The organism is Stenotrophomonas sp. YJH_SMC_48-3 (assembly GCF_059369375.1).
The window spans coordinates 167632-223430 of sequence record NZ_JCAFSQ010000004.1; the positions used below are offsets into that span (position 1 = coordinate 167632).

57 protein-coding genes and 1 pseudogene (2 of these 58 only partly in view) are annotated in these 55799 nt (G+C 64.7%); 43 read left to right on the forward strand and 15 right to left on the reverse strand.

Annotated features, from left to right (window positions below; translation table 11 throughout):
- The 6 genes from AC5P65_RS07985 to AC5P65_RS08010 form a co-directional block, all read right to left on the reverse strand.
- Nucleotides 1-1253: the 5' portion of an ATP-binding protein gene (locus AC5P65_RS07985; protein ID WP_031269820.1), read on the reverse strand. 451 nt of this gene lie to the left of the window's left edge; the window shows 1253 of its 1704 coding nt (coding positions 1-1253); it begins with the start codon at nt 1251-1253; its stop codon lies off the left edge, out of view.
- Nucleotides 1254-1470: 217 nt separating this feature from the next.
- Entirely contained in the window at nt 1471-1653 is a 183-nt protein-coding gene (locus AC5P65_RS07990; protein ID WP_058981376.1) for a hypothetical protein, read from the reverse strand.
- Between the two features lie 10 nt (nt 1654-1663).
- Complete coding sequence (locus AC5P65_RS07995; protein ID WP_019660301.1) at nt 1664-1912, reverse strand: hypothetical protein; 249 nt, start codon at nt 1910-1912, stop codon at nt 1664-1666.
- A 253-nt stretch (nt 1913-2165) separates the two neighbouring features.
- On the reverse strand, nt 2166-2435 hold the full coding sequence (locus tag AC5P65_RS08000) for a hypothetical protein (RefSeq protein WP_019660300.1): 270 nt from the start codon (nt 2433-2435) through the stop codon (nt 2166-2168).
- Between the two features lie 197 nt (nt 2436-2632).
- The gene (locus tag AC5P65_RS08005; RefSeq protein ID WP_019660299.1) at nt 2633-3844 is read right to left on the reverse strand and encodes an MFS transporter; all 1212 of its coding nucleotides are present in this window, start codon (nt 3842-3844) and stop codon (nt 2633-2635) included.
- Nucleotides 3845-4092: 248 nt separating this feature from the next.
- Complete coding sequence (locus tag AC5P65_RS08010) at nt 4093-4389, reverse strand: hypothetical protein (RefSeq protein ID WP_227852276.1); 297 nt, start codon at nt 4387-4389, stop codon at nt 4093-4095.
- Nucleotides 4390-4518: 129 nt separating this feature from the next.
- Here AC5P65_RS08010 and AC5P65_RS08015 point away from each other — a divergent pair, with 129 nt between their 5' ends.
- The 21 genes and pseudogenes from AC5P65_RS08015 (at nt 4519) to AC5P65_RS08115 (ending at nt 25150) form a co-directional block, all read left to right on the forward strand.
- Entirely contained in the window at nt 4519-4776 is a 258-nt protein-coding gene (locus tag AC5P65_RS08015; protein ID WP_019660298.1) for a hypothetical protein, read from the forward strand.
- A 36-nt stretch (nt 4777-4812) separates the two neighbouring features.
- Nucleotides 4813-6492: a type IV secretory system conjugative DNA transfer family protein gene (locus AC5P65_RS08020; protein WP_019660297.1), complete on the forward strand. Its 1680-nt coding sequence runs from the start codon at nt 4813-4815 to the stop codon at nt 6490-6492.
- Nucleotides 6493-6916: 424 nt separating this feature from the next.
- On the forward strand, nt 6917-7363 hold the full coding sequence (locus tag AC5P65_RS08025; RefSeq protein ID WP_495215514.1) for a hypothetical protein: 447 nt from the start codon (nt 6917-6919) through the stop codon (nt 7361-7363).
- 89 nt (nt 7364-7452) lie between these two features.
- Entirely contained in the window at nt 7453-8508 is a 1056-nt protein-coding gene (locus AC5P65_RS08030; RefSeq protein ID WP_019660295.1) for a VirB8 family type IV secretion system protein, read from the forward strand.
- Nucleotides 8505-9284, forward strand: coding sequence for a TrbG/VirB9 family P-type conjugative transfer protein (locus tag AC5P65_RS08035; RefSeq protein ID WP_032954280.1), 780 nt, complete (start codon nt 8505-8507; stop codon nt 9282-9284). Before AC5P65_RS08030 ends, AC5P65_RS08035 begins: the two co-directional genes overlap by 4 nt.
- Nucleotides 9281-10552: a TrbI/VirB10 family protein gene (locus tag AC5P65_RS08040; protein WP_019660293.1), complete on the forward strand. Its 1272-nt coding sequence runs from the start codon at nt 9281-9283 to the stop codon at nt 10550-10552. Before AC5P65_RS08035 ends, AC5P65_RS08040 begins: the two co-directional genes overlap by 4 nt.
- 14 nt (nt 10553-10566) lie before the next feature.
- Nucleotides 10567-11610: a P-type DNA transfer ATPase VirB11 gene (gene virB11 / locus AC5P65_RS08045; RefSeq protein ID WP_021202793.1), complete on the forward strand. Its 1044-nt coding sequence runs from the start codon at nt 10567-10569 to the stop codon at nt 11608-11610.
- Nucleotides 11611-11613: 3 nt separating this feature from the next.
- A pseudogene (locus AC5P65_RS08050) lies at nt 11614-12090 on the forward strand (lytic transglycosylase domain-containing protein); the annotation flags it as partial.
- A 580-nt stretch (nt 12091-12670) separates the two neighbouring features.
- Nucleotides 12671-13081, forward strand: a complete 411-nt coding sequence (locus tag AC5P65_RS08055) for a TrbC/VirB2 family protein (RefSeq protein WP_111098164.1) — start codon at nt 12671-12673, stop codon at nt 13079-13081.
- Nucleotides 13074-13382 (forward strand): VirB3 family type IV secretion system protein, encoded by a 309-nt coding sequence (locus AC5P65_RS08060; RefSeq protein ID WP_019660289.1) that lies wholly within the window; start codon nt 13074-13076, stop codon nt 13380-13382. The genes AC5P65_RS08055 and AC5P65_RS08060 overlap by 8 nt, the downstream gene beginning before the upstream one ends.
- A gap of 81 nt (nt 13383-13463) precedes the next feature.
- A complete protein-coding gene (locus tag AC5P65_RS08065; protein ID WP_021202795.1) occupies nt 13464-15902 on the forward strand; it encodes a VirB4 family type IV secretion/conjugal transfer ATPase in 2439 nt (812 codons plus the stop codon).
- Nucleotides 15903-15961: 59 nt separating this feature from the next.
- Complete coding sequence (locus AC5P65_RS08070) at nt 15962-16759, forward strand: hypothetical protein (RefSeq protein ID WP_019660287.1); 798 nt, start codon at nt 15962-15964, stop codon at nt 16757-16759.
- A 79-nt stretch (nt 16760-16838) separates the two neighbouring features.
- Nucleotides 16839-17990 (forward strand): TrbL/VirB6 family protein, encoded by a 1152-nt coding sequence (locus AC5P65_RS08075; protein ID WP_057494665.1) that lies wholly within the window; start codon nt 16839-16841, stop codon nt 17988-17990.
- 193 nt (nt 17991-18183) lie between these two features.
- On the forward strand, nt 18184-18567 hold the full coding sequence (locus AC5P65_RS08080; protein WP_160314159.1) for a DUF4189 domain-containing protein: 384 nt from the start codon (nt 18184-18186) through the stop codon (nt 18565-18567).
- Between the two features lie 248 nt (nt 18568-18815).
- Nucleotides 18816-19337: a conjugal transfer protein TrbL gene (locus tag AC5P65_RS08085; protein WP_423178402.1), complete on the forward strand. Its 522-nt coding sequence runs from the start codon at nt 18816-18818 to the stop codon at nt 19335-19337.
- Between the two features lie 56 nt (nt 19338-19393).
- Nucleotides 19394-19927 carry a DUF4189 domain-containing protein gene (locus tag AC5P65_RS08090; RefSeq protein ID WP_111098207.1) on the forward strand — a complete coding sequence of 178 codons (534 nt, stop codon included), beginning with the start codon at nt 19394-19396 and terminating at the stop codon, nt 19925-19927.
- A 332-nt stretch (nt 19928-20259) separates the two neighbouring features.
- Complete coding sequence (locus AC5P65_RS08095; RefSeq protein ID WP_080112528.1) at nt 20260-20763, forward strand: DUF4189 domain-containing protein; 504 nt, start codon at nt 20260-20262, stop codon at nt 20761-20763.
- 347 nt (nt 20764-21110) lie between these two features.
- Entirely contained in the window at nt 21111-21641 is a 531-nt protein-coding gene (locus AC5P65_RS08100; RefSeq protein WP_080112519.1) for a DUF4189 domain-containing protein, read from the forward strand.
- Between the two features lie 541 nt (nt 21642-22182).
- Nucleotides 22183-22719 carry a hypothetical protein gene (locus tag AC5P65_RS08105; RefSeq protein WP_019660284.1) on the forward strand — a complete coding sequence of 179 codons (537 nt, stop codon included), beginning with the start codon at nt 22183-22185 and terminating at the stop codon, nt 22717-22719.
- Between the two features lie 57 nt (nt 22720-22776).
- The gene (locus AC5P65_RS08110; protein WP_495215498.1) at nt 22777-23784 is read left to right on the forward strand and encodes an XVIPCD domain-containing protein; all 1008 of its coding nucleotides are present in this window, start codon (nt 22777-22779) and stop codon (nt 23782-23784) included.
- Between the two features lie 97 nt (nt 23785-23881).
- Nucleotides 23882-25150 (forward strand): hypothetical protein, encoded by a 1269-nt coding sequence (locus AC5P65_RS08115; protein WP_428986928.1) that lies wholly within the window; start codon nt 23882-23884, stop codon nt 25148-25150.
- A 52-nt stretch (nt 25151-25202) separates the two neighbouring features.
- Here AC5P65_RS08115 and AC5P65_RS08120 read toward each other — a convergent pair whose 3' ends face one another.
- The 3 genes from AC5P65_RS08120 to AC5P65_RS08130 are packed head-to-tail and all read right to left on the reverse strand — an operon-like array spanning nt 25203 to nt 27878.
- On the reverse strand, nt 25203-26528 hold the full coding sequence (locus tag AC5P65_RS08120; RefSeq protein WP_111098161.1) for an XVIPCD domain-containing protein: 1326 nt from the start codon (nt 26526-26528) through the stop codon (nt 25203-25205).
- Nucleotides 26525-27178, reverse strand: a complete 654-nt coding sequence (locus AC5P65_RS08125) for a hypothetical protein (RefSeq protein ID WP_111098160.1) — start codon at nt 27176-27178, stop codon at nt 26525-26527. Before AC5P65_RS08125 ends, AC5P65_RS08120 begins: the two co-directional genes overlap by 4 nt.
- A gap of 43 nt (nt 27179-27221) precedes the next feature.
- The gene (locus tag AC5P65_RS08130; RefSeq protein ID WP_456115679.1) at nt 27222-27878 is read right to left on the reverse strand and encodes a hypothetical protein; all 657 of its coding nucleotides are present in this window, start codon (nt 27876-27878) and stop codon (nt 27222-27224) included.
- Nucleotides 27879-28132: 254 nt separating this feature from the next.
- Here AC5P65_RS08130 and AC5P65_RS08135 point away from each other — a divergent pair, with 254 nt between their 5' ends.
- Entirely contained in the window at nt 28133-28651 is a 519-nt protein-coding gene (locus AC5P65_RS08135; RefSeq protein WP_021202803.1) for a GNAT family N-acetyltransferase, read from the forward strand.
- 21 nt (nt 28652-28672) lie between these two features.
- Here AC5P65_RS08135 and AC5P65_RS08140 read toward each other — a convergent pair whose 3' ends face one another.
- A complete protein-coding gene (locus AC5P65_RS08140; protein ID WP_111098158.1) occupies nt 28673-29110 on the reverse strand; it encodes an acetyltransferase in 438 nt (145 codons plus the stop codon).
- 68 nt (nt 29111-29178) lie between these two features.
- Nucleotides 29179-29946, reverse strand: a complete 768-nt coding sequence (locus tag AC5P65_RS08145) for an NAD(P)H-dependent oxidoreductase (protein WP_111098157.1) — start codon at nt 29944-29946, stop codon at nt 29179-29181.
- 78 nt (nt 29947-30024) lie between these two features.
- Here AC5P65_RS08145 and AC5P65_RS08150 point away from each other — a divergent pair, with 78 nt between their 5' ends.
- The 5 genes from AC5P65_RS08150 (at nt 30025) to AC5P65_RS08170 (ending at nt 33933) form a co-directional block, all read left to right on the forward strand.
- A complete protein-coding gene (locus AC5P65_RS08150) occupies nt 30025-30384 on the forward strand; it encodes a winged helix-turn-helix transcriptional regulator (RefSeq protein WP_021202806.1) in 360 nt (119 codons plus the stop codon).
- 75 nt (nt 30385-30459) lie between these two features.
- Nucleotides 30460-30984, forward strand: coding sequence for a tRNA adenosine(34) deaminase TadA (gene tadA, locus AC5P65_RS08155; RefSeq protein WP_021202807.1), 525 nt, complete (start codon nt 30460-30462; stop codon nt 30982-30984).
- A 75-nt stretch (nt 30985-31059) separates the two neighbouring features.
- Nucleotides 31060-31632 carry an oligoribonuclease gene (gene orn / locus AC5P65_RS08160; RefSeq protein ID WP_005413827.1) on the forward strand — a complete coding sequence of 191 codons (573 nt, stop codon included), beginning with the start codon at nt 31060-31062 and terminating at the stop codon, nt 31630-31632.
- A gap of 170 nt (nt 31633-31802) precedes the next feature.
- Nucleotides 31803-32678, forward strand: a complete 876-nt coding sequence (locus tag AC5P65_RS08165) for an EcsC family protein (RefSeq protein ID WP_111098156.1) — start codon at nt 31803-31805, stop codon at nt 32676-32678.
- A 139-nt stretch (nt 32679-32817) separates the two neighbouring features.
- Complete coding sequence (locus AC5P65_RS08170) at nt 32818-33933, forward strand: alkene reductase (RefSeq protein ID WP_111098155.1); 1116 nt, start codon at nt 32818-32820, stop codon at nt 33931-33933.
- A 168-nt stretch (nt 33934-34101) separates the two neighbouring features.
- Here the strand turns inward: AC5P65_RS08170 and AC5P65_RS08175 are convergent, their stop codons facing one another.
- Nucleotides 34102-35001, reverse strand: a complete 900-nt coding sequence (locus AC5P65_RS08175) for a mechanosensitive ion channel family protein (protein ID WP_180832433.1) — start codon at nt 34999-35001, stop codon at nt 34102-34104.
- 145 nt (nt 35002-35146) lie between these two features.
- The gene (ppsA, locus tag AC5P65_RS08180; protein WP_111099058.1) at nt 35147-37525 is read right to left on the reverse strand and encodes a phosphoenolpyruvate synthase; all 2379 of its coding nucleotides are present in this window, start codon (nt 37523-37525) and stop codon (nt 35147-35149) included.
- Between the two features lie 144 nt (nt 37526-37669).
- Between ppsA and ppsR the strand changes: the two genes are divergently transcribed.
- The 5 genes from ppsR to AC5P65_RS08205 all read left to right on the forward strand — a co-directional run bounded on the left by ppsR (nt 37670) and on the right by AC5P65_RS08205 (nt 41943).
- A complete protein-coding gene (gene ppsR, locus AC5P65_RS08185; protein ID WP_005417170.1) occupies nt 37670-38491 on the forward strand; it encodes a posphoenolpyruvate synthetase regulatory kinase/phosphorylase PpsR in 822 nt (273 codons plus the stop codon).
- A gap of 168 nt (nt 38492-38659) precedes the next feature.
- Complete coding sequence (locus tag AC5P65_RS08190) at nt 38660-39169, forward strand: DUF1249 domain-containing protein (protein ID WP_111099059.1); 510 nt, start codon at nt 38660-38662, stop codon at nt 39167-39169.
- Nucleotides 39170-39211: 42 nt separating this feature from the next.
- A complete protein-coding gene (locus AC5P65_RS08195; RefSeq protein ID WP_005417168.1) occupies nt 39212-39700 on the forward strand; it encodes an NUDIX hydrolase in 489 nt (162 codons plus the stop codon).
- A gap of 143 nt (nt 39701-39843) precedes the next feature.
- Nucleotides 39844-40458 (forward strand): DUF2239 family protein, encoded by a 615-nt coding sequence (locus AC5P65_RS08200; RefSeq protein ID WP_021202814.1) that lies wholly within the window; start codon nt 39844-39846, stop codon nt 40456-40458.
- A 117-nt stretch (nt 40459-40575) separates the two neighbouring features.
- Nucleotides 40576-41943, forward strand: a complete 1368-nt coding sequence (locus AC5P65_RS08205; RefSeq protein WP_111099060.1) for an MATE family efflux transporter — start codon at nt 40576-40578, stop codon at nt 41941-41943.
- Between the two features lie 119 nt (nt 41944-42062).
- Here AC5P65_RS08205 and AC5P65_RS08210 read toward each other — a convergent pair whose 3' ends face one another.
- A complete protein-coding gene (locus AC5P65_RS08210) occupies nt 42063-42707 on the reverse strand; it encodes a class I SAM-dependent methyltransferase (RefSeq protein WP_227844450.1) in 645 nt (214 codons plus the stop codon).
- 350 nt (nt 42708-43057) lie between these two features.
- Between AC5P65_RS08210 and AC5P65_RS08215 the strand changes: the two genes are divergently transcribed.
- The 10 genes from AC5P65_RS08215 to AC5P65_RS08260 all read left to right on the forward strand — a co-directional run bounded on the left by AC5P65_RS08215 (nt 43058) and on the right by AC5P65_RS08260 (nt 53277).
- A complete protein-coding gene (locus tag AC5P65_RS08215) occupies nt 43058-43672 on the forward strand; it encodes a CDP-alcohol phosphatidyltransferase family protein (protein ID WP_019660264.1) in 615 nt (204 codons plus the stop codon).
- A 22-nt stretch (nt 43673-43694) separates the two neighbouring features.
- The gene (phaE, locus tag AC5P65_RS08220; RefSeq protein ID WP_111099062.1) at nt 43695-44759 is read left to right on the forward strand and encodes a class III poly(R)-hydroxyalkanoic acid synthase subunit PhaE; all 1065 of its coding nucleotides are present in this window, start codon (nt 43695-43697) and stop codon (nt 44757-44759) included.
- Nucleotides 44756-45823 (forward strand): class III poly(R)-hydroxyalkanoic acid synthase subunit PhaC, encoded by a 1068-nt coding sequence (phaC, locus tag AC5P65_RS08225; RefSeq protein ID WP_021202818.1) that lies wholly within the window; start codon nt 44756-44758, stop codon nt 45821-45823. Before phaE ends, phaC begins: the two co-directional genes overlap by 4 nt.
- Nucleotides 45824-45856: 33 nt before the next feature.
- A complete protein-coding gene (locus AC5P65_RS08230; protein ID WP_026347052.1) occupies nt 45857-46225 on the forward strand; it encodes a YfeK family protein in 369 nt (122 codons plus the stop codon).
- Nucleotides 46226-46291: 66 nt separating this feature from the next.
- On the forward strand, nt 46292-46495 hold the full coding sequence (locus AC5P65_RS08235) for a PspC domain-containing protein (protein ID WP_111099063.1): 204 nt from the start codon (nt 46292-46294) through the stop codon (nt 46493-46495).
- Nucleotides 46492-46944, forward strand: coding sequence for a hypothetical protein (locus AC5P65_RS08240; RefSeq protein WP_019660259.1), 453 nt, complete (start codon nt 46492-46494; stop codon nt 46942-46944). Before AC5P65_RS08235 ends, AC5P65_RS08240 begins: the two co-directional genes overlap by 4 nt.
- A gap of 831 nt (nt 46945-47775) precedes the next feature.
- Nucleotides 47776-47991: a hypothetical protein gene (locus tag AC5P65_RS08245; RefSeq protein ID WP_005410085.1), complete on the forward strand. Its 216-nt coding sequence runs from the start codon at nt 47776-47778 to the stop codon at nt 47989-47991.
- A gap of 207 nt (nt 47992-48198) precedes the next feature.
- Entirely contained in the window at nt 48199-50586 is a 2388-nt protein-coding gene (locus AC5P65_RS08250) for a Tex family protein (protein ID WP_021204530.1), read from the forward strand.
- A 208-nt stretch (nt 50587-50794) separates the two neighbouring features.
- Nucleotides 50795-52984 (forward strand): PAS domain S-box protein, encoded by a 2190-nt coding sequence (locus AC5P65_RS08255; RefSeq protein WP_111099252.1) that lies wholly within the window; start codon nt 50795-50797, stop codon nt 52982-52984.
- A 62-nt stretch (nt 52985-53046) separates the two neighbouring features.
- On the forward strand, nt 53047-53277 hold the full coding sequence (locus AC5P65_RS08260) for a hypothetical protein (protein ID WP_019660256.1): 231 nt from the start codon (nt 53047-53049) through the stop codon (nt 53275-53277).
- A gap of 39 nt (nt 53278-53316) precedes the next feature.
- Here the strand turns inward: AC5P65_RS08260 and AC5P65_RS08265 are convergent, their stop codons facing one another.
- Nucleotides 53317-54405 (reverse strand): DUF5694 domain-containing protein, encoded by a 1089-nt coding sequence (locus AC5P65_RS08265; RefSeq protein ID WP_021204527.1) that lies wholly within the window; start codon nt 54403-54405, stop codon nt 53317-53319.
- Between the two features lie 578 nt (nt 54406-54983).
- Here AC5P65_RS08265 and AC5P65_RS08270 point away from each other — a divergent pair.
- A protein-coding gene (locus AC5P65_RS08270) for a methyl-accepting chemotaxis protein (protein ID WP_111099250.1) crosses the window boundary here: on the forward strand, nt 54984-55799 show its 5' end (the start). Its footprint extends 1011 nt past the window's final position; only the first 816 of its 1827 coding nucleotides appear in the window; it begins with the start codon at nt 54984-54986; its stop codon lies beyond the right edge, outside the window.

Sequence of the window (55799 nt, forward strand, 5' to 3'; positions counted from 1 at the left end):
TACAGCGTGAAGCGGGTCCCGGCGCCGGCCTGGCTCTGCACGTCCACTTCGCCTTCTGACTGCTTGACGAAACCGAACACCTGGCTGAGACCGAGCCCGGTCCCGGCACCGACGCTCTTGGTGGTGAAGAAGGGCTCGAAGATGCGGTCGACCACTGCAGGGTCGATGCCTGCGCCGGTATCGGTGACACTGATGGCAGCAAAGTCGCCCTTCATCGGGGCGGCGAAGCGCACCGAAGGCACCGCAGTGACCTGCTCCACTTCGATGGTCACCCTGCCGTGCCCGTCGATCGCATCGCGGGCATTGACCGCGATGTTGATCAATGCGGTGTCCAGCTGGGTGCGGTCCAGCAGCACCGGCAGCGGCGTACCGGGCAACGTCAACGACACCTGGATGCGCGCGCCCAGAACCGTGGTGATGATGTCCGAGAGCGCGTGCACGCTTTCGCAGAGATCGAAGACCTCCGGCGATAGGCTCTGGCGACGCGAGAAGGCCAGCAGCTGCGCGGTCAGCTTGGTGGCGCGGTCCGACGCTGTTGCAATGGCCTGGATGTACCGGCGCCGGGAGTCGTCTGCCGGCCACGTGTGCAGGAGCATGTCCACCGAACCGGTGATGACCTGCAGCAGGTTGTTGAAGTCGTGGGCCACCCCGCCGGTGAGCTGGCCGATCGCTTCCAGCTTCTGCGATTGCCGCAGCTGCTCGCGGGCGCGGACCAGTTCCAGGTGGGCCTCCCGCGCCTGCTCGGTGATCGCCGCGACCTGGCGGCTGTGCAGGTCGCGCTCGATCACCCGTTCGGTCTGCTCGCTCACCACGCACAGGATGCCCGCCACACTGCCACAGCCGACGCGCAGCGGCGAATAGGAGAACGTCCAGAACGTTTCGCGCAGCGTGCCGTCGCGGTCCATCATCAGGGGCAGGTTCTTGAAGCTGCGGCTGGTGCCGGCAAAGGCATCGTTGACCGCCTGCACCACGTCCGGCCATACGTCGGCCCAGACATCCTCCAGGCGATTGCCCATCGCGCCGTGCAGCTTTTCCCCCAGCATCGGCAGGTAGGCATCATTGAAGAAGAAGGCCTTGTCTTCCTTGCCCCAGGCGAGCCACAGGGGTTCGGGCGAATCCAGGATCATTGCCAGCAACGTGCGAAGCTCGGCGGGGGCGCTGGCAGCATTGGCCGAGCGGGCCCAGTCGCTGTCCTGCAGCAGTCGGTAGGCGAGCTGCTCAGGCGCCGAGACGGGCAGGGGAAAAGGATGCATGGCCGCCATTGGCGCAGGAAGGTGGCGCAGCATAGCCGAGTGGATGTCATGGCGCCCTGCACATCACCGGCATGAAGGGCATCACCACTTCGGTTGACGGGGCAGCGTTGCACCTCTGTCCTGCAGGTTGCCGCGATCGGGACCGCCGCGCGCTGCTCACTACGCCCGCGGACTCTGCCCCTGGCGGAAGGTCGCGAAGGCGGCTTGATCGCCGCGTCTAGTCCTCACGTGCGGTCCGCGCGGCGAGGGCGTCGCGGCCGGCGTCGGTGAGATCGATATCCCCGTCTTCCGCCTGTACCGCCAAACCCGCGTTGACTGCCCACGTCGCCGCGTCGCCGCGCACCGGTTGCGCAGCGGCGATTGCCTCCAGGATCTCCCGCTGTTGCGCCGTCATGCCCATGAGCCGGCCCTCAGATGCCCAGCAACGAGGTCGGTTGCCAATCCGACAGCCTGGCGTGGCTGACCGGTTGGTGGCAGCCGCACTCGTCGCAGCGGAACAGTGCTCCACCCGGAAGGTGAACCAGATTGTCTTCGCTGGCCGAACTGGTCGAGGAGCAATGCCGGCAGGTAACAGTGAGCGCAGTGATGCGCTGCACGCCGCCGGACAGATCGAACACGGCCTCGAATGCGCGAATGACAGGATGGGCAGTGTCCGGCATCTGGATCTCGACAGGGCAGGGAGGTTGGGAGATCGCATCGTCGCGCGTTGGCCGTGATGGCGCAGTCAGCCAGATGCATGGACACGGTCAAGACAGGCGCGGCAATGGGGAGCGGTTCCTTTTCAGGGATCCTTTCCAATCAGGTCCCACGGCTTTTCACAGCCGTCGCGCTCGCTTGATCACACTCCACGCCCTTGTTGCAGCGGGTCCCGCAGGACAATGAAGGCGACAGAAGAAGTCCCGCCCTGCCGGATCAGGCGATGCAGATCATCAGTACCGTGCACAGCACCAGCATCAGCACGAACACACGCCGGCTCAGCGCCAGGCACGCCAGATAGGCGGCCAGCGCCCATGCAGCCAGCAGCGCGCAGGCCACCAGCCACAGCCCGATGGCCATCACCGATCCGGCCGCCAATGCAGATAACGCGATGGCCTTGAACAGCGCCACGCCCAGCACACTGCCCAGCATGCCGGCCTGCAAGGCAATGGCATCGTGGTGGGCAGGAACGCGGTGGTGGCGCATTGCGGGTCCGGTGCAGGCCGAGGGGGCGTCGGCTGCACTTTGCCCAAAGGCACATCCACGAAATGTGTTCATTGCACTCGAAGCGCGTGGTCGAGCATCCTTGGTGGAACACCCCTCGGCAGATTGCAGGTGCTGCCGGTACGAAGCGCCGTGCTGGTCAAGGCGCTGGCATCCACTTGCCTGTGAATGCCGGTTCTTCAGTGGCTGCCGGCGACGGCGGCCTTACGCTTCCTGTCCAGTGACACCGCCACGCACCACAGCAGCAGGCCGCCAATGGCAGTGGCCGCACCGACATAGCCGGTGCTGGCCGGGCTGAAGCCGGCGCTGATCGCCATGCCGCCCAGCCAGGGGCCGAGCGCATTGGCGGTATTGAACGCGGCGTGGTTGGAGGCGGCCGCCAGCGTCTGTGCTTCACCGGCCACGTCCATCAGGCGGGTCTGCAGCACTGCCGCCAGCGCGCCCATGGTGCCGACGGTGATGATCATCGGGCCGATCGTCCACACGGACTGCGCGGCCAGCGGATACAGCAGCAGCATCAGGATCGACCACAGCAGGACCACGGCGGCGGCCTTGAAGTGGAACCTGTCCACCAGCCAGCCACCGGCGATGTTGCCGATGATCGCGCCGATGCCGAACACGCCCACCGCCAGCGGCATCCACGATTCGGCCACGCCGGTGACCTGCACCAGGGTCGGAGCCAGGTAAGTGAACACGCAGAACATGCCAGCGAAGCCGACTGCGCCGATCGCCAACGCCAGCCACACCTGGGACGTGTTGAAGGCGCGCAGTTCGCGCATCGGCGAGGTGCGCACCTCGTCCGGATCCGGCAGCAGGAAGCGGGCGATCATCGCCACGGTGGCGATGGCCAGCACGCTGACCAGGGCAAAGGCGGTGCGCCAGCTCAGCTGCTGGCCCAGCCAGGTGGTCAGCGGGTTGCCGACCAGGATTGCGATCGACAGGCCCAGCAGCACCCGCGACATCGCCTGGCCGCGCTGGCCGGCAGGGCTGATCGCCGCAGCGACCAGCATCGCAACGCCGAAGTAGGCGCCATGCGGGAGGCCGGCGACGAAGCGTGCCGCCAGCATGGTGCCGTAATTGGGTGCCAGCGCGCTGGCGAGGTTGCCCACCGCGTAGAAGCCCATCAGCGCCAACAAGAGCTTGCGGCGCGGGAAGCTGGCACCCACGAAGGCGAGGATCGGCGCGCCGACGACAACGCCGATGGCATAGGCGCTGATCAGGTGACCGACCTGCGTTTCGGAGATCGACAAGCCGCGACTGATCTCCAGCATCAGGCCCATGCTGGCGAACTCGCTGGTCCCGATGGCGAAGCCACCCAGAGACAGGGCGAGGATGATCAGGGTGCGCTGACGGGGCGTCAGCCGCGCAGCCAGGGAAGAGGTGGGGCTCATGCGGGGGGGCGCGACAGGGCGGGGGAGCCCCCCATTGTACTGCTGCACCGCAACAAGGGCAGCAGCGCTCAGCTAAATCAGCGTTCGATCAGTGACACGCCGCCCCCCGCTGTCCGTGCGGCCTGGTCAGATGCCCAGCGCTGCCCGGGCGTGCGCGCACTTGCAGCGCAGGCGCCCGGCCGTCGCCGCGTCGAGCATCGCCAGGCGCTGCGGATCGGCGCTGTCATCCAGATCGGCCCGCTTCACCTTCAGTGCCAGCGGTGGGCGGCAATGCGCGCGTAGTAGCTGTCCGCGTCGGGGGCCGCGGCGCGCTTGAGCAGGTGCACCGCCTCGCGCAGCGGGGCGGGGAATGCCTCGATGCGTGCGGCAAACGCTGGGCAGTCCTCGGCCACATCATGCAGCCACGCCACCACTTCGGCGTCATCGTCGCCGCGCACCGCAGCCGCCACCCGTGCCACATGGCCGATGTAAGGCTGGCCGGCCTTGTCCATCTGGCCGGCGTGCACCTCGGTGGCGAGGGTGCGGGCAAGTGCTACCCAGTCCATATCGGTCTCCTTGGATATCGGCGCGCAGTTTCGCGCAAAAGCAGGAGCGGTTGTCGATGCGGCGATGACACTGCGATGGGCATGATGGCTGGGCAGGGGCGCGGCGTCGCCCCGAGGAGGAGGAGTTCGATGCAGGAATTCAGGCATGTGCTGGAAACCCGTGGCCGCTACCAGCTGGTAGCGGTGTCCCACGAGCCGGTGTACGCTCCGGGCGATGTGGTCGGCCATGCGGTCGTCGCCGACGATGGGGATCGTCTGACCGACCTGGTATCGCTGGCCGAAGCGCGCCAGTTGCTGTTGCAACGGGTGCGTGAAGAGGGCGAAGAGCCCGGGCTGGAGAACGAAAATCACCTGCGGAAAAAGGCGTCGCGCTGGCGCCGCCGCTAGGCCGTCGCGCCCTCGTGCGCATCATGGAGGATTCGGGTGTTGCCCAGTAAGAAGTATCTGCTCATCGCCATCATCACGCTGGCGACCCTGCTGCTTGGTTTCGTGTTTTCCGGCTACCTGACGCTGCTGTTCCTGGGCCTGGATACCAAGCTGTTCACCTGGAACACCTACTACCAGTACTTCAACGCGCTGGACCAGCCACAGGTCGCGCCCTTCGTTGGCAAGATCCGATGGGCCGGCTACGTGGGCTTCGGCCTGCCGTTGCTGGTATTGGTGGTGACCGGCCTGGTGCTGCTGCTGAAGAAGGACAAGCGCTCGCTGCACGGCGATGCACGCTTTGCCACCGGCGCCGACCTGGCCAGGCATGGCATGTTCAAGAAGACCGGCCAGAGCATCGTGGTCGGCAGCCATGGTGGCAAGCTGGTGCGCCTGGATGGCCAGCAGTTCGTCATCCTGGCCGCGCCCACCCGCTCGGGCAAAGGCGTGGGCGTGGTCATCCCGAACCTGCTGGAGTACGGCGAATCGCTGGTGGTGCTGGACATCAAGCAGGAAAACTTCGACCTGACCAGCGGCTGGCGCGCCAGCCAGGGTCAGGAAATCTACCTATTCAATCCTTTCGCCGAGGACCGGCGCACGCATCGCTGGAATCCGCTCAGCTACGTCTCCGACGATCCGGCGTTTCGCGTCTCGGACCTGATGAGCATCGCTGCGATGCTGTATCCGGATGGGGCCGAGGACCAGAAGTTCTGGGTCAGCCAGGCGCGCAACGCGTTCATGGCCTTCACCCTGTACCTGTTCGAGAACTGGGACGACGAGCGCAGCAGCGGTTTCCCGGGGGGCGCCGGCACGCCCACGCTCGGCGCAGTGTACCGGTTGTCCTCCGGCGACGGGACCGACCTGAAGAAGTACCTCAAGACCCTGTCGGAGCGGCCGTTCCTCAGTGCCAACGCACGTTCGGCCTTCGCCAACATGCTGTCGCAGGCGGACGAGACCTTCGCCTCGATCCTGGGCACCTTCAAGGAGCCGCTGAACCCCTGGATCAACCCGGTGCTGGACAAGGCCACCAGCAGCAACGATTTCCTGCTGACCGACGTCCGCAAGAAGAAGATGACCATCTACATCGGCATCCAGCCGAACAAGCTGGCCGAGAGCCGGCTGATCATCAACCTGTTCTTCAGCCAGCTGATCAACCTCAATACCAAGGAACTGCCCAGGTCCAACCCGGACCTGAAGTACCAGTGCCTGCTGCTGATGGACGAATTCACCTCGATCGGCAAAGTCGAGATCATCGCCTCGGCGGTGTCCTACATGGCTGGCTACAACATCCGCCTGCTGCCGATCATCCAGAGCATGGCCCAGCTCGATGCCACATACGGCCGCGAAGTCTCGCGCACGATCATCACCAACCATGCCCTGCAGATCCTGTACGCGCCGCGTGAGCAGCAGGATGCCAACGACTATTCGGACATGCTGGGCTACACCACGGTGCGCAAGAAGAACGTCACGCATGCCAGAGAGAAGACCCACAACTTCACCGAAGAGCGGCGTGCACTGATGCTGCCGCAGGAGCTGAAGGCGATGGGGCCCGACAAGGAAGTGTTCCTCTACGAAGGCATACCGCATCCGGTGAAATGCGACAAGATCCGCTATTACAAGGATCGCTATTTCACGTCCAGACTGCTGCCGAAGGTCGATGTTCCGATGCTTAACGTCTAATTCACGACGCTAAATTTGTGACTTGGATTCATATTCACTGAAGTGAAAACGTGAGGTAAGTCAAGAATTCGGCATCTGTTCATAGATTTTCAGACTTGTCTGACATGGAATTGACGCGTGGTTGTGCGACCCTATGTCTGTCGTCCAGAAATGTGTGCTGGATGTCAAAGATGTGGCAGTAGGGTGGCCAGGAGTTTGTGCCATGGAAACAAGGATGGTTTCGACGTTGGTGAGGTATGCGGGTGGGTTGTCGGCTATGTCCGGCGGCCCCGCAACTTGGTTGGCAGCCGTTGGCTGCAGGGGAGCCGGAGTGGGTGTGCCGCACGCAGCGCATCCCTCTGATTCCGGCGTGCGCGATGCAGCGCCGGACGACCAGGGGACCAATGCTCGGGACTGCTTTTTCGTACGTCAAAGTGAAGCCCGTATGAATCAGGCGTTTATCGCGAAAATGTCCATCGCCGCAGTGGCGGCGTTGATGGTGGCCGGTTGCGCCACCAAGTCCGCTCCCGATTTCGGAGGCCGCTGGAAGCCGGTCAACCGCTTTGCTGCGACAACGACCGAAATTCCGCTGTACTCCAGCTACGTCTACCAGGCCTCGCCGATGGATGGCACGCTCAAAGCCATGCTCGAGCGCTGGGCCAAGGATTCCGGGCGCAGGCTGGACTACCGCCTCAGCTCGGATTTCACCCTGTATGGCGCGGTCTCGAAGATCGATACGACCAACGCGCAGCAGGCCGTGATCGATCTGACATCGGCCTATTCGGCGCAGGGTATCTCGGTCTCCATCGTTGGCAACCAGATCGTTGTGCAGAGCGCTGGCTCGACGCCGACCGCGTCGGCGCAGGGCGCTGATTCCAACAGCGGCACCTGAGTCCACCTAGAAATCATCGAACGTGCCGCTCCCCGCGCCTGTCGCAGGGGTGCCACGCCCATTGATGTTTCAGCAGTACGGAAGAATCCATGTTCCGCAAGAAGGATCCCGGCAATAGCCCCAAGGTCGAGCAGTCGGTCGCCAAGGCGGTCAGCTACGAGATCACCGTGGCCGACATGGCACGCCGCAGCGAGCGGCGTGCATGGTGGGTCGCCACAGGCTCATTGCTGATGTCGCTCGCACTGGCGGGCGGCTACTACTACATGCTGCCGCTGAAGGAGAAGGTGCCGTTCCTGGTGATGGCCGATGCCTACACGGGTACGGCGACCGTCGCGCGGTTGAGTGGCACCTTCCAGGGCGAGACGATCACCACCAACGAAGCGATCAATCGCAGCAACGTCGCCCAGTACGTGCTCGCGCGCGAATCGTATGACTCGGCGGTGATGGGCCTGCGTGACTGGGAACTGGTGTTCGTGATGTCCACCGATCCGGTGGCGCAGTCCATGCGTGTCCGCTATGCCGGCAACAATCCGCAGAACCCGTTCGTGATGTACGGTCGCGAGCGCGCCATCCGGGTCAAGATCCTCAGCATCACGCCATTGGGTGCCGAGCCGAACGGCAGCTTCCGCGGCGCTTCGGTGCGCATCCAGCGCAGCCTGCTGGACAAGCGCACCGGCGTCTCTACCTACCTGGACAACCAGCTGGTGACGATGCGCTTCGAGTACAACCAGAACCTGGCGTTGTCCGAACAGGATCGCATCCTCAATCCGCTGGCGTTCCAGGTCACCGAGTACCGCGTCGACAACGACTATTCGCGTGGCGTGCCGGTGCCGGATGACGGTGCCATGCAGGCGCAGGCGCAGCAGGCCGCACAGGCGGCGCAGCAGGCACAGGGTGTCTACGATCCCAACAATCCGGCCGCAGCCACCATGATCGACCCGGCCACCGGCCAGCCGGTCGCGGTGCCAGCCAACGGCCAGGTACCGGGCCAGGCAATGCCGGGACAGCCTGTACAGGGCCAACCGATGCCGGGTCAGCCGGTGCAGGGGCAAGCAATGCCGGGGCAGGCCATGCCCGGACAGCCGGCCATGAGGCCGGCGCAGAACAATTCCACCGGAACTGCTGATGGAGCAAGCAACCGATGAGTAGTCGAAATATCAGGGGAAGCGCGCTGGCGCTGCTGTCGATGTTGTCGTTGCTGTTCTCAGCAGCGGCGATGGCGCAGGCGGTTGACCACTACGAGTACGAGAAGGACCGCATCTATCCGGTTCGCACCGGCCTGGGCCTGACCACCCAGATCGAGTTGAGCCCGAACGAGAAGATCCTCGACTACAGCACCGGCTTCAGCAGCGGCTGGGAACTGACCCGTCGCGAGAACGTGTTCTACCTCAAGCCGAAGAACGTCGACGTCGATACCAACATGATGGTGCGCACCGAGACCCATTCCTACATCTTCGAACTGAAGGTGGTGGCCACCGACTGGCGCCAGCTGGAGCAGGCCCGTCGTGCAGGCGTGCAGTACAAGATCGCCTTCGTCTATCCCAACGACACCGTGTTCGGTGTCGCCCAGGAAGCGGTGGAGGAAGAGGCCAAACCGCTGTTGAGCTCGGAACTGGCCAAGGACCGCCAGTACAACTTCAACTACTCCTATTCGACCAGCAAGGCGAAGAAGATGGGGTGGCTGATCCCGGTCAACGCCTATGACGATGGCCGTTTCACCTATCTGAAACTGCCGAACTCGCCGGAGTACAAGACCGGCATCTTCCCGGCCGTGTTTGGTCGCGAAACGGAATACGGTGAAGACTTCGTGGTCAACACCACGGTTGAAGGCAATACGCTGATCGTGCACGGGACCTACCCGTACCTGGTCATCCGCCACGGCGACTTCGTCGTCGGCCTGCGAAGGAACGTGAAGAAATGAGCCAGCAGAACACTCCCGGAAACGACCCGAACAATGGACGCGACGAGAGCCAGAGCCCGTACGGCGCACAGGGTGCCGCGGACGCGCCGTCAAATCCCTACTTCGGCACGGCCCAGGCCGAGCCGGCGCCGGATCTGGACGCGGCCGCGCCGCAGCTGCGCTCGGCCGAAGAGCAGCGGCTGAACCGGAAGGCGCTGCTGTTCCTCGGTGGCATCGTGTTGCTGTTGGTGGCCATGGGCTTCCTGCTGTTCCGCAAGGGCCAGGATGACAAGGACGCTGCACAGAAGGTGCCGGAAGTCGCGCGTGTGTCCACGCCGACGCTGCCGGACGCTGTGCAGACGGATCCGGTTCCGTCCCAGGCGATGCAGCCCGTTGACCCGATTCCGATGCTGCCGCCGCCGCCGTCCGGGCCTACTCGCGCAGAACCGGCCTTCAGCATGAGCGAGCGCGAAGCCCCGCGGGGTCCGACGCTCGCCGAGCGCCGGATGGGAGCGTCGGGGAACGGCTTCGTTGGTGCTGGCGACAGCGCGGGCGGTGATGGGCAGGGGGGCCAGGAAGACGAGCTGACCCGTACCCTTCGCCTCCAGGCCCAGATGATGGGTGGACAGCAGAATGCAGCGCCGGCCCGGGTTCGTCGCGGCCCCGATGTTGATGACGTGTCCAATGCCAGCTACATCCGCAGTCCCGATGCGCTGCTGGTGCGGGGTACCTACCTGCGTTGCGTGCTGGAAACCCGCATCATCACCGATATCGCGGGCTACACTTCGTGCCTGCTGACCGAACCGGTGTACTCGATCAACGGCCGCAATCTTCTGCTGCCGAAGGGCTCCAAGATCTATGGCGCCTATGGCGGCGGTCCCACCGGCAAGCGGGTGGAAGTGATCTGGGATCGCATCACTACGCCGAATGGTATCGACGTGGCCATGTCCAGTCCGGGCGTGGATCAGCTGGGCGGCGCCGGGCATCCGGGCCAGTACAGCGCGCACTGGGGCAGCCGTATCGCCTCGGCGCTGATGATCAGTCTGCTGGCGGATGCGTTCAAGTACGCCGCTGCAGAGCATGGCCCGGAAACCACTACCGTGGCGAATAACGGCATGACCATCCAGTCGCCCTATGAGAGCGCCACCGCACGCACCATGGAGCGCTTGGCCAATGAATCGCTGAGCCAGCGTCGTCCGCCGACCGTCACCATCAACCAGGGCACGATCGTGAACGTCTACGTTGCAAAGGACGTTGACTTCACCAACGTGCTGAACCCCCGCCGGTAACCCAACGAACGATCATGGACGCCGAAGTGTCCCCCCTCGCCCTCGTCTCCAGCGATTTCCTGCGCTATCAGTACGAAGTGCTGGGCATCGCCGAGTACATGACTTCTCCGGAAGTGACGGAAATCTGCATCAACCGTCCCGGCGAGCTGTACCTGGAAACCCGGGCGGGGTGGCAGCGGGTGGACGTGCCGAGCCTGACGTTCGAGCGGGCCCGGCAGTTCTGCACGGCAGTGGTGAACGAGAGCAACACCGGCCAGCGCATCACCGATGCCGATCCGGTGGTGTCGCTCACGTTCCCCACCGGCCAGCGTGCGCAGTTCGTGATTCCGCCGGCCTGTGACGCGGGGAAGGTGTCGATCACCATCCGTTTGCCTTCCAAGCACACCAAGTCGCTCACGCAGTATCACGAAGACGGCTTCTTCAACCAGATTCTGGAAAGCGATGGCAGCATCAGCGAGCAGGATCGCGAGCTGCTGGAGCTGCGTCATTCGCGAGAGTACGCCGAGTTCTTCCGGCGTGCGGTGATGTACCGCAAGAACATCGTGGTATCCGGCGCGACCGGCAGCGGCAAGACCACCTTCATGAAGGCGCTGGTCAACCATATCCCGGACAACGAGCGCCTGGTCACCATCGAGGACGCACGCGAGCTGTTCCTGACCCAGCCCAACGTGGTGCACCTGTTGTATTCCAAGGGCGGGCAGAGCACCAGCAATGTGACGGCCAAGAGCTGCATGGAAGCCTGCCTGCGCATGAAGCCCGAACGCATCATCCTGGCCGAGCTGCGCGGTGACGAAGCGTTCTACTTCATCCGCAACTGCGCGTCCGGCCACCCGGGCTCGATCACCAGCTGCCATGCCGGCAGCCCGGAGCAGACCTGGGACCAGCTGGCGCTGATGGTGAAGGCTTCAGCCGAAGGTTCGGGCCTGGAGTTCAACGTGATCAAGCGGTTGTTGATGATGACCATCGACATCGTCGTGCATATCAAGGCGCATGCCGGCTCGCGCTACATCACCGGCATCGACTTCAATCCTGGGCGTGCCCAGGGGCAGGAGGGCTGACCAATGCTGCCAGGACTGGAAATGATGGCGTGCCCGGAAATGGCCGTCTCGATGGACGTGATGCAACACGTCATCAACGTGGAGTCGTCGCGCAACCCGTATGCCATCGGCGTGGTCGGCGGTGCACTGGTGCGTCAGCCCAAGGCGTTGGATGAAGCGCTGGCGACGGTGCGCATGCTGGAAGAGAAGGGCTACAACTTCTCGATCGGGTTGGCCCAGGTCAATCGCTACAACCTGGGCAAATACGGGCTGGATTCCTACGAGAAGGCCTTCCAGCAGTGCCCGAACCTGCAGGCCGGTTCGCGCATTCTCGCCGAGTGCTACAAGCGCTCCGGTGGTGACTGGGGCAAGTCGTTCAGCTGTTACTACTCGGGCAATTTCGAGACCGGCTTCCGTCACGGCTACGTGCAGAAGATCTACGACTCGATCCGCCGCGGCCAGCAGGTCGCCAGCAATGGTGTCGCACCGATCGACGTGGTCAGTCGCGGTGAGCGCCGTGCAGTGAAGGTCGAGCATCATCCGCAGCTCGCTTCGCCGGCGCAGGCGCGCATCGTTGCACAGTCCAATGGCCCGGTGTACGTGCCGTCGGAAGATCCCGCACGCGCCTATGTCGTGTACCCGTCCACCGGTGCGATGGCGCGGGGCAGTCTGCTGAATCTCGCCGACCAGGCGCTGTCCAAGGTGGTGCTGGGTTCAGTGGACAGGATGATGCAGCCCCAGGCGCAGCCCAACCAAGAGGCCACCTATCCCCAGCAACAGGCCGGTGGCATGCCGCAGCAGCTGCCTAAACAGCGTGCTGCGCAGGCGATGGCCATGCCGCAGCAGTTGCCGGGCGCTGCCGGTGCCACCAATGAGGGGCCCGTGATGCTGCGGCCCTGGAGCGAGCGGAACCAGCCTGTGGCGGGTGCCGACAATTCGTACAACGCGCCGGTGCAGACCGCACCGGTGCAGCAGATTCCCGCAGGGGATGCGGCCTTCGTGTTCTGACGAAGTCGTGGTGCGGCCAGTCCCCCGGCTGGCCGATTCAGTTGTGTTAGTCCATCAACAAGGAAATCAATCCATGAAGCGATCCAATCTCGACCTCGTCCAGGCCCAGCGCACGCTGAAGACCCTGCTGATGGCCACGGTTTTCGTCGGCGCCATGTTCGCCCCGCAGGTCTTCGCCAACGGTGCCGTCGACTTCGGCGGCACCGACAAGAAGGTGTGCGGCTTCTTCAACAACATCAACGGCCTGCTGAACATCGCCTCGATCGCCGTGGTCACCATCGCGGTGATCTTCGCCGGTTATCAGATCGCCTTCGCGCACAAGCGCATCGCCGACGTTGCACCGATCCTGATCGGCGGCGTGCTGATCGGCGCTGCGGGCCAGATCGCGCGCATGCTGCTGGGTGACGGCAGCGACGGCAAGTGCGGTGGCGGCAGCAGCACCTACTACCTGATCAACAACGCGATCCAGTACTACAGTGCATAAGAACGTCGTGTTCCGCGGCTGCACGCGCCCAGCAATGTTCCTGGGCGTGCCCTACCTGCCATTCTTCATGGTGGCAGGCGGGTTGCTGCTGCTCAGCATGTACACGAACTTCTGGTTCCTGCTCACCATTCCGGTGGCGGTCTTCATCATGCGGCAGATGGCCAAGCGTGACGAAATGATCTTCCGCCTGTTGGGCCTGCGCCTGATGTTCAAGCTGAAAGTCCGCAACGTGCAGGAACACGATGGCATGTGGGTGTTCAACCCCAACCATTACCGCGACAAGCCGGCCCGAATGGATTGAGGTCCGGATCCGGCCTGGCGGGCGTCCGCGCCCGTCGGGTCTTTTGTAACTCCTTGGCACTACCTCTTTGGAAGCAGTCGTATGTTCAGCCCTGACACCTCCATCAGTGAGTTCATTCCATTGTCGTCGCACGTCGCCCCGAACGTGGTCAAGACCACGGGCGGCGATTACCTGCTGACCTGGCATCTGGAAGGGCTGCCGTTCGTCGGCCGTGAGGAGTGGGAGCTTGAGCATCGCCACAACACGTTCAACCGCCTGCTGCAGACGCTGCGGGCACCCGATTTCGTGAACGTGGCGTTCTGGGTGCATGACATCCGTCGTCGCCGCACCCTGAAGGGCAAGAGCAACTACAAGCAGCGCTTCAACCAGGATGTGTCCGATCAATACATGGGCATGTTGTCCTCACAGCGCATCATGCAGAACGAGCTGTACCTGACCATGATCTACCGCCCCGTGGTGGCGGGTAAGCGCTTCGTCGAGAAGTCGGCGAACGTGGACAAGCTGCGCGCCGAGCAGGAGCAGGCAGTAGAAAAGTTGATGGAGCTGGCCGGCAACGTCGAGGCCGTCATCCGCGACTATGCGCCGTACCGCCTGGGAATGTACGAGGCAAAGAACGGCGTGGTGTTCTCTGAAACGCTGGAGCTGTTCGGCTACCTGATCAATCGCATTGACGAGCCGGTCCCGGTGCTGTCGGCACCCATCAAGGACTACCTGCCGGTCAGCCGGCACATGTTCTCGTCCAAGACCGGTGACTTCGTCATCAATACCCCCAATGGTGCCAACCACTTCGGCGCCATCCTGAACATCAAGGAGTATGCCGAGGGGACTTACCCGGGCATCCTCAACGGCCTGAAGTACCTGGACTACGAGTACGTCATCACCCATTCGTTCAGCCCGATGGGGCGCCAGGACGCGCTCAAGGTGCTCGACCGCACCAAGGGCATGATGATCTCCTCCGGTGACAAGGCAGTCAGCCAGATCGTCGAGCTGGACCAGGCGATGGACCAGCTGTCGTCGGGTAATTTCGTGCTGGGCGAGTACCACTTCATCATGACGGTCTACGGCGACAGCCAGGCCAAACTGTCGCAGAACGTGGCCACGACGCGCGCCGAGCTGTCCAATGCGGGTTTCGTGTCGACCAAGGAAGACCTGGCGGTCACCTCGTCCTTCTATTCGCAGCTGCCGGCCAACTGGCGCTATCGCACCCGCCTGGCCAATGTCAGCTCGCTGAACTTCCTGGGCCTGTCGCCGCTGCACAACTTCGCGACCGGCAAGCAGCACAATAACCCGTGGGGCGACTGCGTCACCACGCTGCAGACTACCAACGGCCAGCCGTACTATTTCAATTTCCACGCGACCCATCCGTCGGAGAACTCGCTGGGCGAGAAGGCGATCGCCAACACCATGGTGATCGGCAAGTCCGGTACCGGTAAGACCGCGCTGATCAACTTCCTGCTCAGCCAGGTGCAGAAGTACGAGCCGTCGCCGACCATCTTCTTCTTCGACAAGGATCGGGGTGCGGAGATCTTCGTCCGTGCCTGCGGTGGCAACTATCTGGCCCTGGAGAACGGCGCGCCGACCGGCTTCAACCCGTTCCAGTGCGAGAACAATGAAGCCAACGTGCAGTTCCTGGCCGACCTGATCAAGGTGCTGGCCGGCAAGCGTGAGTACAGCGCCCGCGAGGAAGAGGACATCTACCGCGCAGTGGAAAGCATGCTCGATACGCCGATGCACCTGCGCAGCATGACCAACTTCCAGAAGAGCCTGCCCAACATGGGCGACGATGGGCTCTACGCGCGCATGCGCCGCTGGACCTCGGGCAATTCGCTGGGCTGGGTGTTCGACAATCCGGTCGACACCGTTGATCTGAGCAAGGCCAACATCATCGGCTTCGACTACACCGACATCATTGACAACCCCGAAGTACGCGTGCCGGTCATCAATTACCTGCTGCACCGCCTGGAGTCGCTGATCGATGGTCGTCCGCTGATCTACGTGATGGACGAATTCTGGAAGATCCTGGACGGCGAGGGTGGCCTGAAGGAATTCGCCAAGAACAAGCAGAAGACCATCCGTAAGCAGAACGGTCTGGGCATCTTCGCGACGCAGAGCCCGGAGGACGCGCTGAAGAGTGATATCTCTGCCGCCCTGATTGAACAGACCGCCACGCTGATCCTGCTGCCGAACCCGAATGCCAGCAAGAGCGACTACATGGATGGCCTGAAGCTGACCGAGGCCGAGTTCAGGGTGGTCACCGCCTTGGACGAGCGCTCGCGCTGCTTCCTGGTCAAGCAGGGCCATGCGTCCAGCGTCTGCCAGCTCAACCTGCGTGGGATGGACGACATCCTGTCGGTGATCTCGGCCTCGACCGACAACATCGACATCATGCATCGGGTGTTGCAGACCGCTGCAGTCCGCAATCGGATCACCGTGGACGAGCTCACGCCGGAACAGTGGTTGGAAGATTTCTACAAGAACCGGAAGGGTTCGGGGAAGGAACCCCGTTCCGACGCTGCTTGATGGCAGCGCAAGCAGGAGACAGGCAAGTGGATGTCAATCTGAACAACAGGAGTTTTGCCATGAACATCGTCAAGCGTCGGGCCAGCGCCCGCAAGGTACTCAAGCCGGTGGCCAAGGTGCTGGGTGTTGCCTTGGCGCTGTCTGCCACCAACGCTGGGGCATTTGGTCCGGTGCAGGAAACCGGTCCAGCGCTGATGCAGCACATCTGGAACCAGTTCAATACCCTGCAGTCCAAGGTGCAGGAGAAGACCCAGTTCGTCAGAGAAAATACACAGTGGCTTCAGGACTGGAACCAGACCATCAAGGAGTATGGCGAGATGCTGGTTCAGGTGCAGGGTATCGTCAACAACTTCGGTCTTCCTTCCGCTGCACAGCTGACGCCCGTTTCGCCCAAGTACCTGGTCGCTGAAACCTGTGGCACCGGCGCAGATTTGAAGGACATGCTGCCCAACATCATTTTCAATTCAAAGGGCGACTGGAAGAGCCAGCAGACGCAGATCTGCGTGAACATCCGCATGATGCAGAATCGCAAATACAACGATGCGGTTTACTTCATGCAGACGACCGGGCCTGCGTTCCTGAAGAGCATGGATGACATCGCGCAGTTGCGTTTTGGTAGCAATCGGCTCGGTGACATGAACGCAGTGGCGAACGACTCGATGCGTACTGCGAACGAAATGAACGCAACGATCAAGAACTTTGAAGCCCGGATCAAGGCATACGACGCCTACATCGATGTGATGGAGGCCAATCAGAAGGTCGTCGCCCAGTCTGCGCTCAAGGGCGATCCAACCAAGACCGTCATCAGTGACCTGGTCAAGACAGCAGCGCTGAAGACGGCGTTGTCCATCGACTGATGCGTGGAATGAAGCACCTGAGGTTCGAGTCCCTACGGGGCGCCTCAAGCGATAGCGGTATCACCAAGGGAATGTGGGTATGACGATCAGGTCGATTGCCAACTTTGATTTTTCGGGCGGATTCCAGGATTTGATGGGGCACGTGGCGCGCGTCCAGTCGGTCGGCGACTTCGTTTTCTTCAAGCTCATCCTGGACTATCTGCGGGAGCGAATCGGCAAGTTCGGCTTCGACGTCATGGACAACATGATGGCGTGGGTGGGCGGAATGGCGCTGACCCTCATGACCTTGTGGGTCCTCATTCAGGGCTATCGTATCGTCACCGGACGCAGCCGCGATTCGATGATGATCTTGGTGACCAACATGGCGCGCGCCGCACTTATCGTGGCTGTAGCGACAAGCATGGGCATGTTTGGCCGGGATCTTCATGAATTCCTGACCGAGGACGTGAAGGGTCTCATCACCCATGTCGTTACCGGGAAGGATCAGAAGCCCGAGGAGCAGATCGACAAGAGCTTGGCCTGGATGCAGGTTGCGCTGTCCAGTGTGGATGGAATCAAGATCCTGAATGACCCGGGGCTGCAGGAAGACAAGACACGAGCCATGTGGTTCATCGGCTTGGGTACGGGCGGCCCGGCGGTGACTGCTGGCTCGATGCTGTTGCTCTATGAGGTCGCGATGGCGTTGTTCATCGGTTTCGGCCCACTGTTCATCCTCTGTCTGTTGTTCGATCAGACCAAACAATTGTTCCAGCGATGGCTTTTCTACGGAATCGGGACCATGTTCTCGATGGCGGTGCTGTCGGCAATGGTGTCCATTGCATTGGATATGGTGATCCGTGTGTCTTCCTCGTTCTGGGCGACGGCGCTGGTGAACAGGTTCCTGCTTGACGGAGCTTCCAGCGACGGTATGACCAGTCAGGCGATGCAGCAGGGCGGCATGGGCCTGATTCTGACGACCTTGATTCTGACTGCGCCCCCAATGGCGGCCATGTTCTTCCAGGGTACCTTGGGTAGCTTCATGGCATATTCGCAGATAGGTGGTAGCCCTGTGGCTCAGGCACCGGGACCGAGTGGGCAGCCGCCGGGTAGCTACTATGCGCCGGCCCAGACAAAGGATCATTCCAGTGCTCCATCGGTCAGTTCCGGCCATGGCGCGACTTCTGGTTACGGTATCGGGCGCTCAGGTGAGGTCAAGCAAGATACTGGAAAGTATGGGCAGGCTGGCGCCTGAGCGTGGATTGACAGTGTCGAATGATAAAGGTGTGCGTATGAAGTGCATTGTCGTGCTTTTGCTGCTCGTTATTTCTAATGTGGCGTTGGCAGAAGGACGTTGCCCCCCAGGGCAGTACCCCGTGGGAGGTCAGGGTGTAGGAGGTTGTGCGCCAATTCCCGGTGGTCAAGCTGGTGGTGAGAGCAGTGGCCCCATGCCGACCGGTAAATGGGAAACCCGGTGGGGTGCTTTGGCGCAAGACACAGACCATCAAGTCGGCCAGAATTTGGCGATTGGTGTGGCGGAGGTTAAAAAAACAAAGAGAGAAGCTAGGTCCCTCGCGCTTTCTGAATGTCAGCGCATGGGGGGGCAGAAGTGTAAAGTTATTCTTGAGTATCACAATCAATGCGCCGCGCTAGCTGGCCCGGTGATTGGTTCAGTACCCCTCGTCGACGTGAAAACTGTGGCGTATCGATCACCTAATGAAGAAGATGCGAAGGTGGAATCAGTGCGCCGTTGTGAGTCCGAGGGTAAGGGTCGCAGTTGTACTGTTATCTACTCTGCCTGCAGCATGTCTGAGTTTAAGCCCTTCCGCTGATGTTAATCCTGGCGTTGGGTTGATGTTGTGAGTAATGACATTTTGTTTGTTGTTTTAGGGGGTGGCCTGCTGAGAAGTGGGCCGCTTCTATTTTTCGCTTGAGAGGTCTACTTTGCACTAAGGCTGGGTGTCGCTGTTCACAGGTTTAGTCTGCGTGAGAGTGTCGAGAGCTCTTGGAGAGCAAGCTTCGGTCTGAAATTCATTTGCCTGCTGGCTTATAGCTGCAATGCTGATTTCATTGGCATGGGGTGAAGTTAGTACTCTATCTATTGTTCGATCAGGACAAACAGTTGTTCCAGCGATGGTTCTTCTGCGGAATCGGGACCATGTTCTCGATGGCGGTGCTGTCGGCAATGGTGTCCATTGCATTGGATATGGTGATCCGCGTGTCTTCCTCGTTCTGGGCGACGGCGCTGGTGAACAGGTTCCTGCTTGACGGGGCTTCCAGCGACGGTATGACCAGTCAGGCGATGCAGCAGGGCGGCATGGGCCTGATTCTGACGACCTTGATTCTGACTGCGCCCCCAATGGCGGCCATGTTCTTCCAGGGCACCTTGGGCAGCTTCATGGCATATTCGCAGATAGGTGGCAGCCCGGTGGCACAGGCGCCGGGACCGAGCGGACAGCCGCCGGGTAGTTACAAGCCGGCAGCTCCAACCAATTCAGAGGAATCCGTGAGTAGCCAGAGCCTTACGATCCCGAAAATCGCGCCGGGTACTAGCAACTCGGTACATACGCCGGGGTCGCTTGGTAACGCCGCAGTTCGGTGAGCTATGTCACGGCAGTTGCTGAATGGGTAGGGTACTGGATGCAAGAGGTGAAAACGATGAAGCTGCTTTCTTTGCTCCTTTTCTTTGGGGTGCTGCTGGCTCCTGTGTCCGCACTTGCCGAAGGCGGTAGTTGTCCGCCAGGGTTCTACCCGATAGGAGGGCAAGGGGCCAGAGGCTGTGCTCCGATTCCTGGTGGCGACAGCGGTGGCTCGGATCAGCTGCCGCTACTTCCTCCAACGCCGACGGGGGAATGGTTAAGTACGTGGGGAGCAATCGCTGCGTCCGAAGCTACTTCTGAGGTAGGAATGGCCTCCGGAATGAATTCCGCAGAAGCCGCCGCTGCCGAGGCTGTGAGGCGCTGTGGTGGTGGAGGAGCCACGGACTGCAAGGTTACTGTCTCTTACTCAAATCAGTGCGTCGCGTGGTTGATTCCTTCTTCAGGTGGCTCGGGGGCTAAATCCGCAGTTGGTAAGGCTCCAAAGAAAAGGCAAGCGATCTCCTTGGCGGGTGAAGGTTGCGTAGATCCCAGTGGAAAGAAGTGCAGGGTCTTTTACGCAGACTGTTCTGAACCTGTTTTCCGTAAGTTCTAGCGATGCAAGTTCGTCGATTCTCTTAAGTCGATTGATTGGTTGCGTCGGAGTCGCCTGGAGCTTGAAGGTGCATCCAGGGCTTGCGTAAATGGGCCGGAAATTCAGAGAGTTGGCTTGATGTTGATGCGTTGATTTAGATTCTTGCGCATTGTCAATCGTGGCCACTCTTTCGTAGTTTCCTGCGTTCTGCGGATTGGCGGAGCACGGGTGACTGTACCGGCTGCGAATGGCTAGCTGATAGTGGATTCTTCGGGATTTGGCTCTGGATGACAGGTGAAAAGCTTTCCTTCGGATGTTGGGGGATTTCGAACGTCATCAGGGGTTCGAAGGTCATGTATAGGTTCGCGGCGAGTCTAGCGGTAGTTCTAGCACTTACGTCCGACCTGGCTTGGGCGGAAGGAAGGTGTCCTCCAGGCCAGTATCCGATTGGCGGGCGGGGTGCCGGCGGATGTGCGCCGATTCCTGCTGGTGGATCAGGAGCGGAAAGCCCGCGTCCAACGGGACGGTGGATCAAGACTTGGGGAGCATTTGCCGCCGCGCCTTCCGGAATCGCAGGAGCGGCAAGTGGGTGGAGGAAGAAGGCGGATGCGGGAAGCGCGGCGGTGAGATCCTGCTCTGATGCAGGCGGTCGGGATTGCCGAGTGAAGTTCACCTATAAGAATCAATGCGCGACGGCGGCTGTCTCGAATGCGGGAACCGGGGGGACTTTCTACTCTGCTGCAGCCACAAAGGAGGAGGCGGAAGGCCTATCCTTGGCGCAATGTCGTGCTGCGTCCAAAGAGACATGTGAAGTTGTCATGTCCAATTGCACCGAGCCGGAGTTTGAGAAGTTTTGAGTAATTGCCCGCATTTTTCTCGTGATGCGGCGATAGAATGGCCCGCCGTTGAGCGGGCTGTTTTTTTTGCGCCCATCAACTAAGAAGAACTCTACTCTTGATGTTGGGAGATTCTCGGTATGATCAGGCGTTCAGCAGCGACAAATTTGGCCCCAGCAATTGACGTGGCGGGTGCTGCGCTCACATCTGAGTAGGTCCGGGCAGCAGTAGCGCGACATGGGCTCGATCCTAGCGAACACTATCTGACTGTCGCCAATGGCGGCCATGTTCGTCTAGGGCGCCTTGGGCAGCTTCATGGCATATTTGCAGATGGGTAGCAGTGCAGTCGAATACAGGCAGGAGGCGCGATGTCTTGGAGGTTTACGCTTCTACGTAGTTGGCGGGTGATCCTGGGCCTTTTGTTGGCCGCAGTCTTCCAGTCGGCAGCGTTCGCGGAGGGCGGGTGCCCTCCGGGGCAGTATCCTATTGGCGGGCAAGGTGTCCAAGGATGCGCTCCGATCCCTGGGGCGGGTGACGGCTCGCTCAAGACGCCGCAACCCGAAGGGAAGTGGATCGAAACGTGGGGCGCGATCTCTGTTTCTCCTGAGGGCGCGTCCGGAGTGTCTATCGGGAAGCGTAGTAAGTCTGAGGCAGAGGCAGAGGCTGTGATGCAATGCCGGCACTCAGGTGGTCGTGCCTGTCGAACTTCTTTTTCCTACGAGAATCAGTGCGTTGCTGCGGTGGTCCCCAGTTCGGGTTCCGGCGGCACCAGCTTTGGTGGAAAGGCGACTGTCGATGAAGCAATTCAATTGGCAACTCGTCTTTGTATAAGGGATGGGGGGCAGGGATGCCACGTCGTGTACACCGCGTGCTCAGCTCCTGAGTATGTGCGGAAGTGAAGCGAGGATAGCGCCGGGCTAGCGCCCCGGTTGTTTCGTTGGACCGGCCGTAGTGTTTTCAATTTTTTGGAAATTCTCATTGCGAATGACGGATCCCGAGCGCCGCAATGGTGCTTGTATTCGGGTGGGTTCGTTCACCTGATCCGTGTTCGCTGCACCCGTTCCGCTTGCGTCTGCACGAGTGTTAAGTGCCTGATCAGCGCTGCCGTCATCTCCAAGTAGGCATCCATTCACGTTAACCGCACTCATTCTGTGATCAAGTGCGCTTTTCATCCCAAGCCCCCTTCGACGAGCGCTGCCTCCTCGAAGTAAGCTGCGTGCGCGTCAAAATCCCGACGCGCCGGTGCCATCGAACGCAGGAGCTTTTCCGTCCATGAGGACTGTGTCCCCCCGCGGTGCGGGTGACGCTTGCCACCATCGCGGTTGCCGTGGGCTCGGGGCTATCATCCGCCATGGCGGCCGCCGGGCACGTGCGGGGCATCGCCCCGTTTCCGGCCTCCGCTCGGGAACTGGCAAGACGGGATTGAAGGAGTTGCAGGGGATGGAGAAGGGGAGTGGCACGCACATGGACAATGCCCTGGCGTTCGTTCCGTCCGGCGCGAACCTGCTGGAAGCTGTACGCGGCGATCTGACCGGCAATGGTTTCCAGGACCAGCTCCTGGTGATCGACCAACCTCCTCCGGAGGGCTTGTTGCCCGGCGAGCACGGACCGAACCGGGTCCTGCTGTTGCTGCTGGGCGATGCCACGGGCCGCTGGCAGCTGGCGGCACGCAACGACAAGCTGGTGCCGTGCTCAACGCGCGGTGGCATGGCCGGTGACCCCTTCGCCTACGTGACGATTGAAGACGGCGCGTTCAGCGTGATCACCAACGGCGGCAGCCGCGAACGCTGGAGCAGCGTCTACACCTTCCGGTATGCACCTGCCGAGCAGGCGTGCTGGGTGCATGGCGTGCAGCGCAAGGTGGTGGACACCGAAACCGAAGCGACCCACACGCGCGATTTCTCCGCGGCCGAGCTTGGCCGGGTGCGATTCGAGGATTTCGACCCTTCCGTCGTCGCCGACGTGAGCTTGCCCTGAGTGCCATGCCGGTGAGGAGGCGGGAGTATCCAACGATGATCGAGCAGGAGTTTCACCGTGTCGCAGGATAGGGAGTCGTTGCTGTTGCGGCAGGCCACGGAGGCCGGCATGACTTCGTCCCGGGAACTGGCCAACTTCATGGCGCAGGCCGGGCATGAATCCCGTGGCTTGAGCCGTCTCAACGAGAGTTTCAACTTCACCCGGGGCATCTCGCAGATCCCGGTGGAAGCTGCGTGGCGCAATGGCAAGGCTGCGTTGGAGAGCGCCCGCCAGGAAGCGCTGCGTGGCCGCCCGGAAAACCTGGCTGAGCTGATGTACGGCGGACGCATGGGCAATGATGTGCCCGGCGACGCATTGAAGTACCACGGCCGCGGCTATCTGCCGTTGGTCGGCAAGGAGAATTACGAGCGTGCCGGCAAAGCGCTGGATCTGGACCTGGTGAATCACCCGGAACTGGCCGCGCAGCCCGAGCACGCAGGCCGCATTGCCGTGTGGCAGTGGCAGACGCGGGTGCCGGAAGCGGCGCGCGAGGACGTGCGCGAAGCGACGCGCGCGATCAATGGTGGCCTGAACGGCATCGAGGCCCGCCAGCAGCGATTCGAGGTGTGGCAGCAGAAGCTGACGCCAGATGTGATGGCGCGGCTGGAGCGGGGCGAAGTCGGGGCGCCGGCCCAGCAGGCAACGGGACGCGACATGTCGCAACCGGGCGAGCCGGGATACACGCTGTTCTCGGGAGCGCGCCAGCACCTGCAGCAGATGGGGCCGCAAAGCGGTCTGCGCAGCGTGCAGGAACTGGACAATGCTGCCGGCGCACTGGCGCTGAGCGCGCAGAAGGCGGGGATGTCGCGCATCGATCATCTCCTGGCTGGCAACGACGGCCGCACGTTGTTTGCCGTGCAGGGCGCGCTGGGTGACCCGGCCATGCTGCGCGCTTCGGTCGAGCGCGAACAGGCGGCGCAGCAGCCGCTGGCGCAGAGCAGCCAGCAGTTGGCCGCCAGTGTCGCCCAGCAGGACCCCGCGGCCGCGCTCGCCCACGAGCAGGAGCAGCGCTCTCGATCCCTGTAGCACTTGATGCCGGCGGGCAGGGTGCCTGCAGGCGCTTTACGTACGACGCGTGGCGCCCTGTGGCGCCGACATGGAAACCCAATCGTAAGGACACCACATGCGAATCGTTACCTCGAATGCCCGGCACGCTGCTGCCCGCTGCAATGCATCCGCGCGCCGCCTGCCGCCACTCTGGCTGCTGTCACTTGGACTCGCCGCAGCGTCGGCACAGGCTCAGGAGGCCGCAGCACCCCTCGTGGAGACGCCCCCCGCTGCCGAGGCGGCCTTTGACGCGCCTGCAGGGGCGGCGCCCGTTACAGCGCCCGCGGTGGCCGACGCCGTTGTCGTGACGCCGGCTCCCGAAGTACCGGTTGCTGTGACACCCCCTGCGGCACCCGTGGTGGACGCGCAGCCGGCGCCGGCTGCGGACCCGGCGCCTGCGCCCGTTGCGCCCGCAGCGGCGGCGCCTGTGGCTGCACCGCCTGCCGTCGTCGAGCCAGCCGTCCCGGCGGTAGCTCCCGCGCCACCCGCCTTGGCCATCGTGCCGTTGCCGCCAGAGCAGGCGACCGAGCGGGCGCTCGGTGCCCGCTGCCCGGTGGATCTGGCCGGGCGGCTGGCGACCCAGGGCGACCTGCTGATTGGCGCCTGCCAGGGCACCATGCCGGCGCATCTGGCCGCGTTGCTGGTCGCGCTGCCCGTGCAGGACATCCACCTGCCGCGCAGCTGGCGCGAGCGCGAGGTGCGGCAGAAGGCCTGGTTCAAGGCTGTGCCGGGCTATGGCCAACGCCCGGACTTCATCGTTCGGATGGGCGACATCTGGGTGCGTTCGCTGGAAGGGCGCGACGCCGACAGCACGTTCTATCTGGTGTCAGCACCGTTCACCTGCAGCGACCAGGTCGCCAACCGCGATGAGTACGGCGCGGAGCCGGTCCGCGTGCCAGCGGGTGAATGCCGCGAGGCTCATGTGGCCCAGCGTGTGTACCAAGTCCGCGGGGACGCGGCGCCGAGGGATGTGACCGCCGATGCGTTGCCGGCCACGCCGCCGGTGACGGACGCCGACCGTGCGCGACAGCTGTCGCGTGAGGGCCGGCTCAATCTGGACCACAGCAAGTTGCAGTACGGCCCGGCGATGCGCTGGTTCGTGCAATACCCGGAAACGGCGCAGAAGGGCGGTCCGCGCGCCTACAGCGACTGGAACCGCGAGCACATCGCGTTCGTGGTCTGGACTGGGGATCGCTTCGAGCTGCGTGAGAAGGTCGCACGCGCCCTGTGGCCCTGTGATCCGGTGGCCCCCGGCGATCGTGCCTGCGGCGGATTCCCGGATTCGGGCCCGGATCCGTTCGTGACTGCCGGAGCATCCGTGCCAATGGCAGCGTCCAGCCCCTGAGTCGGAGTTTCGAAGTGATGCGGAAGCCGGGCTGACCGGCTCCCGCGGCGCATCAGGCCTGCAGGCTGCGGGTCTGGTTCTGTTGCTGCTCCAGCTGCTGATCGCGCTCCAGCGCAACGCGCTGGCCTGCGGCCTGCTGGTCGATGCGCTGGCTGCTCTGTTCCAGCGGGGTGTTCATCGCCACTGCCGTATCTACCGATACGCGAAGGTGGGCCGGGTCGCCGCCCTGGCCCTGCACGGCGAAGCTGCGCGAGGCATCAGCATTCATGACCACTTCGTCGATGCGCTTGCCGCCTGCTGCGTGCATTTCGGCGGCCAGGCTGCCGGCCAGCTGCGTGCTCATTACGTCCGGTACCCGGCCGACGCGGACGTCCTGCGCGTGCACGCCACGGATCGCGTCGTTGAACAGCGGGTTGCCCACATGGTTGGGATCGTCCATGCGCAGCATGCTGGTGTGATGGCCGTTCTTCTCCGCTTCGCGGCGTGCCGGCTCACCGGGCTGCAGCGGGCCGCGGATATGGTCGTACAGATCGACCGCGCCGCCCGGAATGCCGCGCGCCGCGCGGGTGACACCACGGCGCAGTGATTCAACGTCGTCGCGGTACTCCTCGATCATCCTGGCGTTGTCTTTTGCCAGCTTCTGCGTTTCCGGGTGTTTCAGCACCGAGCCGTCGCCGAGGAAGTTGCCCAGCTTGTGCGCGCCGAACGAGCTGCCTGCTGCGACGAGCGGGCTGTCCGGGATAAGGGCGCGCAACGAGTGATTGCTGAAGCCGTTTGCGGCGAGTGTCTTGATCTCATCCGGCTTGGCGTAGATGCGCACTTGGCCGAAGTGCGGCGAGGCAGAGCTGACCGGATCGGAGGCCATGACATGGTTGATCATGGTGTTGCCGCCTTCCGGGATGCGGTAGCTGAGGCTGACCGCGCCATAGGCGTTGAAGGTCTCGCCCTTGACGTTGAAATGGTGCGAGGTGATCTGGGCCAGCGCGCCACCGAGAGAGTGGCCGGTGACGGTGACTTCAGGTGCACGGCCTCCAAATGCAGCTTCCTGCTTTGCGTAGTCCAGCGCGCTCTTGGTCAAAGCGATGGCATCGGGGGCCTGCACATTGGTGCGGGCGACGACCATGCCGCCGTCGGTCAGGATGGCATCACGAGCTATCTGCTCGGTCCCGCGATGAGCGACCACGATCTCATTGGTGTCGGCTCGCTGATAAACCGTGCCTTGGTAACCATTGAGCCGATTATTGACGTGATCGAGAATCTTGTATTCATGCCCATTGATCGTGACGAGCTCTTCTTCCCCCGGACGCCTCCGACCGACAGCGCGATCCTTGTAGGCATCGTCGGAAAGCGCCGCATAATCCTGCGTGCTGATGGTCATTGGGTGACCTCGCTGGCGCTGAGACTCATCGTGAACAACTTGCCCTGAAGTTCAGCAACGTAGTCAGCCGGATCCGCCTTGCCGGTGGCTGGGTAGTTGGCAGCAAGCGGTGCCCGCGGATAGGCTGCGTCCGGATAGTAAAGCGTGTGGGTCTTGCCTTCAGTCAGCGGTTCGGCCTTGACGAAAGTCAGGAAGCGGGTCTCTTCTTCAGCGCCCGTCGCCTTCAACATCGCCCCAGCGCCAGTGAACTCCCAATGGCACACGCCGCGGCCGTAGTAGTCTTCGTCCAGCATGCGGTCCACATACAGCGTGCCGCGGTACTCGCCATCAGCGACCTTGCGCAGTTCCACCGGCTCCTGGCTGGTGATGCGAGCAGCCGTGCCGGTGGCCGGCTCGATGTGGCCGCACTGGTCTTCGTTGGTGACGTCGTACTGGGCCACGCCTTCAACCACAGCGAAATCACCCGGGGCGTCCTTCAGGCGCAGCACCAGTTCATAGGCCTTGCGCGGGCTGGGGTTGAGCTTGGCGAGGCCGCGCCCACCCTGGGCGACATCGGCTTCAGCAGCGGCACGTTCCTGGTTCATGGCGGTCTCCGGATGGCAGGCGGTCAACAGAAGCAGAGCAAGGCACGGAATCATCTTGTGGCGCAATGTCGGCCTCCTTGGGGATAGGGGTGAATGAGGCACTGGCAGCTCATGGCGTGAGCTTCTGCACAGTGGTGGTGGTTGAGAACAGCGCGTCGCGCAGATCTTCGCTGTACCCCGACGGAGCTTCCTCGCCACTGGCACCAAAATTGGCGACAGTGTCGGCGCGCGGATAGACAAGGTTCGGGTAATAAAGCGTCAGAGGCGAGTCGTTCTCCATGCGCTTCTTGTCGACGAACGTCAGGAATCGCGTATCCGCCTTGCTGGTCGTGGCGCGCAACATCGCACCGACGCCCGTCAGCGTCCAAACGCAGGCGCCGCGCCCGTAGTAGTCCTCATCCAGCATGCGGTCCAGGTGGAACGTGCCGCGGTACTCGTTCTCGCTGACCTTGTGCAGGGTGACGGGCTCTTGGCTGGTGATGCGGCCCGCAGTGCCTGTTGCAGGCAGTATCCGCCCGCAGTCTTCGTAGTTGCTGACGTCATACTGGGCCACGCCCTCCACGATCGCGAACGGGCCCGGCGCGTCCTTCAGTGTCAGCACCAGTTCGTAGGCCTGCTTCGGCGCCGGGTTGAGCCTGGCCAGGCCGCGTCCACCCGCAGCAACGTCGCGCTCGGCATCGGCATAAGGTGAGCACGCGGCCAGCGGCAATAGCGCGATCAACGCCAACAACGGCCGTCCCCTGTGTTCGCGCTGTGCTACATCCATGGCCCGGTCCTGCATGGCGCGTCCATGTCCATATATCATTCCTGGATGACAGGTTTTCCGATTATGGAGCGTGTCGGCAAGCCATTGCCACCCGGCGCGCCATGTTTTTGACGCGCCGGCGGGTGCTACCTCGGGCGTATCGCCTGCGCCGTGGGCGATCCGGTGTTTCCGCTGGCGCTGCGCGCGACGCAGGCTCTTCTGCAGATGTGTGATTCAAATCAATAATTCACATTTCCATCACAGAGACGGGCGCCATGAATTACACAATTCGGCCTGAGTCCAGTAAAGACCGGGCAAGCATCCACGCACTCACTGAGGCGGCCTTCCGTGATGCGCCGCACAGCAGCCACACCGAGCAGTTCATTGTCGATGCGCTGCGTTCGCGTGGAGAGCTGAGTCTTTCGCTGGTCGCCGAGAAGGACGGGCAGGTCGTCGGGCACATCGCCCTGTCGCCGGTGACGATAAGCGATGGCAGCACCGGCTGGTTTGGCGTGGGACCCATCTCGGTGCTGCCCGGATGCCAGGGGCAGGGCATTGGCGCAGCGCTGATGCACGCGGCGCTCGACGCATTGCGTGGGCAGGGCGCGCAGGGCTGCGTCGTGCTGGGGGAGCCGTCCTACTACGGGCGATTCGGGTTCCATGCCGAACCGGGCCTGGTACTGCCGGGTGTTCCAGCAGCGTACTTCCAGGCCCTCTCCCTGGTGCCGCCGATCGCGCAGGGCGAAGTGCGCTACTCAGCGGCATTCGAGGCAAGCGCCCCGCCCGTGGATTGACTCCCGCCGCCGGGGCTGATCTCAGCCCTCGTACCGGAGATGGATCAGCGGATACGGGCGGCCCTGCGAATCCAGCGGTGAACGTCCGGTTTCGACGAAGCCCATGCGCAGGTAAAAGCCGACGGCCTGTGCGTTCTGTTCGTTGACGTCGGTACTCAGCTGCGGATGCTGGGTCAGAGCGTGCTGCAGCAGTTGCCGGCCGATGCCGGTGCCACGTGCGTCCGGATCGATGAACAGCGCTTCCATGTGCGTGCCATCGATCAGCATGAAGCCCAGCGGCCGATCCTGCGCATCGACAGCAACGGTCATCGGCGCTTGCGGCAGGAAACCGGCGACTTCGGCATCGATGGCCTGGCGGTCTTCGGCACTGAGGAAGTCGTGGGTGGCGTCGACGGCGCGGCGCCAGAGGTCGACAAGAGCGGCGCCGTCGTCGGCGCGGGAGGGGCGGAGGGTGGTCATGGGTTCGCCAAGGTGCTTCGGAAGAGTGCGAAGTATGAGGCTTTCCGGTAGCGCCTGCAGGCGAAGATTCATCCCGCGTCGCGGTGGCGGATGAAGGGGCTGTGCGCGATCGCGTCCGCGCGCAGCACCACCCCATCCTCGAAGTCATCGCTGTCGTTGAAGGGCACGATCGGCCACTGCCGCCAGTGCGTCAGTCGCTCGCGGTAGGAGAGGGTGGCTGCAACCAGTGCTTCGTCGTGGGCCTGCACGCGTTCCGCTGCAAGCCCGGAACGCACGCCATGCACCACGCATGGCTCCATCACCTCGAAGCCGACGTAGCGCAGGCTGTACATCAACGGCCACAGCAGCAATCGGGTGTCGCCTTCGCGGCCGTCCACCGCGCATGCCCGTGCCGATGAACCGGTGGTGACGCTCAGCAATGCACGCTTGCCCTGCATCACGCCATGTTCGTGGCGCTGACGGCTGTTGTACATCGGCCCATATACCAGCACGCGGTCCAGCCAGCCCTTGAGGATGGCTGGCGCCGCGAACCACCACAGCGGGAACTGCAGGATTACCAGGTCTGCGACCCGCAGCAGGTGCAGGTGACGTCGCACATCGGCGGGTAACTGCTCCAGTTCGGCGCTGTGGCGTTGTTCGCGCTGGGCATCGAAGCGCTCGGGCTGCAGGCGCCGTGGATGGTGCCAGGCCGCTTCCAGCGGATCGAAGCCTTCCGCATACAGGTCGACCACGTCCACCTGCAGGGCGTCATGGCGCAGCTGTTCGGCGGCCTGCGCGGCCAGGTAGGCGTTGAACGAGCGGGGTTCGGGATGGGCAAGCAGGATCAGGGCGCGCATGGGGCGAGGTGTTGGTGGAGTGTGCGACCATCCTCGCGATGCCGGAGTGCCCCGGCAATTACGCACCTTGAGGTAACCATGGCCTGTCCGGGCGATGTCTATGCCGCCGATTGTTCGGCACGTGATGCGCTGGCGCTGATCTCCGGCAAGTGGGTGATGCTGCTGTTGCCGGCACTGGCGCAGGGGCCGCTGCGCAATGGCGCGCTGCTGCGGAAGATCGAAGGCATCTCGCAGAAGGTGTTGACCCAGACCCTGCGGCAGCTGGAGCGCAATGGCCTGGTCGAGCGGTGTGAGCTGGGCAAAAAGCCACTGCATGTGGAGTACCGGCTGACCGAAGTCGCGCGTGGCCTGGTTGACACGCTGTCCGCTCTGGACCGTTGGGCCGAGCACAACTTCCAGGCACTGGACGCCGCCCGCGAGCGCTTCGACGCACGCTAGCGGCGCCTGCACGGCCGCGGGCGTACAATGCGGCCCCGGCGGCCATCCTGGCCCTGCACACACGCGAGAACCGCCATGACCGATGCCCTGGGTGTACCGGTGCACGATGCCGATGAACGCTGGATGCGCCACGCGCTGGCCCTGGCCGAGCGCGCGCAACGCGAGTTCGATGAGATTCCGGTCGGTGCGGTACTGGTGGGCGCCGATGGACAGCTGCTGGGCGAGGGCTGGAACCTCAACATCGCCTCGCACGATCCCAGCGCGCATGCCGAGATCGTGGCCATGCGGGCCGGTGGCACGCGGCTGGCCAATCATCGGCTGCTCGGCAGCACCCTGTACGTGACCCTGGAACCGTGCGCAATGTGTGCGATGGCGATCGTGCATGCACGCGTTGCCCGCTTGGTCTACGGCGCCAGCGACCCCAAGACCGGCGCCTGCGGCAGCGTGTTCGACCTGCTCGGCGATGCCCGCCACAACCACCGGGTGGAGATCCATGGTGGGGTGCTGGCCAAGGAGGCCAGCATGCGCCTGACCAATTATTTCCGCGCCAAGCGTGGCAAGCCGCCGTTGCTGCTGGAAGACCACGCCGGCGAGGGCTGAGAGGCGAAAGGGTATGATGGGCGCCTCTTTCCCTTACCGGTAGGCCGCGCGCCTGCCCAGCAACGAGGCGACACAATGGCGGACACCGGCGCGGCCAACGAGCGACTGATCTGGATCGACCTGGAAATGACCGGGTTGGATACCGATAACGATTCGATCATCGAGATCGCCACGGTGGTGACCGATGCCCAGCTCAATGTGCTGGCCGAGGGCCCGGAGTTCGCCATCCATCACCCGCTGGAAACGCTGGAAGCGATGGACGAGTGGAACCGCAACCAGCACCGTCGCTCGGGCCTGTGGCAGCGCGTGGTGGACAGCACCACCACCCTGGGCCAGGCCGAAGCGCAGACGGTGAACTTCCTGGCGCAGTGGATCCCGGCCGGCCTTTCGCCGATGTGCGGCAACTCGATCTGCCAGGATCGCCGCTTCCTGCACCGCCAGATGCCGCGGCTGGAGAAGTACTTCCACTACCGCAACCTGGACGTGTCCACCGTGAAGGAACTGGCCAAGCGCTGGGCGCCGAGCGTGGCCGCTGGCGTCGGCAAGAACAGCAACCATACCGCGCTGAGCGATGTACACGATTCAATCGCCGAGCTCCGCCACTACCGCCAGTTCATGGGCGCGCTGTCGGGCCTGCCCACGGCCTGAACAACAACGCCGGGCATGGCCCGGCGCTACCGGATGACACGCGAACTGGTAGTGCCGGCCGCTGGCCGGCAAGGCGTCGGGGTCGGATCCCTTTCCCGCGGAAAGGGCTCTGACCCCTCTGTCGTGACCCGCGACGAAGCGTTCAACTACCGGGCGCTAAGATCGGCCCCATGAACGAGCCGATCCTGCTTCCCCGCGACATTGTCCACGACGCCCGCGACTGGTCCGACCTGCAGCGGGCGGTGGCGCTGCTGGAAGCGCCGACCCTGACCGCGCGCATGGCCAACCTGGTCGGCACGCCGCTGGAGTTCGCAGTGAAGGCGCTGCCCAGTTCGGTCTCCAACCGCATCCACGGTGCGGTGCAGGCAGCGCTGAGCAAATCGGCACAGGCCGCGCTGTGGAGCATGGACAATACCCCCGGCAAGGTGGCGTCCACCCGCTGGCACAAACTGGCGGCAGCCACCTCCGGTGCGGTCGGCGGCGCCTTCGGCTTTGCCGCCTTGCTCATCGAGTTGCCGGTGTCGACCACGATCATGATGCGTGCGGTGGCCGACGTGGCCCGCAGCGAGGGGTTTGACCTGTCCGACTTCAGCACCCGCCAGGCGTGCCTTGAGGTATTCGCGCTGGGCGGCAACTCGCCGCGTGATGACGCCAGCGAGACGGGCTATTACTTGGCCCGCGGCTTCACGACCGATGTGATGCGCCATCTCTCGGCCGAGCTGGCCGGGCGGGTGGTGACCGGCCGCGACCTGACCCTGGGTGTGGCGCCGAAGGAAGCCGGCAAGCTGCTGGCGAAGATGGTGGAAAAGGTGGCAGCGCGCTTCGGCGTGGTGGTCACCGAGAAATTCGCCGCACAGGCGGTGCCGATCGTCGGTGCTGCCGCCGGTGCAACGCTGAATACCATGTTCACCGACTACTACCAGGACATGGCGCGCGGCCACTTCATCGTGCGCCGGCTGGAGTTGAAGTACGGGGAAGATGTGGTGCGCACCTGCTATGACCGCGTGGCACACGGTGCGGTAAAGATCGAGCCAAGGGTGGAGTAGATCCACGCCATGCGTGGATGAGCCCTCGTACCGGGTGATCCTTGCCGTGGGGGAACAACTGTTTTGCCAGTGCGTGCCTGTTGCCTGGCGGGCGCCATCCCCATTCTTTGCGGCACTCCCCCCGCAAGAGATGTCCGCCATGTTGTTCACCTCCCACCGTCTGGGCCCGCTGACCCTGCCCAACCGCATCGTGATGCCGCCGATGACCCGCTCGCGTGCGGCTGCCGGCAATGTTGCTACCGCCGAGATGGCGACCTACTACGCGCAGCGTGCCGGTGCCGGCCTGATTGTCAGCGAAGGCACCCAGATCAGCCCGCAGGGCCAGGGCTATGCCTGGACGCCGGGCATCCATAGCCCGGAACAGGTTAAGGGCTGGCGCCGGGTGACCGATGCCGTGCACGCCGCCGGTGGCCGCATCTACGCCCAGCTGTGGCACGTCGGCCGGGTTTCGCATGTGGCGCTGCAGCCGGGCGGCGCCGCCCCGGTGTCGTCGTCGGCGTTGTTGGCGGAAGGCGTGAAGGTGTTCGTCGACCCGAGCGGGGCAGGTCCCGAAGCCGGGGTGGGCGAAATGATCCAGCATTCGATGCCGCGCGCGCTGCGCGAAGACGAGATTCCGGGCATCGTCGCCGACTACGCCCAGGCCGCGCGCAACGCGCTGGATGCAGGTTTCGATGGCGTGGAGTTGCACGGTGCCAATGGCTACCTGATCAACCAGTTCATCGACTCGCAGGCCAACCAGCGCACCGACGGCTATGGCGGCGCGTTGCAGAACCGCCTGCGGTTCCTGCGCGAGGTGGTGCAGGCGGTGGTTGCGGTGGTCGGTGGTGATCGCGTCGGCGTGCGCCTGGCGCCGCTGACTACGCTGCAGGGGGCGGTGGACGATACGCCGCAGGCGACCTATCTGGCTGCCGCACACCTGCTCGGTGAGATGGGGGTGGGCTACCTGCACATTGCCGAGGCCGACTGGGACGATGCACCGCCGATGCCGGTGGCGTTCAAGCAGGCGCTGCGCATGGTCTACCCGGGTACGCTGATCTACGCCGGCAAGTACACCGCCGAGCGCGCCGAGCAGGCACTGGCGGAAGGCTGGGCTGACCTGATCGGCTTCGGCCGGCCGTTCATTGCAAACCCGGACCTGCCTGAGCGCCTGCGACTGGGGGCGGAACTGAATCCGCCGGATCGTGCGACGTTCTTTGGCGGTGGCGCGGTCGGCTTCACCGATTACCCGACGTTGGAAGAGAGCGTCGCGGCCTGATCCTGAAGGCTGCCGGCCAGCGGCCGGCACTACCGGGAGGCGAGGGATAGTGCTGGCCGCTGGCCGGCATTCCAGTCAGGCGGCGAGGGGGTAGTGCCGGCCGCTGGCCGGCATTTCAGTCAGGCGGCGGGGGTAGTGCCGGCCGCCGGCCGGCAGCCCGGGGATGGATCAGGGCTTGTCGCGCACCAGCGCGTCCGCCTCGACCACGCCGCCATCCTTGCCATGCAGGTACAGGTGCATGTCCTGCTGCGGATACGGAATGTTGATGCCGGCCTTGTCATAGCCCAGCTTCAGCTGCTCCAGCAGCGTGACCTTGGTGCCGAACCAGTCGGCCGACTTCACGTAGCAGCGGATGCCGAGGTTGATCGCATGCGCCCCCAACTCGTACACCACCACGTCCGGTGCCGGCGTCTGCAGCACGCGCGGGTCCGCCTTCATCAGCGCCAGCGCGGTGTCGCGTGCCAGCTGGATGTTGTCCTCGTAGCCGATGCCGATTACCAGTTCGACGCGGCGGGTCGGCTCGGCGGTCAGGTTGATGATCGGCGCGGCGGTGATCAGCGTGTTCGGAATGGTGGTGTGCTGGTTGTCGGCACCGGTGATGACGGTCTGGAAAATGCGCACTTCGCGCACCGTGCCGGTCTGTCCGGCAACGGTGACCACGTCGCCGACGCGGAACGGCCGCAGTGTCACCAGCATCACGCCCGAGGCGATGTTGGACAGCGAATCCTTCAGGGCAAGGCCAACGGCCAGGCCGGCGGTGCCGAGCACGGCCAGCAGCGGCGTGATCTGCACGCCCAGCGTGCCGATGGCCAGCACCACCACGATCACCAGCGATGCGGCGTACACCACGTTGCGCAGGAAGCTGCCCAGCATCGGGTCCACGCCCATGCGCGCTGTGGCGCGCGGCATCGCGTTGGACAGGCGACGCGCCACCCACAGGCCCACCAGCAGCACCACGATGGCGGCCAGTAACGGCACACCGTAGGTTTCCAGCAGGCGCTCCCAGTTGAGCGAGTGGAACCAGGGCGTTGCGGCGGGGGCGGGGGTGGGAGGTGCGGCGGCGATCATGCGGAAGTCCTTTGTTGCGTAGCGATGTCTGCGTGGGGCAGGGCGTGCGCGGACGCCAGAAACAGCAAGCCCCGCAGAGGCGGGGCTTGCGTGCAGCAGCAGTATGGGCGGACGTCGATGAAAGCGACGTCAGCCCATCACGGCATCAGCCGTTGGCCTTCAGCTTGGCCAGGCGCAGCCAGGTATCAACCACGGTGTCCGGGTTCAGCGACACCGACTCGATGCCTTCCTGCATCAGCCATTCGGCCAGATCCGGGTGATCGGACGGGCCCTGGCCGCAGATGCCGACGTACTTGCCCTTGGCGCGTGCGGCCTTGATCGCCATCGACAGCAGCTTCTTCACTGCCGGGTTACGCTCGTCGAACAGGTGCGCGACGATCGACGAGTCGCGGTCCAGGCCCAGGCTCAGCTGGGTCAGGTCGTTGGAGCCGATCGAGAAGCCGTCGAAGATCTCCAGGAACTCATCGGCGAGCAGTGCGTTGGACGGCACTTCGCACATCATGATGATCTTCAGGCCGTTCTCGCCCTGCTTCAGGCCGTTCTGTTCCAGCACCTCGACGACCTTGCGGCCTTCTTCCAGGGTGCGCACGAACGGAATCATGACCCACAGGTTGTCCAGGCCCATTTCGTTGCGCACGCGCAGCACGGCCCTGCACTCCAGCGCGAAGGCGGCCGAGAAGCTCGGGTCGACGTAACGGCTGGCGCCGCGGAAGCCGATCATCGGGTTCTCTTCGTGCGGCTCGTAGTTGCTGCCGCCGATCAGGTTGGCGTACTCGTTGGACTTGAAGTCCGACAGGCGCACGATCACCGGGTTCGGTGCAACCGAGGCGGTGAGGGTGGCGATGCCTTCGGCCAGGCGGTCCACGTAGAAGCTGACCGGATCACCGTAGCCGGCGATCTTCTCGTCGATCTTCTTCTTCGTTGCCGCGTCCTGGCGGTCGTATTCCAGCAGCGCGTTCGGATGGATGCCGATGTGGCTGGCGATGATCATTTCCAGGCGGGCCAGGCCGATGCCGGCGTTCGGCAGCTGGCCGAAGTCGAAGGCACGTTCCGGGTTGGCCACGTTCATCATGATCTTCAGCGGGGCCGGCGGCATGTTGCCCAGATCGGTCGTGGTGCGTTCGAAGCCGAGCTTGCCTTCGTAGATGAAGCCGGTATCGCCTTCAGCGCAGCTGACGGTGACCAGCTGGCCATCCTCGATGACCTGGGTGGCGTTGCCCGAACCGACCACGGCTGGCACGCCCAGCTCGCGCGCGATGATCGCGGCGTGGCAGGTGCGGCCACCGCGGTTGGTGACGATGGCCGAGGCGCGCTTCATCACCGGTTCCCAATCGGGATCGGTCATGTCGGCGATCAGCACGTCGCCCGGCTGCACGCGGTTCATGTCGTCCAGCGTCTTCACCACGCGGGCCACGCCCGAACCGATCTTGGCGCCGACGGCACGGCCCTCGGCCAGTACCTTGCCGCCCTTCTCGGTCAGCGCGAAGCGCTCGATCTGGGTGGCGTGGCTGCGCGACTTCACCGTTTCCGGGCGCGCCTGCACGATGAACAGCTTGCCGCTGACACCGTCCTTGGCCCACTCGATGTCCATCGGGCGGCCGTAGTGCTTTTCGATGACCAGCGCCTGCTTGGCCAGTTCCTGCACGTCCTCGTCGCTGATCGAGAAGGTGGTGCGGAGTTCGGCCGGAGTGTCTTCAATACGGACGCGCTCACCGGGGACATCCGAATACACCATGCGGATCGCCTTGCTGCCGAGCGAGCGGCGCAGGATCGCCGGCTTGCCGGCCTGCAGGGTGGGCTTGTAGACGTAGTATTCGTCCGGATTGACCGCGCCCTGCACGACCATCTCGCCCAGGCCGAACGAGGAGGTGACGAACACCACGTCGCGGAAGCCGGACTCGGTGTCCAGGGTGAACAGCACGCCGGAGGAGCCGACGCCCGAACGCACCATCAGCTGCACGCCGGCGGACAGGAACACGTCCTCATGCTTGAAACCGTGGTGCACGCGGTAGGCGATGGCGCGGTCGTTGTACAGCGAGGCGAACACTTCCTTGACCTTGTGCACGACGTCGTCGGCACCGGTCACGTTGAGGAAGGTTTCCTGCTGGCCGGCGAAGGACGCATCCGGCAGATCCTCGGCGGTGGCAGACGAACGCACGGCCACGGCAACGTCGCCGCCGCCATTCTCGGCGCTCAGCTTGGCGTAGGCGGTGCGGATGTCCTGGTCCAGCTGCGGCTGCAGCGGGGCGTCGATTACCCAGCCGCGGATTTCCTTGCCGGCGGCGGTCAGCGCATTGACGTCCTCGACGTCCAGCGTGGCCAGCCTGTCGAAGATGCGCTTGGACAGGTCGTTGTGCGCGATGAAGTCCTTGAAGGCTTCAGCGGTGGTGGCATAACCGCCCGGCACCGAAACGCCCAGACCGGCCAGGTTGCCGATCATCTCGCCCAGGGACGAATTCTTGCCGCCTACGCGGGCCAGATCGGCCAGACGCAGTTCGTGCAACCACAGGATGTTCTCGTTCAAGCGCGATGCTCCGTTTGGCCATCGCCCGAGGCGGGCTGAGTGGCCGCGTCCGTAGGAAGAAGCCGATATGATGCCGGGCAGAGCACCGTCGGCACAAGCTTGTGCTGGCGGCCTTTTTAAGCTTCGTAGGGGGTAAAAGCGCGCATGTCGACCATCCGTCCGGTGTTCTACGTTTCCGATGGAACCGGTATCACCGCTGAAACCATTGGGCATAGCCTGCTGACCCAGTTCTCCGGATTCAGCTTCATTACCGACCGAATGTCGTTTGTCGACGACCCCGAAAAAGCGCGTGAAGCCTGCGCCCGGATCCAGGCGGCAGGTGAGCGCTACCAGGTCCGGCCGATCGTGGTGAACTCCTGCGTGGACCAGAGCCTGAGCCTGATCCTGGCCGACAGCGGGGCGCTGATGCTGGATGTGTTCGCGCCGTTCATCGAGCCCCTGGAGCGTGAACTGGCCAGCCCGCGCCTGGCCCGGGTCGGCCAGGCCCACGGCATGGTCGATTTCGATACCTACCACCGCCGCATCAACGCGATGAACTTCGCCCTGACCCATGACGATGGCATTGCGGTGAACTACGACGATGCCGACGTGATCCTGGTGGCGGTGTCGCGCGCCGGCAAGACGCCCACCTGCATCTACCTGGCCCTGCATTACGGGGTGCGCGCGGCCAACTACCCGTTGACCGACGAGGACCTGGAAAGCGACCGCCTGCCGCCGCGCCTGCGCAACTACCGGCGCAAGCTTTTCGGGTTGACCATCGACCCGGACCGCCTGCAGCAGATCCGCCAGGAGCGCCGCCCGAACTCGCGCTACGCCAACCTGGACACCTGCAAGCGCGAGGTGGCCGCGGCCGAGACCATGTTCCGCATGGAGCGGATTCCGACCCTGAGCACCACGCATACCTCGATCGAGGAGATTTCCAGCAAGGTGCTGGCCACATTGGGGCTGCAGCGCGAGCTGTATTGATCCGTGCGCCACGACCAACGGTCGTGGCCTACCTCCGGGGTGATGACCCTCCTGCGCTGGGGCATCGACCCTCCTGCACGGTGGGTATCGACCGTTGGTCGATACCGAGCCCCTTTGGTCGGGGTGATCCCGCCCCCACGTTGAAGCACCAACGTGTAGGATCGACCCATGGCCCGAGCCTTGCCCCGTACCGAACGCATTCCCCGCCTGAGCCGGCTGAGCTGGCTCATGGGCCTGTACGCGGAGAACTACCGCCATCTGGTGCGCCTGTTCGAACCGGCTGGACTGATGACGGGCAGCTACGTCTCCTCGGTCGGCGATGGCCTGGACGTTCGCCTGGACGTGATCGAGTGCCACCGCTACACGGTGGAACTGCGGCTGACCTACGACCTGGCCGACCCGGTCACTGGCGAGCCTGATCCATCGGCCTATGTTCGCCTGTACCGTGACGCGCGCCAGGCCGAGACCACCCACTGCTACGTCGGCCGCCGCTGGCAGGACACCATGGGGCTGTACCCGCCGCCGGCGGAGCTGATCAGTCATCGCATGCGGATGAACACCTTCCTCGGCAAGTGGCTGGAATACTTGGCCGAGCGCGGCCACGGCGTCGCAACGCTGCGCCGTGACCCCGATGGCGCCGGTGCGCCTGCCGAGCGCCGCCTGTCGCTGGTGCGCTGATCGGCCATAATCCAGGGCTGACCTGCCGCTGGATGCCGCCCCATGCCGTACACCCCGATCGTCGCCACCCTGGGCTATGTGCTGTCGCCCGATCGTCGCCAGGTGCTGATGATCCATCGCAATACGCGCCCCGGTGACCATCACCTCGGCAAGTACAACGGCCTGGGTGGCAAGATCGAAGCGGACGAGGACGTGGCGGCCAGCATGCGCCGCGAGATTGCCGAGGAAGCCGGCATCGACTGCACCGGCATGCGCCTGCGCGGCACTCTCAGCTGGCCCGGTTTCGGCAAGCACGGCGAAGACTGGCTGGGCTTCGTGTTCGTCATCGACAGCTTCGAAGGTACCCCGCACGGCGGCAACCACGAAGGTACGCTGGAGTGGGTAGACCTGGACAAGCTGGACACGCTGCCGATGTGGGAGGGCGACCGCAACTTCCTGCCGCTGGTGTTCGACGCCGACCCGCGCCCGTTCCACGGCGTGATGCCGTACAAGGACGGGCGCATGGTCAGTTGGTCCTACAGCCGGCTGTGACCCGGTGAATCGGGGAGGTGCCAACCATTCCGGGGAGTGCCAATCTGGGTTGGCACGCTCTTTTGGTCGATTAATACCCGGGCAATATTGACAGTCATAAATTACCCGGGCAATATTCGCGCATCACCTCTGATGCCATTGCCATGCCTGCGTCCCGACTCCCTCCTTTCAGTTGTTTCGACGGCCATCGCCTTGTTGCCTGCGGCAGCCCGGAAGTGGCGGCACTGGCGCTCAAGCGGCTGCGCGCCGACAACGCTGCCGGACCATTGCTGGTGTTCGACAACGCCACCGGTCGCACCCGCGATTTCGATACGCGCGGCAGTGACGAGGAACTGCTGGCGCGGGTAACCGAAGCGTTTCCCCCCTCTGACGAGGCGGATGCCGAAATCACTGCCGAAGACGCTGCGACCCCGCGTGGCCGTGGCCGCCCCAAGCTGGGCGTGGTCGCCCGTGAAGTGACCTTGCTGCCGCGCCATTGGGCCTGGCTGGCCGAGCAGCCGGGCGGCGCCTCGGTGGCATTGCGAAAACTGGTGGAGACGGCCAGCCGCGCCGGTGCGGACAAGGACCGCCGGCGTCGCGATGCCGAACGCGCCTATCACTTCCTGCAGACCATCGCCGGCGACCTGCCGGGCTTCGAGGAGGCCATCCGCGTGCTGTTCGCGCACGACCGTGCGGGCCTGGAAGCGGTGCTGCATTCCTGGCCCAGGGATGTGCGCGACCACGCCCTGCGTCTGGCGTTCGACAGCGCTGACGGCTGATCCATCGCGCCGTCGTTGAGCGGCGGCGCCACCTGATCGCGGGCCACGGCCCGGTCCCTTGTGCTTGCTTTGCTGGTGGAAACGCCGGGCAGGGTAGCGCCTTGCCCAGAGAACCCCATGAACTCCCCTGTACATCCCACGCCCCTGGTCGCGCCGCCTCTGTGGCGCACCTACCTGGCCCTGCTGCTGCCGATGCTGCTGACCAATGCGCTGCAGCTGGCCGCAGGCACGCTGGACAACATCTACCTCGGCCATCTGCTCGGTACCCAGGCGGTGGCCGTGGCCGCTGCGTTCTTCCCGGTCTTCTTCCTGCTGCTGGCCCTGGTGATGGGCCTGGCGACCGGCGCGATGGTGCTGATCGGGCACGCCTGGGGCGCGGGTCGGCCGCAGCAGGTGCGCGCGGTGGCTGGCAGTGCGGTGGCGCTTGCCCTGCTGTTGTCGCTGCTGGTGATGGGCGTGGGCGGCGTGTTCGCGCCGCAGATGCTGGCGGCACTGGGGACGCCGGCGCCGGTCCTCGGCGAGGCCATCGTCTATGCGCGGGTGCTGCTGCTGAGTGCGCCGGTGTTCTTCCTGCTGTGGCTGGCAACGGCCGTGAGCCGCGCGGTGGGTGATGCAAAGACGCCGCTGCACGCGCTGCTGCTGGCGACCGTGCTCGGCCTGCTGTGCACGCCACTGCTGATCCTCGGCTGGGGCGGCCTGCCGCAGCTGGGCGCGGCCAGTGCCGCGGTGTCGGCAGCATTTGCCTCGCTGCTGGCGTTGGTCTGGTTGCTGTGGAGCTGGCATCGCCTGGGGCATCCGCTGGCACCCGGCCATGAGCTGCTGCGGGCCATCCGTTTCGATGGCGCGATCATTCGTTCGATGCTGCGCATCGGCGTGCCGTCCTCGCTGCAGATGCTCAGCCTGGCCATTGCCGAGATCGTGTTGCTCGGCTGGATCAACCGCTATGGCTACACCGCCACGGCGGCCTACGGTGCGGTCAACCAGTTGATGAGCTGGGTGCAGCTGCCGGCCATGTCGCTGGGCATCACCGCCACCATCCTCGCCGCGCATGCGATGGGGGCAGGACGTGCGGCACGATTGCCCGCCATTGCCCGCACCGGGGTGCTGCTGGGCCTGGCGATGCTGACGGTCGTGGTGCTGCTGGTGATGGCGCTGGCGCCGTGGCTGACCGGCCTGATCCTGGCGGCGCCGGAGGTGCGCGAACTGGCCGCACTTCAGCTGCGCACGGTGGTGTGGGGCGTGCTGGCGATGGGCGGCACCACGGTGCTGGTCGGCGTGATGCGCGGCAGCGGGACTGTGCTGCTGCCGGCGTTGCTGGGCATGACAGCGGTGTTGCTGCTGGAGCTGCCACTGGCGATGTGGCTGCAGGCGCGGCACGGGCTGACCGGCCTGTGGTGGGCGTGGCCGCTGGGACTGGTGGCGATGCTGGTGTTGCAGATGATGTGTTTCGCGAGGTGGCGCAGCCGGTTGCCGGCGGCGGCCTGACCGCAGCGCCATTGCCGGGGCAGCCGACCAGCGGCCGGCTCCACCGCTCGGTCGGATCGCATCCGGCGAAAATCCACGCCGATGCGGGTCGGGTAGCGCCGGGCCATGCCCGGCGGCAATCAGCGCCGATGCGCCAGCAGCAGGTGGAAATGCTTCTCCCGCGTCTGCCCGTCATTGCCGGCAGCAGTTTCGCGATGGCTGCGCCAGGCCGAGATGTTGAATCCCGACACGCGCATCGCCAGCTCAACTGCGTCCAGTTCGTGCAGCTGGAAATCGGCGGCAAACGGCAGGCTGCGCATGAAGGCCGCATCGCCGAACGCCAGGCACAGCCGCCCTCCCCGGCGCAGTACGCGCGCAAGCTCGTCCAGCACCGGGGCCAAGTTGGGCCAGAAGTACAGGGTGTTGACCGCCAGTGCGGCATCCACGGATGCCTCGTCCACCGGCAGCGCATGGGCATCGCCAAGCCGCATCGCGGCCCGGTCGCCCAGGCCGGCACTGGCCAGCCGCCGGTTGCCGGCCTCGACCATGGCGGCGGACAGTTCAACGCCCAGGTACTGGCTGCCCGGCGCTTGCAACAGCTGGGGCGCGAAGGCCGCATTGCCGGGGCCGATCTCCAGGATGCGTTCGCCGGCCGCCACCGCCAGCAGCCCGATCGCGGCCAGGTTCAGGGCGCTGTTGCTGCGGTTCATCGAGTCGGCCACCGCCAGTGCGGCGTCGCCATGGGGCTGCCGCAGCTGCGCGGCCAGGGTGGAAGCATCCAGCATCGTCGTCGTCCATCGAAGAGATTCGGACGTGGCGGCGGCGGGTCCGCCGATGACCATAGCGCTGACCTTGCGGCTTGGGAAGTAGGGAAACCCCGCGTCAGGGTGATGAGGAAATGTCCACCGTCGCAGTCGGTGAGATCTGGTTGTCCACAGGGGGTGTGGATTACGCGTGGGCAACTTTGTGGATAAGCCGCGACAGGCTCCACCCCCCTAGGCTGTCAAGATGGGTGGCGAAAAATTCACCGCCGGTGAGGGTGCGTGAGGGAGCAGTGAAGGCCGCGGCCTGCCGGCGCTGTCGCCGGCAGCGGCGCTCGCGGTAACCTGTGGGCCTCGATGCTCCGTGAGACCCCATGAAACGTCACTTCTCGATGCTGCGCGAATTCCAGCTGGCCGACTGGTTCACCTTGGCCAATGCTTTCTGCGGCACCGGTGCGGTGTTTGCCGCAATGCGCTTCCTGCAGGACGGCGAGCGCGGCTACCTGCTGTTCGGCATGGCGCTGATACCGCTGGCCTTCATCTTCGACGCCCTCGACGGCCGCATCGCGCGCTGGCGCAAGTCCAGCTCCACCCTGGGGCGCGAGCTGGATTCGCTGTCCGACGTGATCTCGTTCGGCGTCGCGCCGGCGGCGCTGGCCTATGCATGTGGCATGCAGGGCGGCTGGGACTGGCTGGTGCTGAGCTATTTCGTCTGCTGTGGCGTCAGCCGCCTGGCGCGCTACAACGTCACCGCCGAGGCAATGACCGGCGACGAGGGCAAGGTCACGTATTTTGAAGGCACCCCTATCCCGACCAGCCTGGTGCTGGTGATCGTGCTGGCGATCGCCGCCGGTACCGATGCCATCGGCCAGAACATCTGGTTCGGCCAGTGGCAGATCGGACCGTGGCAGCTGCACCCGATGGTGCTGTTGTTCGCCCTGTCCGGGTCGCTGATGATCAGCAAGACCCTGCGTATCCCCAAGCCATGAGCCAGCCCTGCGGAGGCCTGCGATGACCAGCTCGGCCCACGATGCCGGCAGCAGCGATTTCGAGACGCTGGCCCGGCAGTACTTCGGCGCCTGGGGTGATGCTCTGCGCCATGCGGGCGCGCCCGCTGCACCTGCCGGTGACGACCCCGGCAGCTGGCAACGGTTGTTTGACTGGTGGGGCCAATTGCTGCCCGAACAGGCGCCCGGCGCGCCGGAAGATGCCGTGCGCCGGTTCCGCGAACAGGCGGGCAGCTGGTACGGCACCATGCAGGAAGTCGCCGCACGGTTTGCCGGCCGCGACGCCAGCAGTGCCGACGTCGCCCAGGCCTGGCGCGAGGCGGTGCAGGGGCAGGGCGACGGCATGCTGCAATGGATGCTGCAGGGCGCCCGTGGCAGCACCCACGCCGGCGCCGCGGTTCCGGAGTTCGCCGCATGGCTGCAGCAGTTCCAGCTGCAGGCGGGCCCGTGGCTGCAGAGCCCGGCATTCGGCCCCGGCCGCGAGCACCAGGCGCGTTGGCAGGCCCTGCTGCGTGCGCAGGAGGAATACCAGCAGCATTCGCGCGCCTATGTCGATCAGATCAAGCGGGCACTGGACGAGGCCTTTGCGTTGTTCGAGCAGCGCCTGGCCGAGCACGAACAGCCGGGCAGCCAGCTGACCAGCGCCCGCGCGATGTTCGACCTGTGGATCGAAGTGGCCGAGGAGGCCTACGCCAAGGTCGCCATGTCCGAACCGTTCCAGCAGGTGTACGCCTCGCTGGGCAACGCGCAGATGCGTCTGCGCGCCGGCCTGCAGCGCGAGGTGGAACAGATGAGTGAACGTATCGGCCTGCCGACCCGCAGCGAGATGGATGCCGCACACCGCCGCATCGCCGAGCTGGAGCGCAGCCTGCGCCGCCTGCAGGCGCAGGTGGCAGTGCAGGCCGGAACCGCTGCGGTCGATCCGGTTGCGCAGCCGGCGCCGGCAAAAGTGAAGCCTGCCGCGCGCAAGGCCGCGAAGAAGGCCGCGCCGGCAAAGAAGGCGGCTGCGAAAAAGGCGTCAGCGAAAAAGGCCGCACCTCGCACTTCCACTCGGACGCGTGACCGATGAAGGGGCCGCTGGGCTTCAACGCCGATGACCTGATGCAGGAAACCCTGGCCATGCAGCGCAAGCTGATGGAAGGGCTGAAGCTGCTGCCGCAGGTGGAAGACGTGGACTATGGCGTGACCGCGCGTGAGGAAGTCTGGCGCGACGGCAAGGTGGTGCTGTACCGCTTCGTCGGCGAACAGTCACCGACCCGGCGTACGCCGCTGCTGATCGTCTACGCGCTGGTCAACCGTCCGTACATGGTCGACCTGCAGGCCGACCGTTCGCTGGTGCAGAAGCTGCTGGCGCTGGGCCAGGACGTGTACGTGCTGGACTGGGGCTACCCGGATCGCTCGGAGCGCTTCCAGACCCTGGAGGACTACCTGCTGCGCTACATCGATGGTGCCGTCGATGCGCTGCGTGCGCGCAGTGGTGGCCCGGTCGACCTGCTGGGTATCTGCCAAGGCGGCGTGTTCGCACTCTGCTACGCCGCGTTGCGCCGGCAGAAGCTGGGCAAGCTGATCACCATGGTCACCCCGGTCGATTTCCAGACGGCCGACAACATGCTCTCGCACTGGGCGCGGCAGGTGGATGTGGACCTGCTGGTGGATACGCTGGGCAACATCCCGGCCGACCTGATGAATGCCAGCTACCTGATGCTCAAGCCATTCCGCCTCAATGTGCAGAAGTACGTGGGCCTGCTCGACATCCTCGATGACAAGGCCGCGCTGGAGGACTTCCTGCGCATGGAGAAGTGGATCTTCGATTCACCGGATCTGGCGGGCGAGGCGTTCCGCGACTTCATCAAGCAGTTCTACCAGGGCAACGGATTGATGAACGGCACGGTGCGGATCGGCGAGGAAGCGGTGGATCTGTCGCAGGTGACGCTGCCGGTGCTGAACATCTATGCAGAACAGGACCATCTGGTGCCACCGGATGCTTCGCGCGCGATGCGCGGGCGCCTGGGTACGGATGACTACACCGAGTCCAGTTTCCGCGGTGGCCATATTGGTATCTACGTGTCCGGCCGCGCGCAGCGCGAAGTGCCGGCCACGATCGATGGCTGGCTGAAGGCGCGCGACCTGTAGAGTCGGGCCCTGCTCGACTGACTTGGAGGGATGATGACGTACCGGATTTTGTTGATTCTTGCGGTACTGCTGGCAGCGCCACTTGCCCAGGCCGCACCCAGTGCGGATGCACGGCGGGAGATCGCCCAGTTGATCGCCAGCCTGGACGGCTCGCAGTGCCGGTTCCAGCGCAATGGCAGCTGGTACGACGGCAGCGATGCGCGCGCCCATCTGCAGCGCAAGTACGACTACCTGCTGAAGAAGGACATGGTGGACAGCGCCGAGCAGTTCATCGAGCGCGCCGCCAGCCAGAGCAGCATGAGCGGCAAGCCTTACCGCATCCAGTGCCCGGGTCAGCCTGAACAGACCGCAGCCACCTGGTTCGGCGCACGCCTGCAGGCCCTGCGCCACCGCACGCCGTAGACATGGGGGGCGGTGTAGAGTCGAGCCATGCTCGACTGCTTTTTCCCGCAGCCCAGGAGAACCGCCATGAACACCACGCCGCGCACGCTGTCGCGTTCATTGAACGACCGCATGATTGCCGGCGTGATGGGCGGCATCGCCCACCGCTTCGGCTGGAACCCCACGCTGGTGCGGATCGTGTTCGTGCTGATATCGATTGGCTCGGCCGCCTTCCCCGGCATTCTGATCTACCTGATCCTGTGGCTGCTGATGCCGAACGAGGCCGATTGAACACGGCCGCTCGACCCTGGCCGCTGTGGCTGCGTGCGCTGCAGATGCTGGGCGCAGCATGGACGTTGCCCAATTCGCTGCTCGGCCTGATTGGCGGCCTGGCCGGTATGCTCGGCGGCGCGTCATTGCGTTGGAGCGCGCGCGACTGTGCGCTGGTGTTCGACCGCTGGCCGTGGGGGCCAGGCGGGGCGATCACGCTGGGGAACGTGATCCTGCATACCGGCCATGACCTGGGCATTTCCTGCCGCACCTATGCGCATCAGGCGGGGTGGGGCGTGGAACCGCTGATCCGGCTGGATGATCACGAACGTGCGCACGTGTACCAGTACATGGTGCTGGGCCCGCTGTACCTGCCGGTATACCTGCTGTGCGGCGGGGTGAGTGCGCGCAACCCGTTTGAACGGGCGGCCGATCATTTCGCCCGGTTCGGGCGTGGCTGGTGGCCGTAGTTTCCAGCCAACGGCGCAGCCCCTCGTGGCTTGGTCGCGGAATGCCTGCTTCCTGGGGGCTGGCCGGGTGGGTGGGGGCCGGCGGGGACGCCGTGAACCCATCCATGGGGGCTTAGCCGCGGCTTGCACGTGTGCGCTGTCCTGCGCACACGGCAAGACCGGGGTTGGGCGTCCTGCCCAACCCGTCGGGCGCATGCGCCCGACCCATGCCGCGGATACCCCGCCAGCCCCACCCACCCGGCCGCTGACAGTTCCCGTGTGCGCCAAGCCACGGAAAAGAAAAAGAACAGCAGAAGCGGGTCGCGCGCTTCGCTTGCTCGTGTAGAGCCGAGCCTGCGCTCGGCTTCGCGGACTGGCCTGAAAGCAGCCGAGCATGGGCTCGGCTCTACAAAAAGCGAGCCGGCCAGGCCGCTTTTGCTTTTGGTCTTTTTTTTTCTTTTCCGTGGTTGGACGCGCACGGAACCTGTCAGGGGCAGGGCGGGATGAGGTCGCGGGACCGTTGGCGCCATGGATGGCGCCATCGAGCCCCCATGGATGGGTTTACGGCGTGTCCCGCGACCCCATCCCGCCCTGACCAATCACATGAAACGCACTTCGCGACCAAGCCACGAGGGGCTGCGCCGTTGGCGGGAATCCCGTACTGATTCGTTAGCCGAAAGTTAAAGATCCGTAAGCATTCTGCTGCGATCCCGCCGTCATCTGCGTGCAACCGATCGTCATTAGCCTTCGTGACGTTCCAGTCAGGTTCGACGCGGTAAGCTCTCCCTCGATGAGCTCGCAGCATCGCTCATCGAGTGCAGTACGCAGTAGCAATTTGGAGGAATACATCACATGGCAATCGTTCTTTATGTCGGTGGTAGCAAGGATGGCGAGAAGGGCGTGGTGCCCTACGGCTTCAGCAAATCCCGCGCCGACACCGCGCTGGGGCCGGAGTTCTACACGGAGCGGTTCATGGAACTGCAGGGTGTCGGCAAGGTCCGCCTGATGGCCCTGGAAGGCATGCGTGACGAGATCGTCATGCAGCGCGCCGCCCGCCACTACCGCTGACCTTCGTAACACGCGGCAGGGCGCGCCCACCATCGCGCGCCCGCGCCGGCATCCCAGCCCAGGGCCAGTCCGGGCCCGCGCTTTGCCAGGATGCCGGCGTCCAATCCGGCTACGCCGCTGAACCTTGCGCCCTGTCAATGCCTTGTCCGGCTCCGTCGCGGGTTGCCAGAATGGGGTCTTCCCGTAATGCGGCACAGACCTGAAGCAATGCACGACGCCAAGAACGCCCAGAGCGCGCTCGCCCAGCAGATCGCCCAGACCATCGCCGACGAGATCGGTGCCCAGTCCGCCCAGGTGCGCGCCGCCGTCGGCCTGCTCGACGAGGGCGCCAGCGTTCCGTTCATCGCGCGCTACCGCAAGGAAGTGACCGGCGGCCTGGACGACACCCAGCTGCGCAACCTGGAAGTGCGCCTGACCTACCTGCGCGAGCTGGAGGACCGTCGCGCAGCGGTGCTGGCCAGCATCGGCGAACAGGGCAAGCTCAGCGACGAACTGCGCAACGACATCCTGGCCGCCGATACCAAGAGCCGTCTGGAAGACCTGTACCTGCCGTACAAGCCCAAGCGCCGTACCCGCGCCCAGATCGCCCGCGAGGCGGGGCTGGAGCCGCTGGCCGATGGCCTGCTGGCCGACCCGACGCAGGACCCGCAGAGCTTTGCGGCCAGCTTCGTCAATGCCGACAAAGGCGTGGCCGACACCAAGGTTGCGCTGGAAGGTGCGCGCGCGATCCTGATGGAGCGCTGGGGTGAAGACGCCGCGCTGGTCGGCGAACTGCGCACCTGGCTGGGCGAAACCGGCGTGATCCGCGCGCGCGTGGCCGAGGGCAAGGAAACCGAAGGCGCCAAGTACCGCGATTACTTCGATCACGCCGAGTCGTTGGCGAAGATTCCCTCGCACCGGTTGCTGGCGCTGTTCCGTGCGCGCCGCGAGGAGATCCTGTTCCTGGAGCTGGACCCCGGCAGTGATGCCGAGGCCGGCCACCAGTACGCCGAAGGGCGCGTGGCGCGCAGGGCCGGCATCGCCGACCAGGGCCGCGCCGCCGACCGCTGGCTGCTGGACGCCTGCCGGCTCACCTGGCGCGCCAAGCTGCACACGCACCTGCTGCTGGACCTGTTCAACCAGGCCCGCGAGAAGGCCGAAGCCGAGGCCATCGCGGTGTTCGGCGACAACCTGAAGGATCTGTTGCTGGCGGCACCCGCCGGCCCGAAGACCGTGCTCGGACTGGACCCGGGCATCCGCACCGGCTGCAAGATCGCCGTGGTCGATGCCACCGGCAAGCTGGTGGCCACCGACACCATCTACCCGCACGAGCCGCGCCGCCAGTGGGAGCAGTCGCTGCAGACGATCAAGCAGCTGTGCGCCAAGCACAACGTGGAACTGATCGCGATCGGCAACGGCACCGCCAGCCGCGAAACCGACAAGCTGGCCGGCGAAGCGATCAAGGCCGCTGGCAACCCGAAGCTGCAGAAGGTGGTGGTCAGCGAGGCCGGCGCGTCGGTGTACTCGGCGTCCGAGTTCGCGGCCAGGGAGTTCCCGGAGCTGGACGTGTCGCTACGTGGGGCGGTGTCGATCGCCCGCCGCCTGCAGGACCCGCTGGCCGAACTGGTGAAGATCGAACCCAAGGCCATCGGTGTCGGCCAGTACCAGCACGATGTGGACCAGTACCGTCTGGCGCGCGCGCTGGATGCCCGCGTGGAGGACTGCGTGAACGCGGTGGGCGTGTACGTGAACACCGCTTCGGCTGCACTGTTGTCGCGGGTGTCCGGCCTGTCGGCCACGGTGGCCGAGAACATCGTGCGCCACCGTGATGCGAACGGCCCGTTCAAGCGCCGCAAGGACCTGCTGAAGGTGGCGCGCCTGGGCGAGAAGACCTTTGAACAGTGCGCGGGCTTCCTGCGCATTGCCGACGGTGATGAGCCGCTGGATGCTTCGGCGGTACACCCCGAGGCCTACCCGGTGGTCGAGCGCATCGTGGCCAGCACCGCGCGCCCGATCAAGGCGCTGATCGGTGATGGCAGCTTCCTGCGTGGCCTGAAGGCCGAGCAGTTCACCGATGCCACCTTCGGCGTGCCGACCGTGCGTGACATCCTCAAGGAACTGGAGAAGCCGGGCCGAGACCCACGCCCCGAGTTCAAGGCGGCACGCTTCGCCGAGGGTGTCGAGGACATCAAGGATCTGCGCGAGGGCATGGTGCTCGAGGGTGTGGTAAGCAACGTGGCGGCCTTTGGTGCCTTCGTCGATATCGGTGTGCACCAGGATGGCCTGATCCACATTTCGGCCCTGTCCGATACGTTCGTGAAGGACCCGCGCGACGTGGTCAAGGCCGGCGATATCGTCAAGGTGAAGGTGCTGGAGGTGGACGTGGCGCGCAAGCGCATCGCCCTGACCCGGCGCCTGGATGATACCCCCGGCCAAGCCACCAGCCGCCCGGGCCAGCGTGATGAGCGCGGCCATGGGCAGGGTCCGCGCCGCGATGCAGGCGGCCAGAACCGCGGGCCGAACCGGGGCCAGGGCAATGGCGGCCGTCCCGCCGCGTCCGCGCCCCCGGCCAACAACGCCCTGGCCGAGGCCTTCGCTCGCGCCAAGCGCAGTTGAGGACCGTGTTCCCCGTCACGCTTGATTCGTGGCGGGGGACTTGTCGATTTTCCCCGTGATTGCGCACACTTGCGCTTGAGGGGAGGCGTCCGGCCACCCCGCTGTTGCTGGGGAGGGCCATGACGCCAGCAGGACCCGTCGTCTTCGTTGAGGTCTGCAGCGTCGCGCTGCGGCCGCTGCCTCCCTGTGCGGGCCGGGGTACGGGTTGATGGCCGGCCAGGGAACCAACGGCAACGGGTTGCTGGAGCGGCGCCTGCAGGCGCTGGCCGAAGAGCGTCGTCGCCTGGCGATGATCATTGACGGCACCGCCGCCGGCACCTGGGAGTGGAACGTGCAGACCGGCGAGATGCGGGTCAATGCGCGCTGGGCGGAGATCGTCGGTTATCGCCTGGAAGAGCTGGAGCCGGTGTGCCAGAAGACGTTCCTGAAGCTGGTCCATCCCGATGACATCGTCCTGTCCGACGCGGCACTTGAGGATCATTTTGAAGGCCGCAGCGACAACTATGTCTGCCTGCTCCGCATGCGCCACAAGAACGGCCAGTGGATATGGATCCACGACCGTGGCCGCGTGTTCGAATGGGATGGGCAGGGACGACCGCTGTGGATGGCCGGTGCGCATGCCGACGTGACCGAGCTGCAGCAGGCGCGGCAGGACGCCGCCGAAAGCCGGCAGCGGCTGCAGGCCGTGGTCGATGCGTCCGACGAGGTGGCGGTGATCGCGACCGATACCGAAGGCACCATTACCCTGTTCAATACCGGTGCGCAACGTCTGCTGGGATACAGCGCGGAGGAAGTGGTCGGACAGCGGCGACTGGGTGATTTCCACGATCCGGACGAGTTGGCGGCATGGCTGCGCCCGCTGGCGGCTGCGGACGGACGCCTGCCGGGCGCGTTTGAAGCCCTCAGCGCCCGTGCCGATGCGCAGACCTATTCAAGGCAATGGACATTGCGGCGCAAGGACGGCCAGCCACGCCAGGTGCGCCTGTCGATCAGCCGCATGGATGGTGCCGGCGGCGCTCGCATCGGCTACGTCGGCATGTCCATCGACATCACCGAGATCCTGCAGGCACGTGCCGAAGCACGCCTGGCGGCGGAGAAATTCGCCGGTGCGTTCACGTCGGCGGCGCTGGGCATGGCGCTGGTGTCGCTGGAGGGGCGCTGGCTGGACGTCAATGACGCCCTGTGCCGGATCCTGGGCTACCCCCGCGAGGAACTGCTGCAGGTTGATTTCCAACGCCTGACCCACCCCGATGACCTGCAGGCCGACCTGGCCCTGGTGCAGGATCTGCTGGCCGGGCGGCGCAGTCACTATCACCTGGAAAAGCGCTATCTCGATCGCGACGGCAAGGTGATCTGGGCGCGGCTGTCGGTCTCGCTGGTGCGCAACGAGCATGGCGAGCCGTTGCATTTCGTGTCGCAGATCCAGGACATCAGCGCCCAGCGCAGCAGCGAACAGCGCCTGTTCGAGAGCGAGCAGCGCAGCCGCATCACCCTCGATGCCGTGGCCGATCTGGTGCTCAGCGTCAGTCTGGACGGTCGTATCGATTACGCCAACGCCGCTGCTGTCCGCACCCTCGCCGGTGATGGCGCGCTGTCGCTGGCAGGGCACAACGTGCAGGACGTACTGGCGCTGACCACCGAATACGCGCCCGGCTCGGTGCTTGATGTATCCGTGCTGCTGGACCCGGAAAGCAATGCGGTGGACCTGCATGCTGACCTTCTGCTGCGCCTGGGCACGGCCACGATCCCGGTCGATCTGACCCGCGCCTGGCTGCGCGATGACGAGGGCCATGTGCGCGGCGCGGTGTGGGTGCTGCGCGACGACACCCAGCAGCGGGCGCGGCAGCGCGAAGCCCGCCACCTGGCCGAGATCGATCCGCTGACCGAGCTGAGCAACCGTCGTGGCTTCGAGGTGCATCTGCAGCAGGCGATCACCCGCGTGGAGCGTACCGGCCAGGCCGCCTCGCTGATGTACATCGACCTGGACCGCTTCAAGCCGGTCAACGACACCTGGGGCCATCTGGCCGGTGACGCCGTGCTGTGGGCGGTGGCCAGCGTGCTGCGCCACGGCGTGCGGGATTCGGATGTGGTGGCGCGGCTGGGTGGCGATGAGTTCGCGGTGATCCTGTCCGGTTGCACGCCGCGTCGTGCAGCGCGCATTGGCGGCGAGCTGCTGCACACCCTGGCGTCGCTGTCGATTCCGTGGGACCAGGACCGCCTGCATGTGGGCGCCAGCATCGGCATCGCGCCCTTGACGGGCGGGATGAGCGTCGACCAGGCCGTGGCGGCGGCCGATGCCCAGTGCTACCGGGCCAAGGCAATGGGCCGCAACAACGTGCAGGTACAGGGCGAGGCGAGTGAGCTGCCGGGCGGCGACATCGATCCGACCGAGGGCTGATCTCAACCTGTGAGAGGGCGTGCGCGAATACTCCGCGTACTTCCCCTCCTACAGGTGGTCCCATGAATGTCTGCAACCCGGTGACGCTGCGTGCCTACGCCCCGGCAATGGTCGGCTGGTGCCTGGCCCTGGCCGCCTGCCTGCGTGCGGAACAGCTGCGCGGCGACCTGCACGCGCAGGCCCTGCTGCCGGTGCTGCAGGGCGGCGCGGTCGCCTTGCTGGTGTTCACGCTGTCCTGCATCGGTGCCGCCAGCATCATGCTGTGGCGGGCGGGCAGGAACGCGGTGGAGTGATGCGGTGGATGGTTATCGCATCCCCCATGCGCAGTTGCGTCAGCGCAGTACTTCATCCGAACTGACCAGCTGCACGTCATGCATCAGGTTGAGGTAAGCCTCGTAATAGCCCTTGTGTGACGCGCCGACGATGGTCAGCATGCGGGTGCCTGGATGCTGGCCGAGCACGTCGCGCATGTTGGCGACCATGCGCAGGTTACGGGTTTCCCAGTAGCCCAGGTAGTTGCGGCCGAAGCCTTCCGGTGAGGGTTCGACAAGCGTCGCGCCGAAGTCGCTGTTGAACGCCACCATCGCGGTCTCGGGTGCGTTGTAGGCGCGATACATCGCGAACAATCCTTCCGGTTGAACAAGATTGGCTTCGAGCCGTTCATCAGCCGCCCTGCGTGCTTTGACGAAGGCGTTGTCCCAGGCGCCGCGTATGGCGGCAGCGTAGGCCTTCTGCCGCGATTCCGGTGTGGGCGAATCCGCAGTGTGGTCGTCCACCGACCACAGGCGCTCCAGTCCGAGGCGTGCGGCAAGCACGCCGGCCACCAAGACGGCCTCGTTGCGGCGGGTCATGCGCGTGTCGAGGAATTGCACCAGCTCCGGAGTCAGGCTGTCGGCCGCACGGCGCTCTTCCCGGGGCAGCCGCAGCCATTGGACGACTGCCGAGCTGCTCTCGCCCGCAGCCAGGAAGACTGCGGCCAAGCGACGTCGCTGGGCAGCGCTTGGCGCCTTGGGCCAATCTGCAAGCAGGCGTTCCATTTCCACGTTGGCGCTGGGCACGTCCAGACCGGTGGCGGCCTGCGCCGGTGCCGGGTCGACGCAGTAGTCCGCGACGCTCTCCGCGTATCGGGCCGGATTGCGGCGCATGAAGTCACACTGCAGGCCGGACAGGTTCTCCACTGCGATCGCGGTGGGCCGCCAGGCTTCCAGGCGCTGCAGCAGAGGTTCCAGCATCGCCGGCGTGAAGGTCTCCGGCAGGCTGGACAGGTGTGGGCTGCCCAGCACCAGCACTTCGTTCGGGCGTCCTGCGGGCGGTCCCTTCAGCTGGTCCGGGTGGAAGGCCGGTCGATAGGCGATGCCGGTGGCCAGCGCATTGCTGCTGCATAGGGCCAGGAGAAGAAGGCTGGCAAAGCGAGGGGACATGCGATCTCCATGTAGATGAGCATCCTGCGGGACCTTCATGCTGGTCGTTTTCCCCTGCGGGCGAACCCCGCATCGGTCATGTAAACCTTTTTTCCTTGAGCTGCATCCTTCTGTGGGCGATGTGGTCGGCTGCCTCCCGGCGCCTGCGCTGTACAGCGTTCCGCCAACCGGTGGCGGAACGGATCCGGTCCAGCCGTTCATTGGCCCAATGCCTCGGTGTGAAGGCGGAGGCACGTGAGAAAGGTGTGAAGTACACGGCAATCGTCCACCGCATTCCGCCTGTAATGGACGGAGTTGCGACGGACGTCGCGGAATGCCGCTAAAGCGGCCGACGGCATCGCCGATACTCCCTCTGGATCCCGCTCCAGTTACCCGCCGCAGGACCCCAGACTGCCCCCGATGGGCGGTCCGCGCAGTGTGTTCCGCCGCTTCCAGATCCCGATCGCAGCCGCAGCAGACGTTCTTGGCAGTCGCTCGAGAGGTGCCGGTTGGCACCTGTAGTCCCTGGCAACTGATGTTGCCGCCGGGCATCCCGCCCGTCGGGTCACAACCGCTTACCGGACACCGAGGATCAGACAATGCTCATTCCAGGCTTCACGGCGGGCGCGCAGGCGCCGGCCGAGCTGCATACCCGTTGGTCGCCGTGGCGTGCGCTGCTTGGCGTACTGGCGCCACAGCAACGCACCCGCACAGAGAAGGCGGTGACCGACCGCACCGAGCTGGAAGCGCAGGTGGCCGCGCTGCATCGCGTGCAGGCCGTCATCGAGTTCGCGCTCGACGGAACCATCCTGCAGGCCAATGACAATTTCCTGCAGGCGATGGGGTACCGGCTGGAGGAGATCCAGGGCAGGCATCATTCCCTGTTCGTCGACCCCGAGCAGGCGCGCAGCGCCGAGTACCGCGACTTCTGGGCGCGCTTGGGGCGCGGCGAATACGACGCCGGGCAGTACCGCCGGTTCGGCAAGGGCCAGCGCGAGATCTGGATCCAGGCCTCGTACAACCCGGTGCTGGATCGGCAGGGGCGGCCCTACAAGGTGGTCAAGTTCGCGACCGACATCACCCAGCAGAAGCTGCAGGCGGCCGACTCGGCGGGGCAACTTGCGGCGATCGCCAAGTCTCAGGCGGTGATCGAGTTCAGCATGGATGGCCGCATCCTGTCGGCCAATGACAAATTCCTGGCGGTGACCGGCTACAGCCTGGACGAAGTGCGCGGGCAGCACCATTCGTTGTTTGTCGAGCCCGGGCATCGCAGCAGCGTGGAATATCGCCAGTTCTGGGAGAAACTTGGGCGCGGCGAATATGATGCGGGCCAGTATCGGCGCCTGGGCAAGGACGGGCGCGAGGTCTGGATCCAGGCTTCCTACAACCCCATCCTCGACCTCAACGGAAAGCCG

What these genes read in the sequence shown, in the direction of transcription:
- AC5P65_RS08090 (WP_111098207.1), top strand. Translation starts at nt 19,394, where the DNA reads ATGAAGCTGCTTTCTTTGCTCCTTTTCTTTGGGGTGCTGCTGGCTCCT.
- AC5P65_RS08015 (WP_019660298.1), top strand. Translation starts at nt 4,519, where the DNA reads ATGCAGGAATTCAGGCATGTGCTGGAAACCCGTGGCCGCTACCAGCTG.
- AC5P65_RS08215 (WP_019660264.1), top strand. Translation starts at nt 43,058, where the DNA reads ATGAAACGTCACTTCTCGATGCTGCGCGAATTCCAGCTGGCCGACTGG.
- AC5P65_RS08130 (WP_456115679.1), bottom strand. Translation starts at nt 27,878, where the DNA reads ATGGATGTAGCACAGCGCGAACACAGGGGACGGCCGTTGTTGGCGTTG.
- AC5P65_RS08120 (WP_111098161.1), bottom strand. Translation starts at nt 26,528, where the DNA reads ATGACCATCAGCACGCAGGATTATGCGGCGCTTTCCGACGATGCCTAC.
- AC5P65_RS08250 (WP_021204530.1), top strand. Translation starts at nt 48,199, where the DNA reads ATGCACGACGCCAAGAACGCCCAGAGCGCGCTCGCCCAGCAGATCGCC.
- AC5P65_RS08105 (WP_019660284.1), top strand. Translation starts at nt 22,183, where the DNA reads ATGGAGAAGGGGAGTGGCACGCACATGGACAATGCCCTGGCGTTCGTT.
- AC5P65_RS08140 (WP_111098158.1), bottom strand. Translation starts at nt 29,110, where the DNA reads ATGACCACCCTCCGCCCCTCCCGCGCCGACGACGGCGCCGCTCTTGTC.
- AC5P65_RS08265 (WP_021204527.1), bottom strand. Translation starts at nt 54,405, where the DNA reads ATGTCCCCTCGCTTTGCCAGCCTTCTTCTCCTGGCCCTATGCAGCAGC.
- AC5P65_RS07990 (WP_058981376.1), bottom strand. Translation starts at nt 1,653, where the DNA reads ATGGGCATGACGGCGCAACAGCGGGAGATCCTGGAGGCAATCGCCGCT.
- orn (WP_005413827.1), top strand. Translation starts at nt 31,060, where the DNA reads ATGGCGGACACCGGCGCGGCCAACGAGCGACTGATCTGGATCGACCTG.
- AC5P65_RS08030 (WP_019660295.1), top strand. Translation starts at nt 7,453, where the DNA reads ATGTTCCGCAAGAAGGATCCCGGCAATAGCCCCAAGGTCGAGCAGTCG.
- AC5P65_RS08025 (WP_495215514.1), top strand. Translation starts at nt 6,917, where the DNA reads ATGAATCAGGCGTTTATCGCGAAAATGTCCATCGCCGCAGTGGCGGCG.
- AC5P65_RS08245 (WP_005410085.1), top strand. Translation starts at nt 47,776, where the DNA reads ATGGCAATCGTTCTTTATGTCGGTGGTAGCAAGGATGGCGAGAAGGGC.
- AC5P65_RS08010 (WP_227852276.1), bottom strand. Translation starts at nt 4,389, where the DNA reads ATGGACTGGGTAGCACTTGCCCGCACCCTCGCCACCGAGGTGCACGCC.
- virB11 (WP_021202793.1), top strand. Translation starts at nt 10,567, where the DNA reads ATGGACGCCGAAGTGTCCCCCCTCGCCCTCGTCTCCAGCGATTTCCTG.
- AC5P65_RS08075 (WP_057494665.1), top strand. Translation starts at nt 16,839, where the DNA reads ATGACGATCAGGTCGATTGCCAACTTTGATTTTTCGGGCGGATTCCAG.
- AC5P65_RS07995 (WP_019660301.1), bottom strand. Translation starts at nt 1,912, where the DNA reads ATGCCGGACACTGCCCATCCTGTCATTCGCGCATTCGAGGCCGTGTTC.
- AC5P65_RS08165 (WP_111098156.1), top strand. Translation starts at nt 31,803, where the DNA reads ATGAACGAGCCGATCCTGCTTCCCCGCGACATTGTCCACGACGCCCGC.
- AC5P65_RS08040 (WP_019660293.1), top strand. Translation starts at nt 9,281, where the DNA reads ATGAGCCAGCAGAACACTCCCGGAAACGACCCGAACAATGGACGCGAC.
- AC5P65_RS08205 (WP_111099060.1), top strand. Translation starts at nt 40,576, where the DNA reads ATGAACTCCCCTGTACATCCCACGCCCCTGGTCGCGCCGCCTCTGTGG.
- phaC (WP_021202818.1), top strand. Translation starts at nt 44,756, where the DNA reads ATGAAGGGGCCGCTGGGCTTCAACGCCGATGACCTGATGCAGGAAACC.
- AC5P65_RS08170 (WP_111098155.1), top strand. Translation starts at nt 32,818, where the DNA reads ATGTTGTTCACCTCCCACCGTCTGGGCCCGCTGACCCTGCCCAACCGC.
- AC5P65_RS08115 (WP_428986928.1), top strand. Translation starts at nt 23,882, where the DNA reads ATGCGAATCGTTACCTCGAATGCCCGGCACGCTGCTGCCCGCTGCAAT.
- AC5P65_RS08200 (WP_021202814.1), top strand. Translation starts at nt 39,844, where the DNA reads ATGCCTGCGTCCCGACTCCCTCCTTTCAGTTGTTTCGACGGCCATCGC.
- AC5P65_RS08175 (WP_180832433.1), bottom strand. Translation starts at nt 35,001, where the DNA reads ATGATCGCCGCCGCACCTCCCACCCCCGCCCCCGCCGCAACGCCCTGG.
- AC5P65_RS08145 (WP_111098157.1), bottom strand. Translation starts at nt 29,946, where the DNA reads ATGCGCGCCCTGATCCTGCTTGCCCATCCCGAACCCCGCTCGTTCAAC.
- AC5P65_RS08080 (WP_160314159.1), top strand. Translation starts at nt 18,184, where the DNA reads ATGCCGACCGGTAAATGGGAAACCCGGTGGGGTGCTTTGGCGCAAGAC.
- AC5P65_RS08035 (WP_032954280.1), top strand. Translation starts at nt 8,505, where the DNA reads ATGAGTAGTCGAAATATCAGGGGAAGCGCGCTGGCGCTGCTGTCGATG.
- phaE (WP_111099062.1), top strand. Translation starts at nt 43,695, where the DNA reads ATGACCAGCTCGGCCCACGATGCCGGCAGCAGCGATTTCGAGACGCTG.
- AC5P65_RS08260 (WP_019660256.1), top strand. Translation starts at nt 53,047, where the DNA reads ATGAATGTCTGCAACCCGGTGACGCTGCGTGCCTACGCCCCGGCAATG.
- ppsR (WP_005417170.1), top strand. Translation starts at nt 37,670, where the DNA reads ATGTCGACCATCCGTCCGGTGTTCTACGTTTCCGATGGAACCGGTATC.
- AC5P65_RS08100 (WP_080112519.1), top strand. Translation starts at nt 21,111, where the DNA reads ATGTCTTGGAGGTTTACGCTTCTACGTAGTTGGCGGGTGATCCTGGGC.
- AC5P65_RS08255 (WP_111099252.1), top strand. Translation starts at nt 50,795, where the DNA reads ATGGCCGGCCAGGGAACCAACGGCAACGGGTTGCTGGAGCGGCGCCTG.
- AC5P65_RS08065 (WP_021202795.1), top strand. Translation starts at nt 13,464, where the DNA reads ATGTTCAGCCCTGACACCTCCATCAGTGAGTTCATTCCATTGTCGTCG.
- AC5P65_RS08195 (WP_005417168.1), top strand. Translation starts at nt 39,212, where the DNA reads ATGCCGTACACCCCGATCGTCGCCACCCTGGGCTATGTGCTGTCGCCC.
- AC5P65_RS08070 (WP_019660287.1), top strand. Translation starts at nt 15,962, where the DNA reads ATGAACATCGTCAAGCGTCGGGCCAGCGCCCGCAAGGTACTCAAGCCG.
- AC5P65_RS08190 (WP_111099059.1), top strand. Translation starts at nt 38,660, where the DNA reads ATGGCCCGAGCCTTGCCCCGTACCGAACGCATTCCCCGCCTGAGCCGG.
- AC5P65_RS08055 (WP_111098164.1), top strand. Translation starts at nt 12,671, where the DNA reads ATGAAGCGATCCAATCTCGACCTCGTCCAGGCCCAGCGCACGCTGAAG.
- AC5P65_RS08210 (WP_227844450.1), bottom strand. Translation starts at nt 42,707, where the DNA reads ATGCTGGATGCTTCCACCCTGGCCGCGCAGCTGCGGCAGCCCCATGGC.
- AC5P65_RS08095 (WP_080112528.1), top strand. Translation starts at nt 20,260, where the DNA reads ATGTATAGGTTCGCGGCGAGTCTAGCGGTAGTTCTAGCACTTACGTCC.
- AC5P65_RS08005 (WP_019660299.1), bottom strand. Translation starts at nt 3,844, where the DNA reads ATGAGCCCCACCTCTTCCCTGGCTGCGCGGCTGACGCCCCGTCAGCGC.
- AC5P65_RS08135 (WP_021202803.1), top strand. Translation starts at nt 28,133, where the DNA reads ATGAATTACACAATTCGGCCTGAGTCCAGTAAAGACCGGGCAAGCATC.
- AC5P65_RS08230 (WP_026347052.1), top strand. Translation starts at nt 45,857, where the DNA reads ATGACGTACCGGATTTTGTTGATTCTTGCGGTACTGCTGGCAGCGCCA.
- AC5P65_RS08000 (WP_019660300.1), bottom strand. Translation starts at nt 2,435, where the DNA reads ATGCGCCACCACCGCGTTCCTGCCCACCACGATGCCATTGCCTTGCAG.
- AC5P65_RS08235 (WP_111099063.1), top strand. Translation starts at nt 46,292, where the DNA reads ATGAACACCACGCCGCGCACGCTGTCGCGTTCATTGAACGACCGCATG.
- AC5P65_RS08150 (WP_021202806.1), top strand. Translation starts at nt 30,025, where the DNA reads ATGGCCTGTCCGGGCGATGTCTATGCCGCCGATTGTTCGGCACGTGAT.
- tadA (WP_021202807.1), top strand. Translation starts at nt 30,460, where the DNA reads ATGACCGATGCCCTGGGTGTACCGGTGCACGATGCCGATGAACGCTGG.